Genomic DNA, 57,351 nt, shown 5'->3' on the forward strand with positions numbered 1-57,351 from the left:
AACACGGTGCCTGCTGTACCCAATCCGACGAACACGGCGTAAACCGTCCCTACGGGCAGCTTTTTCCCCGCCATGATCATCATGTAAAAGCTGATGTAGATGGCGACGGCCGTTCCCAGCCACGTCCAGGCGTTGTACGCATGCTTCAAGCCAATCACCCAGAATACCTCAAAAAATGCCGCAAAAAATACCTTTGTCCACTCTCGATTCACTCATCTTCCCCTCCTCACATGCAGCTTTCAGCGCTCGGACCTTGCGCAAACAAAAAAAACCGGGCATATCGTCAATTCATAACGATACTCCCGGGCTTTTGTCCCTCCGTGTCACAGCGAAGCGCTGTGTGTTTTCTCTCGGACCAGACCAGCGATTCGCTGCGGAACCCTAGAAAACAATGCTTGCATGTTTGATTTGCTTTAAAGAATAGCAGACAGGAGATTTGTGAGCAAACACCCTTTTTTCTGCTGGGAGAGAAAGATGCAGCATCTCATCGCTTGGGGACTGTTTTTCTCGTTCTCTCTCTTCGATTCTCCTTTTTTTGACAAGAGCTTCAGTTCGCCATCTGGACCGGCAGCCACAGCGACAGGGACGGCCAAATGATAATGATGACCAGTACCAGCACCATCAGGGCAATGAAAGGCATAACGCCCTTTACCACTTCCTCGAGCTTTTCCCTGGTGATGCCGCTCACCACGAACAGGTTGAGTCCGACCGGCGGCGTGATCATGCCAAGCTCCATGTTTACCGTCATGATAATGGCAAAATGAATGACGTCGATGCCAAGCAACTGCAGGATCGGCAGGAAGATCGGCAGCGTAATCAAAATAATCGATGTCGGCTCAAGGAACATCCCCATGATAAAGAACAGGATGTTGCATGCAATCAAGAATGTCCACTTGTTGACGTCGCCCTCCATGATCCATGCCGCAATATCCTGCGGCACCTGGGCGTTGGTCAGGTACAGGCCAAACACGGTAGCGCCCGCGATGATGAAAAAGATCATCGCGCTCGTATTCACCGTTTCCCGCAGGATGGCTTGCGTGTCCTTCCAGGAAATCTGGCGGTAGACGAACACCGCCATGATCAGGGAGTAGACACACGCGACAACAGAGGCTTCCGTCGGAGTGGCCACGCCCATGTAGATCGTGCCGAGAATCAAAAAGGGCAGGAAGGCGGCAGGCAGCGCCCTTATGCTCAGCTTGATCCGCTCCTCCCAGCTCGCTTTGGGGAGACGGCCAAAATTTTTCACCTTCGCGTAAATGATTGCGGCAATGACCAGTACTAAAGTCAAAAACAGTCCGGGCACAAAACCGGCCATAAACAGCTTTCCGATCGATTCCTCCGCTACAGTCCCGTAGACGATCAGCGGAATCGACGGCGGAATCAATATGCCAAGCGTTCCGGCTGCGGCAACGAGGCCCATCGAATACCGCTTGCTGTAGCCTGCTGCCACCATCCCGGGGATCATGATCGCCCCGATGGCGGCAGCTGTCGCCGGGCTGGAGCCGGAAATCGCGGCAAACACTGCGCACGCCAGGATCGTCACGACGGACAAGCCGCCGGAATAATGGCCTACCCATGCCCGCAGCGCATCGATCAACGCTTTTGAAATCCCCCCGCGCGACATCAGCACCCCGGCCAGGATAAACCCGGGAATCGCCATCAGAGTCGCCACATTCAGTGCCGAGAACATCTTCTGGGGCAGAACATCCAGATTAAAGCCGCTGTCCAGCAGCGCCAGCGAAGCGGAAAAAACAAGGGCGATCGCGACCGGCACCCTCAGCAGCAGGAGCAGGAAAAAGAGGATAAATACTATCCATTCCACTCAATCTTCACCTCTTTTTTCAGACTGGCCAAGAGTTTTTCCACGAAGCGATAGCCGAGCATCAGTCCGCTCAACGGAATGACGAGATAGACGATCCACAGATAAATTCCGACGTCAGTCGATTGCTGCTGCGTGACCCAGTACAGCGAAAGCAGCTTTCCTCCAAAAAAGATAAAACAAAGGCAAAAGAGGGCACCAAGCGCATTTGAAAACACGTCAAACGCCTTTCGCAAGGCTGGAGAAACGCGGTCGTACACAATGTCGACCTGGATGTGATGGCCGTCCCGGAGCGCGACAGCAAACCCTGTCAAGGCTCCCCAGACAACAAAGTAGGTGGAGATTTCATCGATCCACGCTTTGGGACTGTTAAACACATACCGGCAAACTACTCCGTAAAAGATCAGCGATACACCGATGACAATCAGTGTCCCTGCAAGGTAATCCTCGAAAGTGGCATATCGCTCCCGCCATTTTGACATTGTATCTACCTCCCCCGGTCATTGGTTGGAAGAGAAAGGCACCTTGCTCCCTTTAGGCAGGTGCCTTTCCTGGCTTTCCATTTTCCCCTGAATTACAGCTTTCTGGCTCCGTCGATGATCTCTTTTCCGACCGTCTCGGCAAACTCGCTGTAAACCGGCTCCATCAGCTTTACGAATGCCTCGCGCTCGGACTCGCTCAGCTCGACAACCGTCATGCCGGAGTTTCTCAGGTTGTTCTCCGATTCTTTATCCAGCTGCACAGCCAGCTCGCGCTCGTATTTTGTCGCTTCGGCCATGGATTCGTCAAACGCCTTGCGGAACTCTTCCGGCAGCTCGCTGTACCATTTTTTGTTTGTCAGGACGATGTAGTCGAGGCGTCCGTGGTTGGAGACGAGCAGATGTTTCTGCACTTCCACGTATTTTTGCGTGTCGATGTTGTTCCAGGTGTTTTCCTGGCCGTCAACGGTTCCCTGCTGCAGGGCGGTATAGGTTTCACCGAAAGGAATGGTTGCTGCACCGGAACCGAGCGCTTTAAACTGCGCTTCCAGTACCTTTCCTGCCTGCGTCCGGAATTTCAGGCCTTTGAAGTCCTCAGGCTTTGCCAGCGGCTTGTTTGCGGTAAACACCTTAAACCCGTTTTCCCACATGGCCAGGCCCAGCATGTTTTTGCTCTCCAGCGAGCCCAGCAGCTTTTTGCCCAGCTCTCCGTCCCAGAACTTGATCACCGAGTCGTGGTTTTTAAACAGGAACGGCATGTCTACGATCTGGAAAGCCGGATTGAAGCCGACCAGCTTCGTCGCGGAAGGTGCGATGATATGAACGTTCCCCGCCTGCAGCGCTTCCATCTCGTCCTTGTCGCCGTAGAGCTGGGAGGACGGATACACCTCGACCTTCACTTTTCCGCCCGTCTTTTCCGCCATCAGCTCGGCGAATCTGGTAGCAGCCTTGCCTTTCGGGCTGTCAGCCGTCGTAACGTGAGAAAACTTGATGATCAACGGTTTTTCCGGTGTATACGCCGATGCATCCTGTGTCTTTGCGCCGCCGCAGCCCGCAGCCGTCAGCATCAGCACAGACAGACAGCCTGCCAGTGCAGCCTTCCATCTTTTTTTCATAAGAATACCCCCTACTCTTTTTCCTTCCGCCATGAAAGCGTTTACCAAAAATATTGTAGTAAATTTTGGAATCATTATAAATATTGTGTTCTTATTGTTCTTTTTGGTCATTTTGGTCACGGCGAAACCGGCATGGAGCAGGGATTCGGAGCGGAGAGAAGGGTCCTCTTCTTGTCTAGCAAATGGAAAACATGACAAAAAAGCGACTGGATGCCAGCAGGGCGCCAAAAAACAGCCGGCAGATCAGTCGCTCTTTTTTTGCAATTACCGTGACTATGACTATCTGAACTAATAATACCCGAGCCATTTCCACCAGGTCAGCGCCATCAGGAATGTTAGGCCCGTCGTTACGAGTGTCAGCCAAAAGCCGGGTACAAAGAAATCCTGCTGCGTCACCCACCCTGTCCCGTGCACCATCACGCCCGGAATCGTCTCGACAACCAGAATAAATCCGTACAGACTGGTAAGCCCGGCAACAAAGGCGAGCAGCAGCGCCGGAGAATCGGGGGAGTGGGCCGCCAACGCCATCACAACAGGCACGGTGGCGATCACCGCCGTGGATACATTTGACGTCACCTTGTGGATCAGTTGTGTCAGCACAGCCACTGTCAGCACTGCCAGCGCGGGATTGGAAAAGAGGTACAGCGTCAAATCGGATTCCATCCATTTGGACAAGTAACCTGTCACACCTGTCTCGTACAGCGCCCTTCCCAGCGACAGCGTGACGCCAAGCATCACCAGCGGAGCAAATTTGACATCGAGAATCTTCTCCCAGTCCGCCACCTTGATCCCCGGCCACGCCATCAGAACAGCTCCGATCAAGGCGGGAATGACCGGAGGCCACCCGTGAACGCCTTCCAGCGCCCACAAGACGCAGACCCCTGCGAGGATGCCCATCAGCCGTTTTTCCCTGGAGCTGACCGGTCCCAGCTCCGCGATCAACTCTTTCATCTTTTCCTTCAATCCGCTGGGCATCGGCTCTTTCACGGGAAAAGAGCGATACAGCACCCACCAGGATGCCGGGATCATGATCAGCCACATCGGCAAAGCGAGCACGAGCCAGTCCGTATAGGTCACGTGTGTCTGCAGATAGGTGTTGATCAAATCGACCGTAATCACGTTTCCAAGAGCTGCCGGCAGGACAGCCGTTCCGCTTATTCCGCAGCCGATCACGACGCCCATCATCAGCTTTTTGCCGCGGACATCCCCCGCTTTTACGCCGAGAATCGACGTGATGGAAAAAACGATGGGCAACAGCATCGCCGTACGCACGGCAGCGGCGGGAATGAAAAAGGCCATGACCTGGGGAACGAGGATGATCCCGGCGAGCACGCCTCCTTTTTTCTCGCCAAACCAGTAGAGCAGCTGATACGCCAGCCGCTTGCCCAGCGGAGTCTGTTCGACCCCGCTCGCAATCATCATGCCTGCAACGATAAGAAAGATAGCAGGCGATGCAAAGCCAGACAGGATCAAATCGGTGGAAACCGCTCCCGAGATCGGCAGCAAAAACAGAACCAGCACGGCGGTCATCGAAAAAGGGATCGGCTCCAGCACCCAGAGCACGATGACGGCCAGCGTAATCGCAAGGGTGACCCGAGCCCCATAGTCCATATATGCTTCGAGTCCAAAATAGACGAGGACAAAAGCGAGGACAGACAAGGCAAACCAGAGCAGCTTTCGCAGCGCCTTCCGCCGTTTGGCTGTCGCCGACTCCGGCCCGTCTGCCGTCGATTTCGGGCTAGTTGCCACCGATTCCGGGCTGACCGCATCAGATTCTGGCCTAACTGCCTCCTCATCCGGCTGCCGATTTGTCATCGTGGACATAGGCTTACCCCCAAAAACGCATTCTTCGTACAGGATAGGGTATCCCTTTTTATTTGTCTATCTATTTAGAAGATTCATATAAACCTCTGACTTCTGCTGCCTGACTGATCTGCTGTTAGTAGAGTCATTTACGGGATAATCGCTAAATGGCATGTCCCCGACATTGATAAAACGGTGGGGAATATCCGCCTCAAAGTAGAGCGAATCCCCTTCTTCCAAAATCGTATCGAGCAGGCATTCGCCAAGCACGGCCCGCATCCTCCCTTGAGTGACGACCAGGTATTCCTTTACACCTTTTTGGTGTGCGACGGATGTTATCCGCCGCTTCAATGACGGATACGCTGGCCCAAGCCGCAGCCACTTTGTTTGGCGGTGCCTTTATGTTCTTCTCCTCGGTGATCGGCGGGATGGGCGGCGCTTTTTGACCAGAAGCAACACCGGTTCTAATGCGATGTTTATCAAGCTGCAGACGCAAACGGCCACGCAGCTGGGCATTTCCCCCGAGCTGGTTACCTATAGACAAAATACGGCATCTTTCCACTCTATGCTGGCTTCTCCTTCTCGCGTCCTGCTCGGTGTCACCGTAGGGGATGTAAAAGAGAGGGAGCATGAGTTGCTCAAGAAAATCACTTTGATTGTGCTTAAAACGATCTTCCTGTCAACGCCGGAATTAATTTGACCCACGAGCGCCGGTATAATTTTGACCCACCTGTGCGCCTGGTGTCGAATAGATTCCGGTTTTTAGTTTTTCTTTGAGCCGGTAGCTGTTCCCCCGGATGTTCACGACGTGGGAGTGATGCAATAAGCGGTCGAGAACAGCTGTAGCAAGAACGGGATCGCCCATGAGTTCGCCCCATTCGCCAAAGCTCTTGTTGCTAGTCAGAATCATGCTTCCTTTCTCGTAGCGTGCACAAACCAACTGAAAAAACAGGTTTGCAGCGAGCGGATCGAGGGGGAGGTAGCCCACCTCGTCCACGATGAGGATGCGTGGCCTGAGATATACCCTCATTCGTTTGTCCAGGCGATTCTCTTCATAAGCTTTTCGTAAATCGCCCACGAGCTGCGCGAGAGAGACGAAATACACAGGCAATCCTTGTCCAATGGCCTCCATAGCGATAGCAACGGCTAAATGCGTTTTCCCCACGCCGGGAGGCCCGAGAAACAACACGTTTTCTTGCCTCCCAACGAACGTCAGCGCAGCCAGTTCACGAATCAGTCGTTCATCAATCCCCGGTTGAAACGAGAAGTCGAATTCGTTGAGCGTACGCCGATAAGGGAGGTGAGACAGCTTCATGCGGACCTCTACATTTCGGCGCTGGCGATCCTGAATCTCAGCGTCCAGTAGATCATTGAGGAAAGAGAGATACGTGCTTTGGCTCCGGCTGGCAGCTTCCAGCTTGGCATCAAGCGATTGGGCGGCTTGACCCAAACCAAGTTCCTCCAGACGCTGGCGGGCTTGTTCGAGCTCAATCATGCGCCCACCTCCACAAGACGTTCATACACGTCCAACGGACGCACTTCCACGTCTTGTACAGGAATCTGAACGCCTTGCGGCTTTGGATAAGCATATCCCTGAGCTGTACTCAAATTCGTGTATTGGTCCTCACACATCACTAGCCTTCGGGATTGGTACTGCTTCTCGTGCCGGGCGATGAGCTGCTTCTCGCAGTATATTTCGACGAATCTGTTTACCTCTCGTACCTTTACTTCACGTCCGCTATACCGCCATGGAACGCCATAACGAACGCCGTCGTAGCTCACAAATCCGTCACGGCTTACTTTCCTCGGTTCAAACCGGTACTTTGCCCATCGTTCCGGAGACGGAAGCATACCGAGCTTCTCTTGTGCCAAGCGATCGATCGGTCTTTCCCCAGTTGTACCGTGGATACGACGGTTTTGCTCATCGCACCAGTGTCTGGCTTGGCGATTTAGGTCACCAAGATCGGTGAATGATCGCCCTGGCATGAAGTTCTGCTCGATGAACTGAACGCTTCTCTCGACCTTTCCTTTCGTTTGGGGACGTCGTACGCGGCAAACTTTGGGGATCAAGCCGATAGCCGCAGCAAAATCTTCAAACAACGGATGCCATCTCGGCTTTCGATCATCGCCCATGCCAAGAATAACGGTCTTCATTTGGTCGGTTAGCATGGTCTTTGGAACACCGCCGAAGTATTCCAAACCGTTCATCAAGCAGCGTAAGAAACTGTGGATGTCACAGCGCTTTGTAAATTCGATGTACATCGCTCGGGAGTAACCCAACACCATCGTAAAAACGGGGATTTTACGCACTTCACCGTTTAAATCGATGTACTCGCAAATCTTCCAGTCCACTTGGGCTTGGTGTCCGGCTTTTGTCTCATAGCGTTGCACCGCAGGTGCCTGTTTTGGAGGTCGACGGGGCTTCACATAGTCCTTGATGATCGTAATGCCCCCCGTGTAACCTCGCTCTTTCAAGAGACGCAGCAGCACTTCACAATTGAAAATTCCCTTTTCGAGGTATAGATCCAGCAAGGCTTTGAACGGATCGAGTTTTGAGACTCTCTTCTTACGCGGACGAGGTTCCGGAATTCCTTCTGCGCGGAGGTATTTTCGTATGGTATTACGGGAATGACCCGTTTCCCTTGTGATTTCGCGGATACTCTTGCCGCTCACTTGAAGTTCGTGTAATCTGATCACAGTCCCACTCCTTAGCATATGTCTCCCCTCTGAAGCTACTTTGGTCGGTAATTTCAGAGAGAGGTATTCTACAGGGGTGGGTCATTTTCATTCCGGCGAACCTGGGTCAATTTTAACCCGGCGGTGACACTTCCGGGTCGTTCTCGGCCTCGTGCGGATTCAGTTTTTTTCGTAACAGGCTTTGCGATTTCCATTTCCATTTGCATCAAAAACGAGGCGGCTCACGGGGTTCAATTCGCACGGCACGTCCTTTGGCGCATTGCCGGCCGGCCAGTCGTTTGCATTCTGCTTTCATCCATACATTTGATAATTTTATAACACTAAAGCGAATTCATAATTTACCCTTTTTTTCCATACTTTATAATGGTATATTTTAAAAAAACAATTTGATTCCCTATCTGAAAATCAGTTAATCCCGTTATCTCCTCCCGAATTTCTAACTAGCCATTATTTCCCCAATGACTGCGAATAAAGAAGCTTCCCGAGCCTATTGTATAAACGAGTCTTTGCTGATGAATGTTTGCTGCATCCATTTTCTGTTTTTATATTCGATTGTAAAAAACTGATACATTCCTGCTTTGTAATAAAGTCGCAGACACAACACTTTGGAAGAAGGGAGAAGAGTATTATGAGGTATTTGATGCTTGTATTAATGATATTTGTTATCCTTTCTGGTTGTTCATTAGGTAGTAAAGATAGTTTAATGTGGTTTTCTTCACCCGATGCCGCAATTCAAAATGGTATTAAACTAGAAAGTATTAATGAAAGTGATTTGTTGTCAACAGTAGAAACAGACGGCGAAACACTACTTATTTTTAAGCAAAATGTACCCGAAGGAACGATAGTTGGTGTTGCAAGTTTAAGCAAAAAAGATGGACAATTCGCATGGTATAGAGAGAACGATCCTGTATTAGTAAAACGTCTGAATGAAACCGCATCACCTGCTATAACATGTGAAATTAATACTCAATCAAAGAAAACCTTCTACGTTTACCTTGGAGTTACAAGTACTATCGAGAATAGAATCAGCCTTAAAAACGGAAGTAAGGTCCAGCCTTCTATTGATAAAAATAGCGGGATCTACTATTATGTTGAATCCGCAAATGACAAAAAATAGCTGTTCCATTTTTTAACTTTTAATAGTATAATTTGAATAAATTGGTAAATGAGGGTATTAAATGAAAAAGATTCTGAAATTTTTGTCTCTTGGTATTAGTTGCACACTAAGTCTATTGGTCTTATCTTCTTCAGTAGTAGCAGCAAGTGGTAAGGAAAACAGAGCTTATCAAGAAATTAACAGAGAAAATGCTTTTATCGACCCATCAACCGGTCTGCTTATCACCCCACTAAAAGAGGTTGGTGGCTATTTAGTACCAATGACCAAAGAGGAATATATATCTAATACAACGGATTTACACACCCAAAACAACCAGAGAACAATCCCTACAAATAATAAAGCTAATACGATAAATCCTGCAGCTGATTATCGCGAATACTACACCTATACTGAAACCACAAATTCAACTGAGTGGAGTAGAGATTGGATACAAGTTACTGATGGAATTAAATGCACATCAACTGGTGGATGTTCCCTTGGTAAGACTGTATCAGCACAAGTCAGTCACTCTTTCAGCGCTTCTGTAGGTGCAGAAAAAGACGCGATTTCTGCCGGAGCCTCCTTTACTTGGCAAAAAACCTATTCATCTACTGATCACTATACCTTTAACTTAGCTTTGGGAGAAAGAGGATATATCGCATTCGTACCCAGATTCAAGAAAACTGAAGGAGTACTATATAAATATTCTAATTGGGATGGTCTCCTATCGAAAAAAAATGCTTGGGGCCTGTCTCCAAATGGCGGGTACTATACTTTTGTCCACACAGATTATTAAAAATAAGTTTTTGATTTCTGGGATACAAGACAGAAGCTAGTAGACAAGCATACTTATGTGTTTAAAATACAGCCAATTAGACTGGTAGAAAAATATATACGGCGACCACTATTCGGTATTCCACCGGGAAAGGTCGCCGTGTTTTCTTAGAATACTTATTCTCTATAGATGGGTATTAACCATTACTTAATCTCACTAGCAACATACAAATCTCACATTTCTCATGATAATGCTTCTTTATTCATTCATTCTTCGCTCCAAGCTTGTTTTCAGCGATTCTTCGTGGACCAGACAGCCAACAGAACGAGAGCGAACTAAAAAAATGTTCTGCACACCGCTATTCCTTAATCTTAAAAGACGCTTTGATCCCCGATACCTCGGCAAACATCGCCTGGTATTCCCGCTCCTTCTCGGCATCGCCCAAAATCCATTGCACATCGGTCGGCGTGCTGAACGAGTATACCTTGTCATCCGTCTCGCCGATTTTCTCCAAGTGAATGACCGTCGTCAATTCCTCGCCGTCCTGCTTCCATTCTTCCTGGCTCCAGACTCTGACTTCGCACAGAATGCCGCCGGGCTGGTTTGCTTTGCTGGAAAAGATGATCTGGTTTTCCGTCTCTGTCACCTCGTATTTCCCTTCCCAGCTTTTTGGAAGCTGCAGCGTAAAATGATGGGTAGTGTTTTCGTACAAGATGCTCTTTGTATCCTCGCTCTTTTCTGAGCATGCTTGCAAAAAGAAAAGCGACAGGAACGCCAAACAAAATCCAAGGAATCGGCTTCTCATGAAAATGTCTCTCCTTTACAATATGGCGGATTTTCTAGCCCTTGTTGGAGAAGACGGAGCAGACTGTAAAAAGTTTCCTGTCCCTGCAATAAAAAAACCGGCCGCCATTCAGGCGCCGGTCCATCTCGTTTGTTCGATTAATTTCTCTGCCTCGAGGTCCCTTCGCTCCCGCTCTCCTGTTCTCGTCCAGTGCAGGAAGCGATCATCCAGCAATTCCGAGAGCAGCTCGCGCTTGCGCATTTCGTCCAGCGACAGAGCCAGCACGCGGCTGCGCATCGCTCCAAGAAACGCCGTATATTCCACGTATTCGGGACCGAACTGCGTCTCCACCTGCCGGCGCAGCTTCTTGGCCAATCCCGGATTGTGCCCGCCTGTCGAGATGGCGATCTGCAAATCTCCCCGCTCGACAACGGAAGGAACGGTAAAGCTGCACAAATCCGGTCTGTCGACGACGTTCACCCATTGGTGAGAGCCGCAGGCTTGATACACGGCCAGATTGACAGCCGGATCGTTCGTCGCCGCAATTACGATCACCGCTTCCCGTACGTCTTCCGGAGAAAACGGCCGGCGAAACAGGACAAGACTACCTGCCCCTGCCCATTCTTCAACTGCTTGGGAGCACGACGGACTCACTACGGCCACATCCGCTCCGGCAGCGAGCAGACTGCCGATCTTCCGCTCTGCCACCTGACCGCCGCCGACGACGAGGCAGCGTTTCCCCTGCAGCTTGGCCATCATCGGATAGAGGCGCATATCCCTCACTCCATCCGCTCAAACCAGTTGATCTTCTCTCGCATGTTGACGACGTCGCCCACCAGAATAATCGCCGGGTTGGAGATATGCGGACCTGCCGCCAGCCGTTCTTCGATGTCAGCCAGCGTGCCGGTCACAGTCGTCTGCTCGGGCATCGTTCCCCAGGCGATCACGGCGACAGGCGTTTCCGGTGCGCGGCCGTGGGCGATCAGCTGTTTGCGGATGAACGGGAGATTGCCCACTCCCATGTAAAAGGCTACGGTATCGATGCCTTTCGCCAGCGCCTGCCACTTGTCGCTGACGGCGTCCTGTGCGTCTTCTGCTTCCGCCGTTTCCGCTCTGCCCTCGCGCAAATGCCCGGTGACCACTGCAAATGACGATCCGTACTCCCTATGTGTCACCGGAATGCCCGCGTAAGCCGGAACAGCAATGCCCGCTGTCACGCCGGGAACGATCTCGAACGGAATGCCGAGCTGCGCCAGATGCTCCGCTTCCTCGCCCACTCTGCCGAATACGCACGGATCGCCGCCCTTCAGCCGGACGACCGTCTTGCCTTCCAGCGCCTTTTCTGCCAGCAAGGCGTTGATCGCCTCCTGCCGCATCGTGTGGTTGTCCGGAAGCTTGCCGCAGTAGATGCGCTCAGCATCGTCCGGGGCGTGCTCCAACAGAGCCGGGTTTGCCAGCCGGTCGTAAATCACCACATCTGCCTGCTGCAAGCACTCCAGACCTTTTACGGTAATCAGCTTCGGGTCGCCGGGACCCGCTCCTACGAGGTAAACGCGGCCAGTCTTGCTCACTCGCTGCTCACCCCCGCCTCATCAAACGTAGCCATCTCCCGCAGCATCCGCGTCGCCGCCTCGACGATCGGAAACGCGACCGCCGCTCCGCTGCCTTCCCCAAGCCTCAGGCCAAGGTCCACAAGCGGCTCCTTTCCAAGTGTTTGCAGAGCAAACGCATGGCCCGGCTCCTGTGAGCGATGTCCGCCCAAAAGGTACTCGGCAGAAACCGGGCAGAGGCGAACGGCGAGCAAGGCAGCGACGGTCGAAATGAAGCCGTCAAGCAGGACCGGGACTCGTCTTGATGCCGCGCAAAGGATGGCTCCGGCCATCGAGCCGATCTCCAGGCCGCCTACTTTGGAGAGCGCGTCGAGCGGATCGCCCGCGTCAGGCTGATGCAGGGAAAGCGCTTCTTTCACCACCGCTTTTTTCTTTTGCCATTTCTCGTCGGAGACTCCCGTTCCGCGTCCGACCAGCTCATCCGGCTCCGCTCCCGTCAAGGCAGCGAGCAGAGCGCTGCTGGCGGTCGTATTGCCGATGCCCATCTCACCGACGATCAACAGCTTTGCCCCCTCGTCGATGATCGCCTCGGCGCTTTCAAATCCTATCTGCACGCACTGCTCCGCTTCCTCGCGAGTCATCGCCCGCTCGCGCAAAAAGCTGGCTGTACCGGGCCGAACTTTCTTCGTCCAAACACCGGGAGCATCCACATCGACTGCGACGCCGACATCGACGACGTGTAGCAGGGCGCCGATCTGCCTGGAAAATACATTGATGGCTGCCCCTCCGTGTGCGAAATTGGCTACCATCTGTGCAGTCACTTCCTGCGGATACGCAGAGACCCCCTCTGCCGCCACGCCATGATCGGCGGCAAACACAAGGACGCCGGGCGGAGTGACCGCCGGAAAGGGCTCCCCTGTCATCGCAGCCAGCTCCACAGCCAAGCTCTCCAGTCTGCCCAGGCTGCCGAGCGGCTTCGTCAGTTGATTCACATGCCTGCTTGCCTGCTGCGCTGCCTCCTCATTTCGCGGTTGTACCTGTGCCAGCTTGTTCTTCCAATCTGCTGTGTTCATTTACGCACTCACTCCCCTGAAAAGCTCTCATCTGCTCTTCGATGATGTCCAGACGCACATGGCTCCTGACGGTATCTGCGATCAAATCGAATCCTTGCTCTCTCAACGCCACGAAAGAAGGCCGCTCCGTGATCGGAGCCAGTCCCTTTCTTTTGCGAAGCGCATTGAGCAGGCGCATCCGAAGCGGATCGCTGTGAAACAACCCGTGAAAATACGTGCCAAGCACACGGCGCTCCTCATCGCAATAGCCGTCCGTGCGATCCTCCAACCGGATAAATGGAGATGCCTGTCCGGTAAAAACAGAGCGGCCCATGTGAATTTCGTAACCATCCAGAGGGATCTTCTCTCCGGCAAAAGCGGCGACTCCCCTCGACAAAACGGTCGTTTTGCGCTGCTCCATCGTCGTTTCCATCGGAATCAGCCCCATGCCGGCTGCTGATTTCAGTGGAGACTCCACCCCTGCCGGATCGTAAATCACGCTCCCCAGCATCTGGTACCCGCCGCAAATTCCCGCCAAAAAGCTGCGTCCAGCCCGGTGCAAATCCAGAATCGACTGCTCCAGCCCGGTCTTTCTCAAAAACAGCAAATCTTCCAGTGTATTCTTGCTCCCCGGCAAAATGACCAGGTCAGGCTCGCCCAGCTCTTCCGTGCGGGTGACAAAGCGGACGCGGCAATCCGGCTCCACGAAAAACGGATCGATGTCGGTAAAATTCGAGATGCGGGGATAGCGGATGACCGCGATGTCAATCTCCCTCGTCTTTTCCGCCTGCCCCTGATAGCGGTGCAGAATCAGCGAATCCTCCGCATCGATCCACAGGTCGGGAATAAACGGAACGACGCCGAGCACCGGCTTGCCTGTATAGCGTTCAAACCAGTCCAGCCCCGGCTGCAGGAGCGACAGATCGCCGCGGAACCGGTTGATGATCACTCCGATCACCCGCTCGCGGTCTTGCGGCTCCAGCAGCTGGAGCGTTCCGACGAGACTGGCGAATACCCCGCCGCGCTCGATGTCGGCGACGAGAATGACCGGCGCATTCACCAGCCGGGCGACCCGCATGTTGACGAGCTCGCGGTCATTGAGGTTCACTTCCGCGGGACTGCCGGCTCCCTCGATGACAATCCGGTCATAGGATGTGGCCAGTCTTTGATAAGCGTCTTCGATCACGCGCAAGCCCTGGTCGTAAAACTCGGTCCGGTAGGCCATCGCTTTCATGTTGCCGTACGGCTCGCCGTTGACCACGATCTGGGATTCCGCATCCCGGGTTGGCTTGATCAGGATCGGATTCATATCTGTCGTGGCGGCGATGCCTGCCGCCTCGGCCTGAACGCCCTGCGCCCGTCCGATCTCCTTGCCGTCTATGGTCACGTACGAATTGAGCGCCATGTTTTGCGATTTGAACGGTGCTGTCCGGTATCCGTCCTGGGCGAAAATGCGGCAAAACGCTGTCGCGATCACGCTTTTCCCGGCGTCGGAGCTGGTTCCCTGGATCATCAGCGGCAGGGCTTGGGATTTTTTCTCCTTTGCCGGAGCCGGAGCGTTCCCCGGGAGGCTGGCAGGCGCTGTTTGAACGGTTTCGCGAGCTGCGCTGTTTGCAACTCCGGCTCCATTCGCGCCAGGCATGCCGCTGCCTGCAGACTTAGTTCCGCTGCGGTCAAAAGCTCCATGATCAGCCACGCCTCTTCACCTCCAGGCACCGCTCCACCCAACGCTTCGCCAATGCCGGATTGGAGGCAAAGTGCAGGTGGGTGTAGCCCGCGACGAGATTGTCTTGTGCGTACCCTTCCGGCTTGGTGCCGCGCAGCCCTTTTGTTTCGTAGGCATGCGGCAGTTCCTCGTCGGCTGCGAAAGTCGAGTAGTGGAATTCATGCCCTTTCGCCTGCTCGTCCGGTCCGATCAGGAAGTTGCCCGCTTTTCCGGTGACTTCGCGGTAGCCGAGAGCAGCCAGGCGCTTTTGCATCGATACCTTTCCCGGGATCAAACCGGCCATCGGGTAGACGCTGCCGTCGGTCGTCACGATCGCCTCAGTCAAATACATGAACCCGCCGCATTCAGCGAGCGTAGGCAAGCCGGAGCGGATGGCATTCCGAAACGATTCCAGTACGGCTGTGTTTTCCGACAGCTCCGCGGCAAACTCCTCCGGAAAGCCTCCGCCGATGTAAAGTCCGTCGGCATCAGGCGGCACAGTCTCTCCGGCAAGCGGAGAAAAGTAGTGGAGCCGGGCTCCGTACGCTTCCAACAATTCAAAATTCTCCGGATAGTAGAAATGAAACGCCGGGTCTTTGGCGACGGCGATCTTCACCCGCGGGGATTGGCTGGAAACGGAACCAAACATCCGTGGCTCCACCACAAGCTCCTCAGCCTGGGCCAGCTCCCAAATGCGGTCCACGTCGACTGTCTCCGCGATCAGGTCGGCAAGCCTCTCAAACAGCGGGGCCAGCTCGCCGCGCTCGACGGAAGGCACCAGGCCGAGGTGACGCTCCGGAATCTCCAGATCGCTCTCCCGCTTCAAATAGCCCACGACGGGGACGCCGCACTCCTGCTCGATCGCTGTTTTGACGATCTTGAAATGCCCTTCGCTGCCGACCTTGTTGGCGATTACCCCGACGATGCGGGCCTCCCGGTTCAGCATTTGAAAGCCTTTGACGATCGCCGCGGCACTCCGGGCCATGCTCTGCGCACCTATAACCAAAAGGACCGGAGATTGGGTCAGGATACTGATTTCCGCCGTGCTCCCCTTGTCATTTGTCGGGTCCTTGCCGTCGTACATGCCCATGACGCCTTCAATGATGGAAATGTCGGCACCCCGGCTGCCCCGGGCAAAGATTTCTTTCATCGTATGATGATCCAGCATCCAGCTGTCCAGATTGCGGGAAACCCGCCCGGTCACGGCTGTATGGTACGTCGGATCGATGTAGTCTGGTCCGCATTTGAAGCCCTGTACGACATGGCCTTTGCGCTTCAGGGCGGCCATCAGGCCGATGGTCACGGTCGTTTTTCCCGCCCCGCTTCCCGTACCCGCAATGACGAGACGACGGCTCTTGCTCATGGTCTTCCCTCCCCGCCATACGGCATCAGGGCGACGGAAATGGTCACGTTGCCCGACTTTTTCTTCGTCAGCACGAGCTGGTCGACGCCCGCATACAGCTTCGCGGCCGGTTCGCTGACGCCATACGCGCCAGTAAACTTGTACACGGTCTCGGACGGCTCCTCCAGCTTCACCGTGTTCAGCTCCTCCGGGGAATACCAGACGAACGGCCAGCCGTATTTGCTGCAAACCTCTATGAGTCCCTCTTCATCCTTTTTCAGCTCGATCGTGGCCAGAGCCTTTACGCTCTTGATGGAGAAGCGAAGCTCAGCCAGCGTTTCCTTGATCACCGACTCGATTTCATCGGCGGAGGTGCCGCGGTTGCAGCCCATCCCGAGCACGATCACCTTGGGCCTGTACAGAACGCCGTTTTCCAAAATGGCCTCTTCCTCCGAAGACAGGATTCTGTGGGTGACGACCAAAGCGCCGTGCGGCTCGGCAGCAAGCGCTTCCGAAATCGTATCGAACACGTGGATGGACGGGGGCATCGGCGTATCATGCATCCACCAGTTGCGCTCGCCCGACTCTACGACGACAGCGACCTTTTCCTCGTTGACGACCGAGGCGCTGACCGGCGTCAATTTTTCGTCCGACTCCCACTCCCAGCCGAAGCGGCGGCCAAACAGATCAACGGGAATCGTCTTCTGCACGTCGGAAGCCGTGGTGATGACCGGATTTGCGCCCAGTACAGCAGCCACTTCCCGGGCCAGCTCGTTGGCGCCGCCCAGATGCCCCGACAGCACGCTGATCACGTTTTCTCCTCTGTCGTCTATGACGACGACCCCGGGGTCTGTTTTTTTGTCCTGCAAGATGGGGGCGATCATCCTGATCACGGCCCCGAGGGAAATGATCAGAATCAGTCCTTTGTAAGCAGGCCAAAGAGCGGGAAACAGCATCCGCACGCTGTTGTTGAACATCTGGATGCCTCTGGCTTCCTCGTCTCCTTTGGCAAACTTGCTCATGTAGTACAGGTCGCATCCGGGAAAGGTCTGGTGAAGGTTGCGGGCCATCTCGACGCCGTGCTTGGTGATGGCGACGATGGCGTACTCGCCTCTCTGCCGGATCGCCGGGATTTCTCCTTCGGTCAGCTCGATGTTCATCCTTCTTTCACACCTTTTCTGTACCCGTGCGTAAAGGTTTTATCGTACAGCTTGGAGCGATGCTGCTCGCTTTTGGCGTGGATGTCGGGGTCCAGCGCCCAGCCGGCCAAAATCATCGCGTGGGAGCGGATGCCGTTCTTGCCCATATCCTCATCCAGGTTCCTCAGCGTCGTCCGCACGATGATCTGATCCGGCCAGCTTGCGCGCTGCACCACAGCGACTGGCGTATCCAGACTCCAGCCTGCCTCCGTCAGCTCGCGGACCACCTTTTTGGTCAACGTCGCGCTCAGGAAAAGCGCGATGGTGCAGTGATGCTCAGCCAGCGCCCGCAGCTTTTCCCGCTCCGGCACAGGCGTCCGTCCCTCTGCACGGGTCAGGATCAACGTCTGGGTCAGCTCAGGGATAGTCAGTTCCGCTCCGACTGCCGCTGCCGCCGCGAAGACGGAGCTGACGCCTGGGACGATCTCCACCTCAATGCCCGCTTCTTTCAGCAGTGCGATTTGTTCCATCGTCGCTCCGTACACGGACGGATCGCCGGTGTGCAGACGCACGACCGTTTTTCCCTGGCGGATGCGGTCGACGAGCAGTCCCACCATCTCTTCCAGCGCCATCCCCGAGCTTTGCAAAACTTCTGCCCCCGGCTTCGCCTTTGCGACCAGCTCGTCGTTTACAAGCGAATCCGTGTACAGGACGACATCTGCCGATTGCAGCAGCTTCAAGCCTTTTACCGTGATCAAATCCGGGTCTCCCGGTCCTGCGCCAACTATGTACAGTTTCATCCCTTTTTCACCACCATCAGCGTGAGATAGCCAAGCTCTGCCCGCTCCAGCTCGCGGACATTGGTCCAGATCATTTCCTCCGAGGAGGTGACTTTGGTTGCCACTGCGGCATGATCGACCAAGTCCAGCTCTTTGAGCAGCCCGATGATCATCGGCAGCACTTTGGCTACCTTCAGGAAAATGACGCAGTCGTGCTCTTCAATCGCTTTGCGCATCGCTTCGCGGTCTTCTGTAGCCGGAATGATTCCGATCTGTTCATCGCCGTCCGCGAGCGGCAGATTGAGGCGGGCTGCCGCGCCGAGAAAGGACGAAATGCCCGGCACCGACACGACCGGAACCTCCGGGTATTTCTCCTTCATGACGCGCATCATGTGAATGAATGTGCTGTAAAACAGCGGGTCTCCCTCTGTGACAAAGGCGACATCCTTCCCTTCGCGAAGCCGCTCCCAGACGATGTCGGCAGTGTTGTTCCACTCCCGCTCCAAAATGTCCTTGTCCTTGGTCATCGGAAAAACGAGGCCGAGCATTTCCTTGTCCGGCGAAGGCTTGACGTACAGCTCCGCGATTTGGTGCGCGTAGCTTTTGCTGCCCATCCGTTTCTTTGGATAGGCGACGACTGGCGATTGCTGCAAAAGGCGAAATGCCTTGACCGTGATCAATTCCGGGTCTCCCGGACCGACTCCGATGCCGTACAGTGTTCCGATGGTGCTCACTGGCTGTCTCCTCCTTGCTTGTCCTCCTGCTTGGCCCAGGCGGTAATGATATAAATCGGGTTCAATCCCTCAAACCTTGTCATTGACAAAATCGGCTTGCTGCGCGAAAGCTGCGCCAGCGTAACCGATGTCTCAAAGCCTTCCGCAGCGAATGCCTGCGTCGCTTCGTACAACGTCTCGATCGTCGCGGCGTTGACCACGATGCGGCCATTTGGCCTGAGCCGGCTGCAGCAAATGCCGAGCAGCTCGCGAAGCTCGCCGCCGCTCCCTCCGATAAACACCGCATCCGGGTCGGGGAACTGGTCGAGTCCTTCCGGAGCCTTGGCGTGCACAACGGTAAAATCGGTGCGGAACTTGGCCATGTTTTCCCGGCAGTTGGCCAGATCGTCCGCATTTTTCTCGACCGCGTACACTTCCCCTTCGCGGGCGATGCGTGCTGCCTCAATTGCCACCGAACCGGTGCAGGTGCCGATGTCCCACACGATGCTTTTGGCGTGGAGCTGCAGCTGCGCGATGCTCAGAATACGCACTTCCTTTTTCGTGATCAGCCCCTTGTCGGGCTTGCGCTGGGAAAATTGCTCATCGGCGATGCCGAGCGGCCATATCGGGCCCTGTCTGCGTTTGCGCAAAATGACCACGTTCAGATCTGCGAAACCCCCGTCCGCCATCTCCTCCAGCGAGTACCAGCCTGTCCGCTCCCCGGCGCTGCCGAGATTTTCCCCGACGAAGGCGTCGTACTCGTTCATGCCAAACGAGAGCAGGTAGCGGGCAATCGCAGCCGGATTGTTTTCCTGATCGGTCAGGAGGGCCACTTTTTCCTTGCCGTCGATCCGCTGGGCCAGACCCTTGATGCTGCGCCCGTGAATGCTGAGAAACGCGGCATCCTGCCACGCCTCTCCCATCCTGGCAAAAGCAAGCTGGATCGAGCTGAGATGCGGATAAATCTCCACCTGCAATTTTTTCGCGAGCAGGCTGCCGATTCCGTAGAACAGCGGGTCCCCGGAGGCAAGGATGACCGTTTTCCGCTTCTCCTCGCGCAATTGCTCGACCATGGCGGTCAGGCCGCCTTTTAAAACCAGCTTTTCCCCCGGATAATCGGGAAAAAAGGAGAGATGCCGTTCTCCCCCCACGAGCAGCTCGCTTTCCTCTATCCACGTCCGGTACAACGGCAGCAGGCTTTGCGCACCGTCATCCCCGATTCCAATCACCTTCATTGCCTGTGTCATGAACCGTCACCTTCCCCAACAGGGTTCCTTTCATCGTGATCAGCATGGTCTCGATCTCCATGCCCCCGCCAACCTCGCGAAGTCCTGCCCGCGAGCAGCTTTCGCACAGCTTTTCAAAAAAGAGGGGGTATTCTGCCATCATGTCCCCTACCTGGGAAGCGGTATTGGCTCCCCGCGCCTCCTCGACCAACGCTTCCGGTGCACCCGCCTCCCGGACGAGCTGGGCCAGAAAGCCGAAGTCGACGGGAGCGCTTTTGGAATGGACCATCATGACGCCCTGCGCCACCTTGGAGAATTTCCCCATCATGCCCACCAGCGTCACCTTTTCGATGCCCTTGAGCTTGCATTGCTTGAGCGCAAAGCCGACAAAATCGCCCATCTCCACGAATGCTTCCTCGGGCAGCTCCGGATACTGCGTCATGCCAAACTGCTCGCTTTTGCCTCCCGTGGAAAGCACGATGTGGCGGCAGCCCATCTTCTGCGCGACGTTGATCGCCTGGGCGACGCTGGCCTTGTAGGCGGACGTGGAAAACGGCACGACGATGCCGCGCGTACCCAGAATGGAGATGCCCCCGATGATGCCAAGCCGGCCGTTCAAGGTCTTTTTGGCGATTTCCTCGCCAGCCGGTACGGAAATGACGATTTTGATCCCCCGCTCGATCCCGTGCTCATCCAGGACGGCCTGCGCGGTCTCCCTGATCATTTTGCGCGGGACCGGATTGATCGCAGCTTCACCGATGGGGACAGGCAGGCCCGGCTTGGTGACGCGGCCCACGCCGATTCCGCCGTCCAGCACGATCCCCGGTTCGTCCAGCCAGCTCACCGTACTGACGATCAAAGCGCCGTGGGTCGCATCGGGGTCATCCCCGCCGTCCTTGATAATTCCTGCTGTCGCGGAAACGGCATCAAACTCGCAGCTTTCCGTCTGGAAGCTGACGTCCTGTCCGATCGGCAGACGGATCGTCGCCTCGCGCTGTTCTTGCTGCGTGATCAGGGCGGTCAGCGCCGCTTTGGTGGCTGCCGTGGCGCATGAACCGGTTGTATAGCCGTGACGCAATGGTTTTGCTTCCTTTTCCTCCGCAGTCGCTTTCCCCGCCATGAATTATCCCTGCCGTTCCGCCATCAGCGAGAGTGCGTTGAGCGCAGCCACCGTAACAGGGCTCCCGCCTTTCCGCCCGATGTTTGTGATGAAAGGCACATCCAGCTTGGCCAGCTCTTCCTTGGACTCTGCCGCCGACACAAAGCCGACTGGCATCCCGATGATCAGGCCCGGCTTCGCCTCTCCCTCTTTGACCAGACGGATCAGCTCCAGAAGCGCTGTCGGCGCATTGCCGATCGCGAAAATGCCGCCCTCCGCTTCTTTGACCGCTTTGCGAATGGAGATGATTGCGCGCGTGGTGTTCAGGCGCTTCGCTTCCTCCATGACATCCTTGTCGGAGATGTACACCTTCACTTCGCCGCCGAATTTTTCGATCCGGTTCTTGCTGATCCCGACCTGAACCATCTGGACGTCGGCCACGACAATCTTGCCGCTTCGGATCGCCTGAATGCCCGCTTTCACCGCATCCGGGTGGAATACGAGACTGCGCCCCAGGTCAAAGTCCGCCGAGGCGTGGATGACGCGCTGCACGACAGGGTACTGCTCTTCGGTGAAAGGATGCTCTCCGAGCTCTTCGGTGATGATTTGAAAGCTCTTTTCCTCGATTTCTTGCGGTTGTACGGTCAAAGGCTTGAATTCCGTGCGAAAATCCATGGTATGCTCCTCCTTTGTATTGGGGTTTGGCTTTGGCTGCAGCAAGCCGTTAGATTTCGGCCAAGCCGAACGATTCGTCCTTGCTTACTTGCTTGTTTCAATTTATCTCGCCAAGCGTTCCGCTCTATTTTCTCTGAAAAACCGCCCGTTACGCTTCTTGCGGCAGGGGCAGCAGCTGCTTCAACTGACCGATCACTCCGGCGAAGTCGGAAAATTTGGTGCCGTAATCGATCTTGGGCCGGGCGATGACAATCGTCTCGATGCCCATTTCCAGCGCTGCTTCCACCTTTTCGTCAAAGGCGCCGACTTTGCCGCTCTCCTTGGTGATCATCAGCGTCACTTTGTAGTGGTCATAGAGGGCCTTGTTCAGCTCCTTGGAAAAAGGGCCCTGCATGGCGACGATATTTTTTTGCTCGATGCCCAGCTCCTCGCATTTTTGCATGTTGTCGGTGCGCGGAAGCATGCGAGCCACCAGCGTCGTATCCGGCAAGCCCAAGAGCCGGTCGGAAAAGATTTTCAACGTTTTGCTGCCGGTCGTCAGCATGATCACACCGCGCTTTTCTGCCGCTATCTCGGCGGCTTGGACGTAGTCCTCGGCGAAGATGATCTTCTCGTGCCCCGGCGACTGGGCGCTTTCGCGTTCGTACCGGATGTAGGGAACTCCCGCCGCCTCTGCTCCGGCCATCGCGTTTTTCGACGCTTCCTCGGCATAAGGGTGGCTGGCGTCCACTACCGCCTGAAAGCCTTTTTCACGGATCAACGCCTCGATGTCGGCGGATGTCAGACGGCCTACCTGCACCGGCAGCCCCGCTTCCTCGATGCTTTTGGCCGCGTTATCGGTAACGACTGTGGCAAGCAGGTCATATCCGGTTTCCTTGATCAAGAGAGCCAGCTCCCGGGCGTCACTGGTTCCCGCCAATACAAGAATCATCGCTCGTCCCTCCTTATTTCTTTACAGGGTGATGCTCATGGGCGTGATTGTCGCTGTGTCCGTGTTTATGTTCATGATCGTGGTCATGGTCGTGATCGTGGCTGTGGCTGTGGTCGTGACCGTGCCCATGATCGTGATCGTGGCTGTGACCGTGGCTATGTGCGTGACCGTGACTGTGTCCATGGTGATGATGGTGATGATGCCCATGGTCGTCGTCGTGATGGTGGTGATGATGGTCGATATGCTCCATCGCCGCCAGACGGTACTGACAAGTATCGCAATTCAGTTTGACTTCGCCGTGCAGCGCCTCTTCCACCCGGTCTTTCAGCACTTCCTTGAGCAGCGGATGGAAGCCGAAGTACTCCGCCAGCGTAAATTCAGCCTCTGGATAGCGAGCGCGGAACTGTTCAAGCTGGTCGGCCATCCGTTTGATCAGCACGCCGGTAAACAGGAAGTACGGCAGGACGACGACGCGGCGGGCCCCCAGCCTGAGGCAGCGCTCGATCCCTTCCTCGTACAGCGGGAAGGTCACACCCATGAAAGCGGTCTCCACCCACTTTGCCTTCCAGCGTTCCCAGAACAGTCGGGACATTTTGTAGATGTCGCTGTTCGCGTCCGCATCGCTGCTGCCGCGTCCGATGATCAGAACGGCTGTGTCCCCGTGCTCCTCGCCGGATGCAAAGCCGGCTTCCTGCATGCGGGTGGCCAAAATATTCAGGACCTCTTCGTGAATACCTATTGGGCGTCCGTAAATAAATTGCACATGCGGATATTTCGCTTTTGCTTCGTCGATCGCCGCCGGAATGTGAATCTTGGCGTGCCCGGCCGAGAACAGAATGATCGGGATGACGGCTACCCGAGTGGCTCCCCGCTTTACGCAGGCGTCCAATCCCTGAAGCATATCGGGACGTTCAAATTCGAGAAAGCATGTCTCCAGAATCGGAACGTCGATCTCCGGCATCAGCGACGCCACAAACTGCCTTACCTCTTCATTTCCTTCGGGATCCTTGCTCCCGTGTCCGACAAACAGTACCGCGTCCATCCTGATTCCTCCCCGTTATTTTTTCTGCCTGGCCCGTGGTTTGGGGCCTTGCTGCTTTTGCAAAACCAAAACCCCCGGATATGCTGGCGCTTGAATCTAGCGGCTAGTCGCCGCAAACAGCGTTTTCAATTTTGGGAATGGCTGGCTCTCTCCAGACGTATCCCTCGATTTCGCCGACCCTTTGGAAAAATTTGTGGAACCTTTCATTCGGGAATGCTTCCCGCTTGTATCTGTCAATAATCCGCTCGATCAAGGGAACGATGTCCTCCGGCTCGATGCCTTCCGCTACCGGCAAGCCGGAATGTGCCGTTCTCCCCACGGTTTTGGCGCCGAGGAACAGATCGAACCTGCCCTTGCGGAACACGAGACCGATGTCTTCCTGAACTGCCCCGTAGCAGGCCATCCCGCAGCCGTTTACGCCGATCTTCAGCTCTTTTGGCATTTCCTGTCCGCCCAGCTTGCGGTGGATCTCCTCCGCGTACGGAATCGCGTCCTTCTTCTCGCCGTCGCAGAAGTCGCAAGCCTTCACCTGCAGGACGTCCCCGACCGGAGTCAAGATGAGACCGAGGTTGCGGAGCGGCGCAGTTACCTCCTCCGGGTTGCTCGTCGGAACACGCAAAATGATCTGGTGGTGCGGCGTGTACTCCAGCTCCCCTTTTTCTCCGGCTGCCTGGGCAAGCGCCATCATCTGCGCCGGAGTGAACTTTTTGTTGGCTACGCCCGGACTTACCGCGCACTCGAAAATCATTTCCGGGACAAAGACCGGGCGATGGGACTGGCTGGAGGATACGAGCGAAGCATCCGTTTCGATCCCCCTGGATTCGTTTACTGCCTGCAAAGCCTGAGCCGCCCAGTCAAACGGCGTCAATGTGCCGGTCTCCTCTTTTGGCTGGGGAGTGGCCCGCAAGCTCGCTGTGTCCGCTTTTTCAACCTGTGGTTCGACAAGTGAAGAAGTTGCGTCGGGTGCCGCTTGTTCCACAGCGTTTTGCGAAGCCGCCTCCAGCGACCACGGCTCGTTTTCCACGCGAAGCCGCTGATGGGGCTTCAGCGATTGCTCATCTGTCGCAAGCGTATACTTCCGCTGATAGCCGCGCGGGGTAATCATTTTGCCGTCATAGACAAATGTGGACGAGTTCCCGATGATGACCGTCGTCAGCATCCCGATGTCATGGTTCAGCATCTCTGCCAGTGTCGTGATGACGATATGCTCCCGCTCCCGATAGGCGCTCTTGACGATCCCGACCGGCGTGTCCGGGGAACGGTACTGCAGCAGGATGCGCTGTGCCTCGACGATCTGTCTGGTGCGACGCCCGCTGCGCGGGTTGTACAGCGCGATGACAAAATCGGCCATGCCCGCAGCGTCGATCCGCTTGGCGATCAGCTCCCATGGCGTGAGATGGTCGCTCAGGCTGATCGTGCAGGCATCGTGCATGATGGGCGCGCCGAGCAGAGTGCCGCAGGAGTTGATCGCCGATATTCCCGGAACGATCTCCACCTCCACGCCCTCCGCCGATGTCCAGCCTTTTTCCACGAGCACCTCGTAAACGAGTCCGGCCATGCCGTACACGCCCGCATCGCCGCTGGAGATCACGGCCACCTTTTTGCCCGCTTCCGCCTGCCGAACGGCTTCGCGCGCACGCGTCACTTCCTCCGTCATCCCGGTGCTGACGATCTCCTGATCGGTCAACAGCCCTCTGATCAGGTCCACATAAGTGGTATATCCGATGATGATGTCACTCTCTTCGATCGCTTCCCGCGCCCGTTTGGTAATATGCTCAAAGCTGCCCGGCCCGAAGCCGATCACAAACAGCTTGCCGCTCATAGAAAGTCCCCCTTTCATTATTTTGCCTCTATTTGAAAAACGCTGTTCATCCATGCAGAACATAAGCAAAAGCAGCCAGACCGGCTGTGCACATGATCGAAGTGACTGTCATCAAGCGCACCGTAGCCGCAATATCGCCTGCACACAGCGGCCGAAGCGGATCACCCAGCTTGGCGCGGTGAGAAGCCACGCCCTGATAGTAATTCAGTCCGCCCAGTTGAACGCCCAGCGCCCCGGCGACTGCCGCTTCCGGAAGACCGCTGTTGGGGCTGGGATGAAGTCCGGCGTCCCGCCGCATGATGCGGTAGCAGCGGCGCCAGTCCAGCCGTTGCAGCCAGCTCGCCCCGACCAACAGCAGAGCAGTGAGGCGGGCCGGTATGTAATTCAACACGTCGTCAAAGCGGGCGGAGGCCCAGCCGAGATTCACGTATTTCTCGTTTTTGTAGCCGACCATGGAATCAAGCGTGTTCGCCGCCCGATAGGCCATCGCCAGCGGGGCGCCTCCGATCGCAGCGTAAAAGAGCGGAGACACGATGGCATCGACGATGTTTTCCGCCACCGTCTCCACAGCCCCGCGGCTGATCTCGGCCTCACCCAGATGCCCCGTGTCCCGCCCGACCACCATCGATAGCGAACGGCGGGCCATTGCCAGATCCCCGGCCAGCAGATAGCGGCCTATTTCCAATCCGGCATCCGCCAAGCCTTTGGTCGCGATCGTCGTAGAGATCAGCCAGATTTCCAGCGCGATAGCCAGCCAGGGATGGATCAGCCCCGCGCCGTACACAAGTCCGGCGACGACCGCATAGCTGCCCCCGACGATCAGGAGGGGAAACAGCAAGCCGGCTGCCCTCAAGCCCTTCTCCTGTTTGACAGACAGCCGGATGACGCGCTCCAGGCGGGCAATACACCACCCCATGATCACTACCGGATGCGGCAGACTGCGCGGGTCTCCAACCAGGCGGTCGAGCACGTAAGCCGCCACGATGAGAAAAGCGGTTGTCATCTATGCTTCACTCTCTTCCCTGATGTCGATTGCGTGCGATGCTGGCTTCCACGTCCCCGATACATGCTCGACGATCATAGCCTGACCGTGCCCGAGTCCTTTCATGTGCCAGTACAATCCGGGGTCACCGTGCAGCCAGGCCGCCTGAAACCAGCGGATGACACCACCGTGCGTCACCAATGCGACCGTGTGATCCGGCTCCGTTGAACCGCTTGCATCTCTCATTTCTTTCCACATGCCGCTCAACCAGCGGTTCACTCGTTCGCCCAGCTGCGTCAGCGTTTCTCCGCCCGGCGGCGCGATGCCGAACGGATCGTCGTACCAACGGCTTGCCCGCACGCTTTCTCTGACCATCAGTTCTTCGTAGGTGAGCCGCTCCCATTCGCCAAAAGACAGCTCGCGAAGCTCAGGAACCCGGATCGGACTCATCCCCCAGACCGCTGCCAGCCGATCAGCCGTCTGCACGCAGCGGAGCAAATCGCTGGTAAAAAAATGGGCCGGGCGTTCATGCCCGAGCTGTCTGGCGAGAAGCGCCGCCTGCTCCACCCCCGCGTCATTCAGCGGCACATCCGTATGTCCCAGATAGCGCCCTTCGCGATTTTCCTCTGTCTCCCCGTGCCTGATCCAGATCCATCTCACGTCCACCAGCTCCCTGCCGCAACAAGCAGCATCACTGCTTCACTGCTTTCAATGATCGCGCCGTAGCAATCGCCCGTCAGTCCTCCGAGCCTGCGGCAGATGCCGCGTGCGAACCAGAGGCTGAACAAAAGCGACACCGCGACTGCCGCTATCGCCTGAATGCCGGCGATCCACCAGCCAAGTCCGAGGACAGCTGCGTAGGCCGCCACAATATGCCAGAGCCGCAACCCTGCACCGATCCCTTTTCCGACGCCGTTGTCGGAAGAAACGTTGGGGAAGCAGCGTATCGCGAGCAGCACATGAGCGCGGGCAGCAAATGGAATGAGGACAAGCAGGAGAGAGCCGCTATAAAGTGTCAGCCCTTCCGCTCTTGGGCCACCTGCTAACAGACCCGACAAGCTTGCCTGGTTTGGCGGATTTGTCAGCAGACCCGCCAGTTCCGTTATCCCTGCCGTTTTCAAAAAGAGCAGCAGGATCGCAGCCAGGACAGCCATGGCACCCGAGCGGCTGTCCTTCATAATCTCCAGCATGCGTTCTTGCGTACGGCTGCTGCCGAGGCCATCCGCCAGGTCCATCCACCCGTCCAGATGGAGTCCTCCCGTGATGTACACCCAGGCCGTGCACGTCAAAACGGCGGCGATCAGCGGCGGAAAGGCCCATAATGCAGCCTCGTGCACGATCCACAGCACGCATCCGATCACCAGCCCGACAGCCGGATACCAAGCGACGCTGTCACGCCAAGCCTTTTCCGACGGCTTCAGCCACGGCACGGGAATGCGTGTAAAAAAAGTCAGCGCGTGAAAAAATGCGTTCATCCTTTCATCCTCCAGGGGAGCCCGGCGATCACGGCATAGACGGTGTCAGCCTGGCGCGCGGCTTGCTGATTCACATCGCCCAAAATATCGGCAAACCATCGTCCCAGCCTCGACATCGCTACCCCGCCAAGACCCACTTCACTCGTTACTGCAATCACGGTTTGATTCGTTTGGGCGACAGCATCCAGCCACGCCTTTGCTTCTCCCACAATCTCTTTTGTAATGGATTCGTCCCGCCACGCCTGCTCCGGGATGTCCATCAGGCGACCGCTGACCCAGGTGGAGAGACAATCGAGCAAGACGACACTGTACCCTTTGCTCGCGTCCAGCGATTCGGACAGCCGTCCGCCGAGCTCGCACAATCCCCACGTATCAGGGCGGCGCTCCCGATGCAGCTCGATTCGTCTGGCCATCTCATCGTCCCACGCTTTTCCTGTCGCCACGTACAACACGTCCTGCGCGGCATCACGGGCCAATTCCTCGGCAAAACGGCTCTTTCCCGACCGAACGCCCCCTGTGACCAAAATAAGGCTCACAAGACCGCCCCCCTTTTTTCCATCACATCATGAAAGGCAGACAGCAGCCGTTCATTCTCGGCCCGCGAGCGAACGGCGATGCGAAAATCGCGGGCGGTCAGTCCCGGATACATGGCGCAGTTGCGGATCAGAATGCCCCGTTTGCCCATTTCCTCCTGCAGCGCCGTCGCGTCTATCCATTCCGGGGAGCGAACGAGCAAAAAGTTGGCCTCTCCCGGCCATACCTGCCAGCCCAGCCCCGACTGCAGTCCGTCCAGCAAAAAGCGGCGTTCTGCAGCGATGAGGCGCCTCGTCTCTTCTTCATAATCCGCTTCCTGCAAACACAACTCTCCCGCAAGCAAGGCCAAGCCGTTGACGCTCCAGCTCACCTGTTTGCTCCTCATCCTCTCGATCAGTGCGGGGTGACCGATCGCATAACCGAGCCGAAGCCCCGGGATAGCGAACATTTTGGTCATGGAGCGTATCAACAGGACGCGCGGAAAATGTCCTAGCCGATCCGCAAGTGTAAACTGCTTCTCCCGAGCCGCAAAATCGAGAAAAGCTTCATCGACAATCAAATGGGTACCGGTTTCATTTGTCCATTCGGCCATTTGCAAAAGCTCGTCTGGTTCATACAATAGACCGGTCGGATTGTTCGGAGAACCGATGAACACGAGCTGCGTCTCCCGAAAGAGCCGATACAGCTCCCGCGCGTCTGGCTTGAAGCCGTTTTCTTCCCGTCCCGCGCATTCCACGACGCGAGCGCCGAATTGGCGGGAAAGTTGGGCATATTCGGAAAAGCACGGCGTCACCACACCTGCGCTTTCCGGCTGCAGAGCGAGCACGGCCAGCGCCATCGCTTCCGCCGCTCCATTTGCCGGCAAAAGGGCGTCTTCCGGCAGACGCAGCCGGGCAGCCAATGCCCGCTTGAAAGCTCGATGGCCGGGATCAGGATAGCGGATAACGGCGGTAAGCGACCTCCCCAGCGCTTCCAGGACCCTTGCCGGAGGACCGAGCGGATTTATATTGGCGCTGTAATCAAGGAACGCCTCGGCCGATACGCCAAAGCGCTCTGCAGCCGTCACCAGATCCCCGCCGTGGCCGTAGGTCTCCAGCAGCCCCATCAGTACTCAACTCCGAGTACAGCGGGAATGCCTTCGTCATAGTAGTGCTTGACCGGCTTCATCTCCGTCACAAGATCGGCCATCTCGATGATCGCGGGCTGCGCATTGCGGCCGGTAATGACCAGATGGACGTGGCGCGGCCTGTTTTGGACCGTATCCAGCACGTCAGCCAGCGGGAGCACATCGTCAATCGGAAAACGATCAATTGCCAGGGCATTGTTCAATTCGTCCAGGATCACCACATCGTACTCGCCGCCAAGCACCTTTTCGCGGGCAAAGCTCCACGCCTTTTCAAGGGCGCTGCGGTGCTCCTCCGGTGTTTTGGTCCAGGTAAAGCCGACGCCCATCTGCACCATTTCGATTCCGAGACGGTCGAAAATAATCTTCTCGCCATAGGTGCGTTCCGGAGACTTGATAAACTGGATCATTAAAACCCGTTTTCCTCTGCCGGTTGCACGTACAGCCAAGCCTAACGCCGCTGTCGTCTTGCCTTTTCCGTCTCCTGTATAGACCAGCAGCAGCCCTCGCTTGTTGTCGGCCTTGCTCATCAACAGCCCCTCCTTCGTTCTGCGCAATCCTTTTGAACATACAAAGCCACTCGGGCAAATCTCCGGGTGAAACGCGAAACTGCCGCCTGCTTTTCCAGGGGAGTACACGCCAACCTTCCGAAAAGTATAAAAAAACGCCTTGTTCCCTTTGGAAAACAAAGGGAGACAAAGCGCGGACAGTTCGCTACAACGATCCACCTCTTCCTTTGACCCGAAGGAAATCAGTGCTCAGGCAAGACAGGCAGGTCTCCTGGCTCGAGAATCGCTGCTTTCCTTCTCCTTCCCGTCCCCGACCCGGGGCAGTGGATGGCAAAATGCCTTGAAGGAAAACTCCTCTCTTACAGTGGCGGGACCGCGTTGGATTTTCACCAAACTTCCCTTTTAACTTCGCTTCCCGCGGCGTGCACCGTGCAGGAAGCAAAGACCTGTTTGCGCGATATGGAAATGTTCAGCCAGCCAAAGACTGGCGCTTGCTATCATCATAACAAAAGTGGGCACGGATAGAAAGAACAAGCTGATCATCGAGTTTTATTCAACAAATGAAAATTAAATGCAGTTTACTAAAGTTTTGTTCTTTGCTAGGATGATGGAAAACATATCCACAAACAGGAGGTGGTCCAGATGAAACAGGATCTCCCGATTCCTCCGGAGCGGCCACATCTCTACGTACAGCCTCTCCTTGAAGAATGCGGCGAAGCGATGCTCCCCCTCTCCAGCTTGTCCGAAAAAATTACGGTCTGGCCGATGTACTACAAGCAAGGCTACGACGGAACCACTCCCGAAGCGTACTTGCGAAAAAGCGCCGCTCTCCGCCTGGTCCAAGCAGCCGAACGCTTGCCCGACGGCTATCGCTTCGTCGTATTTGACGGCTGGCGCTCCTACCAGGTGCAAAGCTCTCTCTATGAAAGATTCAAGCAAACACTGCTCAAGCAGGGCTGGGAAGAAGGCGAGGCGCTTCAGGCCGAACTGAGCAAATTTGTCGCCGTCCCCAGCAAGGATGTGCAAAAGCCATCGCCCCATTTGTCCGGTGGAGCAGTAGACCTGACGATCGAAGGCCCCGATGGGTGGCTCGACATGGGAACAGAGTTTGACGATTTCAGCGAACGGGCCTCTACCCGATTCTATGAAAACGCTCTCAGCCCTGATGAACAGGCGAAAACGATCCGCGCCAACAGACGTCTTCTGTATCACCTGATGACCGAGGCCGGTTTCGTCAATTACCCCAAAGAGTGGTGGCATTACGAATACGGCACGCTTTCCTGGGCACGGCAAACTACTGGACAAGCCATGTACGGGGGAATCTTGGAAATTGATAGCGAAAATAGTTGAATAACCTCAATTTTTGCAATATATTAAAAATATATTAAATTTATAACAAAATGTTGGGGGTTGATCTCTTTGAAGCGCAGATGGTCATTCGTCCTCACCAGCCTGGTTCTCGCTGTTTCCATGCTCGTTGCCGCTTGCGGCACACCGGCGAACCAGCCTCAAGCTCAGAACAACTCGCCGGAATCGCCGGCAAAAACCGAGCCGACCGCACCGAAGACGTCAGCAGACACACTGTTCGTCGCGATCAACGCGGATCAAGGCACGCTCGATCCCGCCGTCACCTTTGACAACGCCGCATGGAAAATCACTTATCCCACCTACGAACGTCTCGTCGAATACGACGGGGAGTCCACAGAGGTCAAGCCCGGTCTCGCCAAGGAATGGAAAGTGAGCGAAGACGGCCTTACCTGGACCTTTACACTGGAAGAAGGACATAAGTTTGCCGACGGTACTCCGGTCACGGCAGAAGCCGTCAAGTTCACCTTCGACCGCACGCTCGCCATCAAGAAAGGCCCGGCTGACGTATACAGCGTGATCAAAGAAGTCAAAGTCGATTCGCCGACACAGGTTACCTTCGTTCTCTCCAAAAACTTCCCGCCATTCCTCTCGACTCTCGCAGCCAACTACGGCGGCATCGTCAATCCGAAGGTAAAAGAAGAAGAACAAAACGGCGATCTGGGCCAAAACTTCCTCGCAAACAACACGATGGGCAGCGGCCCGTACAAGCTCGAAGAATGGAAAAAAGGCGAATATCTCAAGCTCACCGTCAACCCGCACTCCACAGTGAAACCCGCATTCCAAACCGTATACTTCAAAATCGTTCCGGATGCGACAGCTCAGCGCCTGCAGTTGGAACAGGGCGAGATTGACATCGCCGAAGGCATCCCCAATGAACAATTGAAAGCCGTCAAAGAATTGCCCAACGTAGAAGTCCTGCAAAAACCGAGCCTGTTCGTCGACTACGTGTACGTAAACTCCTCCAAAGGCAACGAAGCGCTCAAAAACCCGAAGGTTCGCCAGGCGTTAAGCTACGCGATCGACTATGACGCCCTGACCGAATCCGTGCAGGAAGGCTACGCTACGCAAATGCGCGGTCCAATTCCAAAAGGTCTGTGGGGGCATGATGAATCTGCCCATCAGTACAAGCGCGATGTGGAAAAAGCCAAAGCGCTCCTGGCGGAAGCAGGCGTCTCCAACCTGACCCTCGATCTGCTGTATTCCGACAACAAACCGTGGTGGGAGACAGAAGCACTCACCCTGCAGGCATTTTTCGCCGACATCGGGGTAAAGCTCAATCTCAAAAAGATCGCCTACGCCACGTCCCGCGAAATGATTGACGCCGGCGAATTCGACCTCGCTCTTGGCGTTTGGAGCCCGGACTTCGGCGACCCGTACATGTTCATGAACTACTGGTTTGACTCCGTCAACTTCGGTCTGGCCGGAAACCGCGCCTTCTATAAAAACGACAAAGTGGACGAGCTGGTGCGCAAAGCCGCATCGATCAACGACAAGGCAGAGCGCGAGAAGCTGTACAAGGAAGCGCAGAAGATCGTCATTGATGAAGCGCCTTACCTTTATCTGTATCAAAAGGACTTCCTCCTGCCGGTCAGCAAAAACGTCAAAGGCTTCGTCTACAACCCGATGCTGGAGGGCATTTACAACCTGGCGGAGATGTCTAAATAACGCCTTGAATAAAGGAGTGCTTTCCTCATGAAACAGATCATCCTGAAACGTCTCGCCATGCTGGTGCTGGTGCTCCTCGGGGTCACATTGATCACCTTTTTCCTCTCTCATGTGATCCCGGGAGATCCGGCGCGGATGATGGTGGGACAGCGCGCCAGTGAGGAAACACTGCAAGAAGTTCGTCGCCAATTGGGCCTGGACCAGCCGGTCTGGGTCCAATATCTTACCTACATGAAAGGGCTTTTTGCAGGTGACTTTGGCACCTCGATTCGCACGCAGCAGCCTGTCGTCCATGATCTGATCGCCTTTTTCCCTGCAACGCTGGAGCTGGCCATCACCGCTTTTATTATCGCGATCGCCATCGGAATACCGCTGGGCGTCCTATCCGCCGTGAAAAAGGACACTGGATGGGACCACTCCAGCCGCTTTTTCTCCATCGCGGGAATCTCTACACCCGTGTTCTGGAGCGGCCTCGTCGGCATCCTGATCTTTTACAAGTTTCTCGGGGCGCTGCCATCCAGCGGCAGGCTGGACCTGACTGTCCCGGCGCCGACCAAAATTACCGGCCTTTACCTGTTTGACAGCCTGCTCACGGGCAATTGGGCCGCATTTAAAAACAGCTTGTGGCATCTGATCCTGCCTGCCTTTACGCTGGCATTTGCTCAGCTGGCAATCGTCACCCGCCAGGTCCGCTCCAGCATGCTGGAGGTACTCGGACAGGATTACATTCGGACCGCGCTGGCCAACGGCATCCACGGCCCTGTCCTTTTGATCCGCTACGCCTTGCGAAATGCGCTGATCCCGACGATTACCGTCGTAGGTCTTTCCTTTGGCTCGCTGCTTGGCGGAGCAGTCGTGACGGAAACGATTTTCAGCTGGCCCGGCATGGGGAAATACGTCGTCGACTCGATTGCGTTTCTCGACTTCCCGGCGATGATGGGCTTCACTTTTGTCATATCTTTCGGGTACGTCGTGATCAACCTGCTGGTTGACCTCACTTACTACGTACTAGACCCGCAAATCAAGGAATAGGAGGGGCCACCATGTCCAGTCTATCGGCAAAAGCGGATACTGCTGCCCAGCCGTCCCGTAAGGTAAACCCCTTTTGGTTCCGGATCCGGCAGAGCCCGCTCACCTTGTTTGGCTTGTTTCTGCTCGTCATGCTGCTGCTCTTGTCCGTGTGCGCGCCGCTCATCTCCCCGCATGACCCGACCAAGATCAATATCCCGGAGCGGTTCTCCCCTCCGTCCGCTGCTCACTGGTTCGGAACAGATGAAGTGGGACGCGATATTTTTACGCGCATTCTGTACGGCGCTCGCCTGTCGCTCGGCGTTGGCGTAGCGGTCGTTCTCTCGGCGGGTCTGGTCGGAACGGTCATCGGGGCGATCTCCGGATACTTCGGCGGCCGCGTCGACCAGATCATCATGCGGATGATGGATATCGTCCTCGCGTTTCCTTCGCTCGTGCTGGCGATGGCGGTGGCCGCTGTTCTCGGCCCCAACCTCCAGAACGCCATGCTGGCCATTGCCATCATCAAGATACCTGTCTACGTCCGGCTGGCCCGTGCGGAAACACTGGCTCTGCGGGAAAAGCTGTATGTCAAAGCGGCTGTCACCTTCGGCATCAAGCCCTGGCGGATCATTACCCGCCACATTATTCCCAATGCCGTCTCCCCCGTGATCATCCAGGTCACGCTGGATATCGGCGATGCCATCCTGCTCGTCGCAACACTCGGCTTCCTCGGCCTGGGCGCTCAGCCTCCTACGCCGGAATGGGGCGCGATGATCAGTATCGGCTGGAAATACCTGCTTGATTATTGGTGGTATCCCACCTTCCCTGGGCTTGCCCTATTCCTCGCCTCGTGCGGGTTTAATCTGATCGGCGATGGCATTCGGGACATCCTCGATCCGAAAGCCAACCGATAGGGAGAGATACCTATGCTTCTTACAATCAAAGACCTGTCTGTCGAATTTTCCTCGATGCAGCAGACCGTCAAAGCGCTGAACCACGTCTCTTTTTCCATCGACCAGGGGGAAATTGTCGGCATCGTGGGAGAATCCGGCTCGGGCAAGTCGGTTACGGCGCTAACCATTCTCGGGCTGCTGGATAACAATGCGACGATCAAAAACGGAGAAATTCTTTATAAAGGAAGAAACGTCCTGCAGCTTCACAAAAAGGAGCAGCAATCCCTTCGGGGCAAGCAGATCGGCATGATCTTCCAGGAGCCGATGACGGCCCTCCACCCGACGATGCGGATCGGGGATCAACTGGCCAAGGTCATTCACCGGCACCGTGAGATCGCCTACAAGGAAGCTTACCGGCAAGCCGTCCTCAGCCTGGCGGAGGTAAAGATCAACGAGCCGGAGCTGGTCGCACGGAAGTACCCGTTTGAACTGAGCGGCGGCATGCGCCAGCGGGTCGTGATCGCGCTGGCGATGTCGGCGCCACCTGACTTGTTGATCGCCGACGAGCCGACTACAGCGCTGGACGTGACCATCCAGCATGAAATTCTCAAGCTGATGAAGGAGCTGGCTGAAAAACGCGGCACGTCCATCATGCTGATCACCCACGATCTCGGTGTCGTTGCCGAGGTATGCCAGCGGGTCGTCGTCATGTATGCGGGTGAAGTGGTTGAAACGGGAACGACCGATGAAGTACTCGCTCATCCCGTTCATCCGTACACACGCGCCCTGATCGGAGCCCTGCCAGACCTCGCTTCCCCTGATCAGCCGCTGCATGCGATCCCGGGGGAGTCTCCCGATCTGCGGAATTTGCCGTCCGGCTGCGTTTTCGCGCCGCGCTGCGACCGTGCCTTGCCGCTCTGCCGCGAGGACCATCCTGTTTTGGAGCCGGTACCGGGCTCGCGAGACGCATCGACAGGTACACATCAAGTCGCTTGCTGGGTGAGGTGATTACATATGGAAGCACTGCTGCAGCTTTCCGGCGTCAGCAAGCAATACGGGAAGGGAAGCCAACTGTTTCACGCTGTCTCTGACGCCGCTTTTTCGATCTATCCCGGTGAGACGTTTGGCCTGATTGGCGAATCCGGTTCCGGCAAAAGCACGCTGGGAAAAATGGTAACAGGACTGGAATACCCGACTTCCGGGTCCCTTCTGTACCAAGGAAGTCCGCTTTGGAACGGGAAAAAATTCAACAGAAGGAAGCCTGGCGAGATGCAGATCGTCTTTCAGGACCCGCAGTCCTCTCTCGATCCGCGGATGAAGGTTCAAGACATCATACTCGAGCCGCTGTGGGCCCTGCCTGCCGATGAACGGAGGCAAAAGGGCAGCACGGAACGATTGCACGCCCTGATCGCACGGGTAGGCCTCAAGCCGGAGCATCTGCCGCGCTATCCCCACGAATTCAGCGGAGGCCAGCGCCAGCGAATCGCCATCGCACGGGCCCTGATTACCGATCCGACGTTCGTTATCTTGGACGAACCCACCTCGGCTCTGGACGTTTCCGTTCAGGCGCATGTCCTCAATTTATTGAAGGAGTTAAAGCGCGAACGGGGCCTCACCTATCTCTTCATCTCGCACAACATGGCGGTCATTCGCTACATGTGCGACCGGATGGCCGTCATGCAGAAGGGAAGAATTGTGGAGACGGGAACCGTTGAAGACATTTTTAAGCATCCGCAGGAAGCCTACACGAAGACCTTGTTGTCGTCCCTTCCAAGCCTGCACAAGGAAAACGCCTCTCTTCACGCATGAATGAAGAACACATGAGCCAACAGACTAGCTTGCATAGCAAAGAAGGTCGATACCATGTTCAACGGAGCGGAACTTAGAGAAATCCGCAAACAAAAACAGCTGACCCTGCAAAATCTTGCCAATCGGACCGGTCTCAGCATGAGCCTGCTTTCCCAAATCGAACGCGGCCTGGTCGATCCCACCGTAGGAACGTTTTGGAAAATCTGCTCCGCTCTCGATGTACCGATCAATCATTTTTTCAAGGCAAAGGATGACGAAGAACCTGTCATCCGACGCGATCAGCACAAGATCATTCAGTTGAAGAACACTCACGTCAAGTATCACGTACTCACGCCCATACAGGCCGGAAAAATCGAATTCCTGCTGATCGAAATCGAGCCCGGGGAGACACTGGAGCAGGAGCAGATTTCCCACTCCGGAGAAGAGTGCGGCTTCATTCTCAAGGGCGAGCTGAAGGTGCTGCTCGCCGATCGCGAGTACCATCTGTACGAAGGCGACAGCATCGGTTTTAACAGCTCGTCGCCCCATCGGTTTATCAACCCTGGAAACTCTGTCTCCCTGGCGATTTGGGCACGGGCTACGTAGGTTTCCTTCGACACCAGAACAACGTCCGTCTGATCAAAAAAGCTCCGGGGCCAGCTTGCAGCCTCGGAGCTTTTTACCGTCGTTTATCGTCGTTTATCGCTTAATCGGAAGGAATAAATACAAGAGTGATGCGTCTGTCTCCATGCGGAGATCTCGCCTCTCCCCCGACTATGTACGATCCCCGGCAGGCTTGGGCGACTTCGCCTGCCCAACGGGAGCTGCCACCCGCTCATTTCCCATCATCAGGATAAACAGAACGGCCAGAATGGCGGGGACCAGCGCCCAAAGAAAGGTATGGGCGATGGAGCTTGCCAGCGTGTCCGTTATTTTTTCCAAAACGGGAGCCGGAATTTGTGCTCTTGTCTCCGGCGATAGAATAGCTCTCGGATCGGAGAGTGACCCGCCTGGAATCGCACCGCCATTTCCCGCAAGAGCAGTGCTCAAGCCACTCTCAAACAAATTTCGCTGAATGATGCCAAAAATCGTGATCCCCAGCGTCATCCCGAGCGAACGGAAAAAGGAGTTGGTCGACGAGGCAGATCCTCGCTGCCGCATGTCAAAATTGTGAATCGCCGCCATCCCCAGGACGGAAAAAGAGAACCCGACGCCAAAGCCGGTAAGAATCATATAAATCGTTACCATGACGCGCGAGGTTTCCGGCGAGAGCGTTCCGAGCAAAAGAAGCCCCGGAACGAAAAACACGGCTGAGATCAGCATGATGTTGCGGAAGCTCGTCTTGGTCGTGAGCAGCCCTCCGACCTGGCTGCCGGCAACAGAGCCGAGCATCATCGGCGTGAGCAGCAGGCCGGAGTTGGTCGCGCTCCCGCCAAATACGCCTTGAATAAAGATCGGAATGTAGATGGTCGCAATGATAAACGCCGAGCCGTACAGGAGCGCCACGCCGTTGCTCGCGGCAAACAAACGCTTTCTGAACATGGCAAACGAGATGATCGGTTCCGCTGCCTTCCGCTCAACCGCGATAAAGGCGGCAAACAGGATCACAAACACAGCGAACAACGCGATGATCTGAACCGAATCCCATGCGTACTGATTGCCGCCAAGCTCCAGAGCAAACATCAAGCTGACGACGGCACCGACCAGGGTTATCGCACCCCACCAGTCAATGCTTTGCTTGTTGTGCGCCAGCGACTCCTTGTAGTGCAGACTGATAAAAAGCAGGGACAATAGCCCGATCGGCACATTGATGTAAAAGACCCAATGCCAGCCGAAATACTCCGTTATGTATGCTCCAAGCAGCGGACCAAAGACACTGGATGTACCGAAGACAGCTCCGAACAGTCCGGTCATCTTTCCCCGTTTTTCCGGCGGGAAAATATCAAAAATGATGGTGAAGGCAATCGGCATCAGCGCGCCTCCGCCAATCCCCTGGATCGCCCGGTATACACTCAGCTCGATCATGCTGCCCGCTGTCCCGCACAGGATGGAGCCCAGCAAAAAGACGGCAAGGCCAAAAATGTAAAACCGTTTGCGTCCGTACATGTCGGACAGCTTTCCGAAGATCGGCATCCCCGCCATCGTGGCTACCATATAAGCGGAGGTCACCCAGACGAACTTGTCCATTCCCCCCATCTCGGACACTATCGTCCCCATGGCTGTAGCCACAATCGTATTGTCCATCGATGCCATCAGCAGACCGAGCAGGAGCCCGGCTACGACAAATCCCGTTTTGCTTTCTTTGGCAATCACGCCGCACCCCTCCTATTTCCATGCTTGCCCACGAATTATATTGTAATCCAGGCCAACGAGTTGTTATGAAAAGATTGATAAAAAAACAGCGCACATGACATGGCGCTGTAAAAGGAAGACCGCTGGACCGCTCAGGCCCCGAGATGCGGTTAACCCGTCATTCTCATCAGCCTGGCGATCAGCGGGGATTGCTGTAATGCGTAGTTACAGACGGTTGAAAGCCAGCCTGCTGGCTCTGATACATTTTGTATCCGGCTTCCGATATCGGTTCCACCATCGGCTTGATCTCTCCGGTGTACACATTTTTGGAGAACGGCATATTAAAGGTCCGCACCCCATCGCTTTTGCGCATGATAGACCCATCCGAGAGCTCGACCCAATTGCTTCGCTGACTGCCGTAATCGACTACATAAACGCCCTCGTCCGTGTAAAACGGAGCGTTATAGCCAGGAGAAGCTTCCGGCTGTTGCTGCGTCTGTACCTTTGGTGCCGGTGTTTTCTTTGCTGCCTGTTTTTTCGGCTGCGTCTTTTTTCTCGCAGTTGCAGTCTGAGTGGCCTTCTTGGCCGGAGACTTGGAGGCCGCCGACTGGGCCGTTTGCTTCTGTTCCCCCGCCCCTGCAGATTGCAATTGAGGGGAAGCAGCGGTATTTTCTCTAGCTGCGAACTGCTGAAAAGCGACCTCGGTCTTTTTCGGGTCTTGGTTGGAAAAATCCGTCCCTGCCGCTGTCGCCTGCACGCGAGATTCGGCCTTTGGCTCCGCTGCCTTTGTCCCCGCCGATACCGACTTGATCAGCGCAGGCCAAATGTACGCATTGAGGCCAAGCAAGGCCACCATCAATGTAATCCCCAGGACTTTTTTCATTTCGTATTCAGCTCCGTAAGTAACCTGATCTATGTAGCAAATGGTTCTGCCCAAATCAATAATGACTTCAGAACTATTATACAAGAAAAAGGTGCCTGGGGAAGCAAGAAATGGCTGATTAATTTGTCTTCAATATATCGTGGTCGACGTAGCGCTCGCCGTTCAGCTCGCTGATGACATTGATCGCTACCTTGGCTCCGTCGCCTGCGGTGATAATCGTGTGGACGCTGGCTCCCGCGCATGTCCCGGCAGCCCAAAATCCGGGTACGTTGGTCTTCCCTGCCGCATCTGCGTCGATGACTGTTTTGATCCGGGGTTCGGTGCCAGGCTTTGTCGCCACGCCTGCTTTTTCCGCCAGTTCGACCAGTACGCCGGTGGCGAGGATGACATGCTTGGCTTCATATGTCGCGTTTTCTCCTGCGGCAATCACAAAACCATCGCCTGATTTGGAAATATCAGTTACTTGGGCAGCGACCAGCTCAGCGCCGAAGTGCGCCGCTTGCTTTTTCCCCAGCTCTACCATGTCCGGTCCGGTAATTCCCTCTACTCCGTAGTGATTCTCAATCCAAGCCCGTTTGGTCATGCTTTTGTCATTGTCGAGAAGCAAAGTGCTCTTTCCCGCCTTGGCTGCAAAAAGCGCTGCGCTTGCCCCGGCTGGACCTGCTCCAATAATGGCGATATCGTACATAATGTCAACACACCCTTTCTGGACTTCTTTTAATCAACTTAATTATATAATAAGTAACAAAAATAGAAACCATTTTTTACAGTTTGCCCGCGGTTTTTCAATCTTACCATCAGCAGTCTCCATTCTTGACGCCTGCTCCGCAGTAGTGATAAAAATAACTGGTAAGTTACTTTTCTCGTCGCTTTTGTTTGGGAGGGAACCAAGGATGGAAACACAAGAACGAAACAGGACCGCAAAAGGCGAGGCCAGCAGACAGCGGCTGCTTGCTGCCGCGACTGCCCAGTTTGCCCGCAAAGGCTACCACCATACCAAAGTCAGCGACATCGTCAAAGCCGCCGGATTGACCCAGGCTGCTTTTTATCTCTATTTTCCGAGCAAGGAAGCCATCTTTACAGAGCTGGTGGACAGCTTTCGGATGAAGCTGGCAACGCTCGCCCAATCAGCCGGAAAAGTGGCGTCGCTCGCTCCGGGAGAAGCAGCCAGGCAAATCAAAGAAAATCTGCGGGACGTCTTTGCCTTTCTGCAATCCGAGCCCGAACTGACCCGGATCGCCTGGTTTGAGTCTCCAGACGCAAAAGAAATGAAGGAAAAAGTAATCGCGCTATTGAGCGCCCACATCCTGAACAATCAGCAAGCCGGCCATATTCGCAAAGAGCTGGTCCCCGAAGTGGCCGCCTGCTGCATCGTCGGCATGATTGACCAGTTGACCGAGCGATGGATCGTGACCGGGGAGAAACAGCCGGAGCAGTTGACGGAAGAAATGTCCGAGCTGCTGCTTTACGGCGTACTTGCTCCCTATCAAAGCAGGTGACGCTTCATCCGACTTCTAGCTTGCACATGTTCATACAGTTGACAATGCATCCCGATAGCTAGTCTATACCCGATCATCCGGTTGACTGCATCCGACAATCTGCAGTCGTTCATCCAGATCACGTAAGATTCATATTCGCAATCCAGTCGGAATATCCAAAGAAAAAGTCCCGGGCTTTTCATCCTTTTCTTCCCCGAATTACTTTAAAAATAAGACGCTTCTCCCCACTACGGCCACTTTCCAATCCTTCTTTTAAAATGAATCGTTCTCCGTATGCAAAAAAGCGCTCCCCTTAATCGGGAAGCGCTTTGCTATGCTCTTGGTTCACTTTCGAACCTTAGTACTTGTTGAACGTCATGATCCAGATAGAACCGGCAACGATCGTAAACACGATCACCAGCCCCAGGATCAGGGTTTGCACATTGTATCGCGGCTTTTCTCCCTCTCTGATATGCATGAAGAAGAATAGCTGCACAATAAATTGCAAGATGGCCATCACCATGATCGTGATCACGAGTGCCGTTTTTTCAAGCATGTGGTTCATAACCAGCACGAGCGGGATAATGGTCAGCACAATCGACAAGATAAAGCCGATCACATACGATTTGAGCGATCCATGATTGTGGTTGTCATGGTTTTCATGATGCATCCTACATCACCCCCAACAGGTAGACGACCGTGAACAGGAAGATCCACACGACGTCCAGGAAGTGCCAGTACAAGCTCAGGTTGGTCACTTTGCGGCGGGTAACCGGCGTAATCCCGCGGCGGGCGAGCTGGATCATGATCGCCACCATCCAGAACAAACCTACCGAGACGTGCAGACCGTGCGTACCGACCAGCGTATAGAACGCGGAGAGGAACGCACTGGTGGAAATGGTCGCACCTTCATGCACCATGTGCACAAATTCGGTAACCTCCAGCGCGATAAAGCCCAAGCCGAGCAGCGCTGTTACAACCAGCCAGCCAATCAGCTTTTTCACGTTTCCTTTGTTCATTGCCAGAACAGCCAAACCGCTGGTGAAGCTGCTGGTCAACAGGATAAAGGTTTCCGCGATGACACCCGGCATTTGAAACAGTTCCTTTGGTGTCGGGCCACCAGCGTAGTTGTGCATCAGCACCGCATAGGTGGCAAACAGCGTACCAAACAAGATACAGTCGGTTACAACGAATATCCAGAAACCAAGTACTTTGAGCTGCTCATGATCTTCATGACCATGATCGTGGTCGTGCCCGTGACTATGGTCGTGATGTTTTGCCACTTGTTGCATTATACAACCCTCCCCAGTGAAGCCTCCGTGCTGCGCACTTCATCCACCGGTACGTAATAATCCGTATCATATTGGAAGGAACGCGCCCACATCGACAGGGCCACGCCAATAAATCCAATCACGGCCATCCATACCCAGCCGAACGTAAAGCCAAATCCGACCAAGAACCAGAAGCAGGACATGATAAACGGAATACCCGAGTTTTTCGGCATATGGATCGGTTCCAGATGCACAGGCTCTTTTTTATAGGTGCCGTTTGCCATCGCTTGTTTTGTATGCCACCAGTCGTCCGCTTCTTTTACCTCAGGAACGACGGCGAAGTTGTAAAACGGTGCCGGGGACGGAATAGACCATTCCAGCGTGCGTCCGTTCCACGGATCGCCTGTTGTGTCGCGTTCACCGCGCTTGATGCTGTAGACGATCTGCCATACTTGGAAGATGAAGCCGATCCCCATCAGGAACGCCCCGACGGTGGAAATCAGGTTGAGGTCAGCCCAACCGCGGTCCCATCCATACGTGTAATAGCGACGGGTCATACCCATGAAACCAAGCGCGTATTGCGGCATGAAGCAAACGTAGAAACCGATATTCCAGAACCAGAAGCCCCATTTTCCGAGCTTCTCGTCAAGCTTGAAGCCGAACAGTTTTGGCCACCAGTAGTAGATACCTGCCAGGTAACCGAACACAACCCCACCGATCAACACTTGGTGGAAGTGAGCAATCAAGAAGTAGCTGTTGTGGTACTGATAGTCCGCTGGAGCGACAGCCAGCATAACCCCGGTTGCTCCCCCTACGAGGAAGCAAGGAATAAACGCGATCGTCCACAGCATCGGCTGTTTGAACGAAATCCGTCCGCGGAACATGGTGAACAGCCAGTTGAACACCTTCACCCCGGTCGGAATCGCGATGACCATCGTCGATATCGCAAAGAACGCGATAACGCTTGCGCTCGTACCCATCGTAAAGAAGTGGTGAGCCCAGGTGAAGAACGATGCGATCGCAATCGTCATCAAGGCTGCCACCATGGATTTGTAGCCAAAGACTGTTTTCTTCGAGAACGTAGCCACGACCTCAGAGAAGATACCGAAGGCCGGCACGACCACGATGTATACTTCCGGGTGACCCCACATCCAGATCAGGTTGAGGTACATCATCGGATTACCGCCGCCGTCCATAGTGAAGAAGTGGGCACCTGCAAAGCGGTCGAGGAACAGCAGCGCCAGTGTTACGGTCAAAATCGGGAAAGCAAAGATAATCATGATACAACTGGACAGTACGGACCAGCTAAACAACGGCATTTTCATCAACTTCATGCCAGGAGCGCGCATTTTCAAAATGGTCACGATGAAGTTAATCCCCGTGGCCAAACTACCGATACCGGAGATCTGTATCCCCCATATCCAGAAGTTCTGCCCCGGCCCCGGACTGAAATCATTTTCCGAAAGCGGCGGGTAAGACAGCCAGCCGGCATCCGGGGAGCCCCCGATGACGAACGACAGGTTGAACAGCATCGCACCCAGCATGAACAGCCAGAAGCTGACTGCGTTCAGAAACGGATAGGCAACGTCCCGCGCGCCAAGCTGCAGCGGAACGACCATGTTGAACAAACCGAACATCATCGGCATCGCCATGAACAAAATCATGATCGTACCGTGTGTCGTAAAGATGGCATTATAGTGATCGGAGTGCAAAAACTCCACATTCGGGAATGCCAGCTGCAGACGCATCAGGATGGCGTCAACCCCGCCCCGGAACAGCATCAGCAGAGAGGCGATCAGGTACATGATCCCGATTCGCTTATGGTCGACCGTGGTCAGCCATTCGCGCCACAGCCAGCCCCATTTTTTATACTTGGTCAGAACGAAGACGATCGCGACCACGGTGAGTGCGATGGAAACGTCCGCGCCGTAGATCAGTGGATCACCTGTTACAAAGAACGTGGATGCAAACTCCTTTATGTTTTCCCACACTTGGTATTCCTCCTCCCTCTCAACTAGTGGTTGTGATGATGGGTTTCTGTCGAAGAAGCCTCATCTGTCTTGTTGCCCGATTCCTGCCCGGTTGCAGGCATCGGTTTTTTCATGACATAGTCCATGTCATGTCCATGGCTGTGTTTCATGACGATTTCTTCAAACAACCCTTCAGGGAATGCAGAATACGTCTTTTTATCCGTCAAGCCAGGCTTTCTCAACTCTTCGTAATCTTCCTTCGTCATAACAGGTGTCGTGTTCTTCACCTGCTGCACCCATTTGTCAAACTCTTCCTGCGGTTTGGCCTCTACCTTGAATTCCATATGAGCGAACCCTTCTCCAGTAAAGTTGGCTCCTCTGCCATAGAACTCGCCAGGCTTATCCGCTTGCAGGTACAGCTCGGTCGCCATCCCGGACATCGCATAAATCTGGCCGCCAAGCTCCGGTACCCAGAAGGAGTTCATAGGACCGTCCGCCGACAATTGAAATTGAACAGGTACGCCAGCAGGAATTTCCAGATAGTTCACTGTTGCGATGTTTTGTTCAGGATAAGTAAACATCCATTTCCAGTTCAAAGAAGTAACCTGAATGGTCATCGGCTTCACAGCCTGATTCGGCGATTCTTTCAACGCGTAAGTATCCCGCACCGTGAAATATCCCAGGATCGCAATAATGATGACCGGAATACCCCACCAAATAACCTCAAGGGTTGTACTGTGTGCCCAATCCGGCTTGTATGGCGCTTTATTGTCCTTGGTATCCCGATATCGATAGACGATAAAAGCAGTAAGCGCAAGAACCGGAATGATGATGATCGCGCACAATATCACGGAAATCATAATGAGATTGTACTGCGTCTCTGCGACAGGCCCTTTCGGATTCAGGACAACGTAATCGCTTCCGCATCCCGACAACAGGACGCTGGCGATAATCGCCATTAACCAGAAGCCCATCTGACGAAACGTCTTCGCTCTGTTCATTTCTTCTACCCCTTCCTCGTTCGCCACAGAAAAGGAAACGATCGTCCCCAATTTGTTCACATGAATTAAACTTTTCTTCGCCTTCACATACTAACAGACAGAACGATTTTCCGCAGTGGGTTTTTGACACCGTTCAACATTCTGTCTTTATTTTGTTACAAAGTGTTCAAGAAGGGTTCACGAGTTGATCATAATATTGTTATCGATCTCCTGCATTGGATTTGATCTGCCAAAAATGGTCATGTTTTCAGTGAAACTAAAAAAAAGCGGATGCTGCCGCTGTGGCAAGCATCCGCTTTATCGGTTGGATCGTTTTGATTCGAGTTCTTTCCTTATTATAGACCTGGCCCGTCTGGTCATACTGGTTTAACTGTTCGGTTCCAGATGAAGCAGTCGAAATACAACGCTGAGCAGGAAAATATTCGACGCTGCAATCAAAAACCCGATCGCTGCCATCAGACCGAAGTTTTCCGCCCTGAAATCGCTTACATGCGTAACGAACAAAAGTGCACCGATGAAGAAAGTGATCCAAGCGAACCATTTGAGTGTGTTTGCTGCTTTCATCCCGTTATTCATAACACATGACCCCTGTCTTTGTGTTTTCGAAATATTGTTACTTACATTGTAACACACTTTTCACTTGTTGTTCACTTTTTGTTCAAATTATTTTCAAAATCTTACTCTTGAGGAGTTTGATTGGGAAGCCGGCCGTCAATTATGAACAAAAATCAACAACCCGGCCTCCGCGCAAATGTGACAGACGGGGTCTTTTCCTGCCACGATCCGTTTTCCGTCAATCCGACACATAGACGCGCTCAAGCCGATTTCCCAGCCTGCTGCACAATTCATTCGTAATCGTTCCTGCCTGCTTTGCGACCTGCTCCGCTGTTATCCGCTCCGTGCCGTCCTCGCCGATCAGCGTCACGATGTCATTTTGCCGGACATCCGGTATCCCGCTGCAATCGATCATGAGCTGGTCCATGCAAATTCTGCCGATGACAGGAGCCTTTTTCCCTTTCACCAGCACATAACCGCCGCCGCACGACAAGCATCTGGGAAAGCCGTCCGCATATCCGATGGAAACGACTGCGATTGTCATGTCGTAAGGAGCGGTAAAGCGGCACCCATACCCGACGGTCTCGCCCGCCCCGATCTCTTTTGTGAGCGCTACCCTCGCCTTCAAGGAGAGGACCGGGCGCAGGTCCACGGACAACTTCGTTTGATCCTCTGCCGTACTCAGCACGCCGTACAAGGCAATGCCGATCCGGGCGTAGTCGCACTGCAGCTCGGGAAAGTTCAACACGCCGTAGCTGCTCTGGATGTGTACGTTTGGCAGGTCGTATCCCCAATCCCTTAGCTGGGCCAGCACGCTGTAAAAATTGTCGATCTGAAAGCGGGAGAAATTCATTCCCGCCGGGCTGGAATCATCGGCCATGCCAAGATGCGTAAAGATGCCCTCCACGCTCAAGTTTTTGCAAGCAAACATGCCGGCTATCCCGCGTACGTTTTGATAGTCCTCCCCGAGCCGGTGCATCCCTGTGTCAATCTTTACGTGAACCTTTATTTTGCGTCCATACTGATCCAAAAGCTTGCCGTATTCGCAATCGACGACCGTCTGCGTCAAATCGTACCGGACCAGATCCGCAAATTCCTCCGGTGAAGTATAACCGAGGATGAGGATCTCTCCTGTTATTCCCTGTCTTCGCAGATGTACGCCCTCCCGGATGGCAGCCACGGCAAAGGCAGAAATCCCGATTCGATTCAGTTCCTTTGCGACAACCGCATCTCCGTGCCCGTATGCATTTGCTTTCACGACCGCCATCACTTCGCACTTCGGCGGCAAAAGCTTCTTTAAAACCTTTGCATTGTGGCGAAGATGGTTCAAGTTGATCTCCGCCCACGCCCTGCTTTTCATACGATCTTCCTTTCTCTCTTCCGCTGCAGCAGCTTGGTGAGCAAGATAGCCCCCGCAAATGACAGAGCGGCTACCGCCACATAGTGGACGATACTATTTTCAATCAAAAGCGGCTGCATTTTCGCAATCTTGGCAAATCCGCGCACGACAATAATCGCCAGCGGGTGAATGATGTAGACAATCATCGAAATGGTCCGCAGGCTTCGGCTGCTTTTTCCCCTCCATAGAAGCAAGGATTGAAACAGGAAAAACATGCAGGGGAGCAGCATCACGTACATGCTGTCATGGCGCTGGAGAGAAAAATGGTGCAAGAGCAAGCCTTCCGCGAGCAAAAGCAAGAGCGAAACGGCAAGTCCGCCCATGCTTTCTCTCAAGCCAAATCCGCTTGTCTGCCGCGCGATCAGCCCGCCGAGCAAGAGAAAAACCGGGGCAAAAAACAAGCCGTTTCGCGTGTAATCCGAGAAGCTGAACAGCACGTCGTAAAACTGCGCAAAAAGCGGGACCTGCGATGTCAGGCCGTAGTAGCTGTCCCCGCCGAGCCCGATCATGTAAAGCAGCCCGGCAATCAACGCCACCACGCCGGTCTTGCAGCTTCGCAGCAGAAGATATACGAGCCCTGCTCCCAGAATCGTCGCCGGCAAGTACCACAAATGATAAAACGTGCCATCGAAGAAAATATCCTTCAGCAGGTTGGGCAAAAGCGGCGTGGTTTCAAAGTAGCCGGCATACACGTTTACGGGGAGAAAAAGCAGGATCGCCATGCCATACAGCTTGCACGACTTGACAAAAAATTTGGCCAGGCTGCCCCCGTCTCCACGCTTCTCGTCCATGTATCGCGGCAGCAAAAAAAATCCCGTTGCCATAAAGAAAAACGGGACGGCTACCCGCCCCAAAATTCTCGTCAAGATAAAGTCCCCTGTCTCGCTGACGGAGACGAGCGGGTACGTGTGGATGGCCACAACCAGAAAGGCTGCGATGATGCGAAAGGTATCAATGCCCGCATAGCCCGCGTCCTGTTTCATCCGTTCTTCCTCCAAACCGTTGCCACGAATCCATCCACGTTATTTCCCGACACCTCGCAGCGGGCGCCGCTCGGAATGTCAATCCGCACTGTCGGGGAAGACAGGGCATGTACGTAAAAAATTTCTGCTGTTTGTCCATCTGCTTCAAACAACAAGTGCTCTCCCCCATAGGGGAAGCTTTTCACAAACTCCGTATACTCTTCCAGGGTAAACTGATGCTTCCGGATCAGCTCCGCATGCGGATAACCGACATACCGGAAGTGCCAGGGCTCGTGGGCGATGCCTGTAATGGCCTCTTTTCCTTGCGGGTAGCGTTCAATAAACCCGTACCTCGCTGCTTTTAGCCGGAACTCCTGACAGATGCCGGTATAGGGAAAGTCCGGCCTGATAAAGTCGATCTCTTCCTTCTGCTCGCCCACGTCAATCGCCAGCCCTGTCTGGTGCTCGCTGTGGTTCGGATAAGCTACGTACTTTCGCGTAAATTCATCGCCGTTTTCCCGCATCGACTCGGTGTAGATGGTTTCCTGTTCTTTTTTTGTGCGATAGCCGCTGACAGGGACGATCCGCTCTCCGCCGTCGAGCGAGTGAATCAGCGCTGCGTACATCGCCGCCGCCCTTCGTTCCAGCAAAATGTCCGGGTGCCTGTGATCTGCGGGGATGAGCATGTCTTCCGCAGGCTCTTCAAAAACCGGGTGCATTCTGTTGATCAAGATCAGGCTGCCTTTATGCATATTGGCTTGTTCCAAAATCAATGTGTTCATTCCTCGATCGCCATCCTTATCAGCTTGTCTACGATTTCCTCAAACGACATGCCAATGCCCTTGAGCATATTCGGATAACGGCTGTGGGCGGTAAAGCCCGGGATGGTATTCACTTCATTAAAAACAAGCTCTCCCCCCGGCGTTACAAACATGTCGACTCTGGCAAAGCCGCGGCAGTCCAGCGCCTTGTAGATCGCAGCCGCTGTATGCTTTATCCGTTCGGCTGTCTGCTCGTCGACTCTGGCCGGCATGTGGATTTTGGAGGTTTTGAGCGTATATTTTTCGGTGTAGTCAAAGAACCCTTGCGACAGTTCGATTTCGTCCACTTCGCCGATAATCAGTTCCTCATTTCCCATCACGGCGCAGCCTACTTCGAATCCGTCGATGCCCTCCTCGATGACGACTTTTGGATCGTACTCCAGAGCGTTCACCGCCGCTTTGAAAAGGCCGTCTTCTCGCTCGACTTTGGTGATGCCAAACGATGACCCTGCCCTCGCAGGTTTGACAAACAACGGATAAGAAAGCTCCCGGACCAACTGTTGCAATTCTCCCTCGCTGATTTTGCCGTTTACGACGATGGAACGGGGCACCTTGATTCCCGCCTGCATGGCGATTTTGTGAGCCATGTCTTTATCCATGCACAGCGCCGAGCTGAGCGTGCCGCATCCTACGACAGGGATTCCGGCCAGTTCAAGCAAGCCTTGAATCGTGCCGTCTTCGCCGTTTTTTCCATGCAGGACGGGAAATGCGGCATCGATCCTGGTCGCTTTTATTCCGTCCCGATGAAACTCGATCACACCCCGAACATGCCTGCTTGGAGAAATAACGGCATGCACGCAGCCCGGGTCTGTGCTCCAAGTATCATCCATAATCTGTTCAAGGCTTCCGTTATACCGAAGCCATTCTCCCTGCCTCGTGATTCCGATCAAAACCGTTTCGTACCGGGATTGATTGACGTGTTTTATGACTGCATAGGCGGATTGCAGAGAAACTTCATACTCTGTGGAACATCCGCCAAACAGGATGGCTATTTTTTTCTTTTCCATCGGTTCCCGCTCCCTCCTCCAACAATGCCTGTGCCCCGGCTTGCGGGAAGCAGGCAATTGTATTGTAGCGAAACGAGACAGGCCGTCCTTTAACTTTGCCTAAGGGAATCCTTACGAAATCATTACGGAATCATGACGTTTCCAGAACAGGTGAGCTGGAATAGAGGCCTGAAAAAACGACCAACCCTGCTTCGGATTCCCGGAACCAAAGAGCAGGGTTTTCCTTTGATCGGATAATGAATCGATCTATGATACCAGACAGCGGCAAACAATCGTTTTTGAACTGCATTTCTTTGCTTGACTTAGAGTTACCTCTAAGAGGTAGGCTAGTTCTACATCTACAGAGAGGGATGATGATCTTGTTCACCATTCGGGAAGCTGCTGAAAAGTGCGGCATCAGCTCGTATACATTGCGGTATTACGAAAAAATCGGGTTGCTCCCCCCGCCCAAACGAGACAGCGCGGGGAGACGCTGCTACACGGAAACGGATCTCCGCTTCATGTGGTTCCTGAAGAGCGTAAAGGAAACCGGCATGTCTCTGGAAGAAATCCATGAGTTTGTAAAAGACGGCTGTATCATGGAAAAGATTCACCTGGATGTGCCGATAAAGGAGCTTACCCCATCCTTAAACAGGCGCATCGAGATTTTAACGAAGCATCTGGAGAATATGGAAGCGAAGAAGAAGGAGCTCGAAGAAGTGATCGCGGCAACAAAGTCGAAGCTCGACTCCTACCATTCCATGCTGAGTGAGGGGTGAACATCAAATGAAGCCTATGAAAATATACGCGATGCTGCTCGGGTTTTCTATTTTTACAGGAGCCACCTTCAACCTCGCCAAATACACAGTCGAATACTTGGCGCCTTCCTCCGCGGCGGCGTGGCGTTTTGGTTTGGCTGCCGTGGTCATGCTGGTCATTTTGCTTTTGACGGAAGGGGTAAACAAAAGCCTGCTCAAGAAAAATGCAATCGCCTATGCAGTCCTTGGAATTGTCGGGATCTTTGGATTCAACGCTCTGTTTTTTATCGGCATGAAATATACGTCACCTGTCAACGCGGCCTTGATCATGGGATTGAATCCTTTGCTCACGACCATTTTCGCCCGGATGATCTTGAAGGATAAAATTGTGAAAAGACAGGCAGTCGGCATCGCTTTTGCCTTTATCGGCGTGTTTCTCGTCATTACCCAGGGCTCGCTGGAGGCGATCGCCACCTTGTCGGTTTCAGTCGGAGATCTGCTTATTTTTGCAGGCAACCTTTGCTGGACGCTATATGCCGTGCTTGGACGCCGCTTTATAAAGGACGCCACTCCGCTGTCTACGACAACATACACGATGGCGGCCGGCGCGATTGGGTTAATCGTCGCTTCTTTGTTTACGTCCAACCCTGTTCCTCTTCCGGATGTTCCGGTCGGCGCTTGGGGCGCGGTTGCCTTTATGGCTGTCTTTACAAGCGTTTTGGGCTATCTGTGGTGGAATCAAGGGGTAAAAGAAATCGGGGCTGGGAAAACTTCTCTGTTTTTTAATCTTGTTCCTGTCGTTACGATGATCATTTCATTTGCCGCAGGAACCCCGATAACGTTCTTTCAAATGATCGGGGCTGCTCTCGTCATCGTCGGCGTTTTGGCTTCTTCGGGAATCTTCCAGCTTCCCAAAGCCCATGCAGAAAAGCAAAAGCGTATGCTTGCAGCAAAATGAATTGATCTTAGGCTGAATACTGCCGTATTTCTCATACAGAGATGCGGCTGTTGTCTGTCCGTTTACGGATCCATTTTGTAGCCAACGCCCCGTACCGTTTTGATATACGTCGGACTTTCTGCCGAGTCATTCAGCTTTTCACGCAAATTCCTGATATGAACCATGACGGTGTTGGTATTATGACTGTAGTATTTTTCTCCCCAAACCTCCTGGAACAATTTCTCGGAGCTGACCACCTGTCCTCTGTTCTCACTCAAGAGCCAGAGGATCGAAAATTCGGTAGGCGTGAGTGGCAAAAGGTTTCCGTTCAAGAAGCATTCGTGGGAGTTTCTATTTAATAGAAGACCCGCAAAAGCGATTTTGTCATCCTCCTGCTGTGGATCACGATTGTATGTTGTGTATCTTCTAAGCTGTGCTTTTACGCGAGCGACAAGCTCCAGCGGACGGCACGGCTTTGTGAGATAGTCATCCGCTCCGAGCGCCAAGGCGGTGATTCGGTCGATTTCCTCGTCTCGCGCTGACAGCATGATGATCGGAAAATAGGATGTTTCCCGAATGTGTCGGCAGAGCGCGAATCCGTCCATCCCCGGCAGCGTGACGTCCATAATGGCAAGGTCAGGCCGAACAGAATCGAGACAGCGAAGAGCCTCTTCGGCCGTATCGCATTTGTGAATGCTGTAATTCTCGTTTTTCAGGAAAAGCTCGATATACTCCGCGTATTCCCGTTCAGCATCGACGATTAAAATAGTAGAATTCATGACTTCTCCCTCTTTTAGCAAAGCGATAAGAACTCTATGTATTCTACTGAAGAAACACCGGGAATTTTGCGTAGAAATTCTTAAGATTCCCTTACAAAAAACGCACACATGAAAAAACCCGCCTCCGAGATTCGCCGGAAACGGGCATCGGTCTAGCCTTGTGATCCGGGTGCTTGCCCCGCAACGGCACGACGACGTGCTCAATACACGCCCATCCCAACCGCTCATCGCTCAGTTCGTCAAAGATTGTCCGCTTGATTATAGCCTGTGTGAATATAAAAATCCCTCCAGTGAAGCTAAGATAGCAAAAAAACGAAAAATCCACCTCTATTATTTGGAAAAGAGGCGGATTTTTTGGAGGATCCAAAAGCCACATGCCTGTCAAAATTTTCAATGCTTCCTCGTATTTGGCTCTTTTACGCTTTCAAAAATAAGTAAAGCCCATCGACGTCGACATTGCCGCCGGAAATGACCGTCACGACTTTTTTGCCGGAGAATGGCAGCTTGCCGAACATAGCTGCTGCCACAGTCGTAGCGCTGGACGGCTCGATCATCTGCTTCATGCGCTCCAGCACAAACCGCAACGCCTGCCGGATTTCCTCCTCGCTGACGAGGACCAGATCATCGAGGTGCTTCATCAGGACTGGAAAGGTAAGGTCACCCGGCTGCGTCGTCCTGAGGCCGTCCGCAATTGTTTTCGGGCCCGGGACGGACACGATGCTTCGCTGCTTCAGCGAAAGCTATGTATCGTTTGCCAATGCCGGCTCCACACCGATCACCCGGACTTTTGGCCTGGATTCCTTTACTGCAGTCAAAATGCCGGAAATCAGTCCGCCTCCGCCGATGGGTACGATGATCGCATCCACGTCGCTGAGCTGTTCCAGTATTTCCAGCCCAATGGTTCCCTGTCCGGCCATGATGGAAGGATCGTCATACGGGGGGATGTAGACGCCGTTCTCGCTCGCTGCGAGCTCCTTTGCCCGCGGGAGCCTTTCTGCCGATGTGTACCCGTATTTCTCCACCGCCCCCCGGTAGGACCGGATCGCGTCGATCTTGCACTGGGCAGCATCCTCAGGTACCACAATCGTCGCCGGAATCCCCAGCCTTTGCGCGATATACGCCACCGCCTGCCCGTGATTGCCCGAGGATGCCGCCGTCACATAGGCGGCTCCTGCTGATACAGCCTGCTTTACCTTATTGGTCGCTCCGCGAATTTTGAACGAGCCTGTCTTTTGCAAGTGCTCCGCTTTCAAGTAGATGTCATTGCCGCAGCGCAGGGAGAGCTGTTCGGAGTTCAAGAGCGGTGTGACTCGCACGACGTCAGCGATTTGTTGACGCGCTTCCTTCACTTGCTCCAGTCGAATCATCGGCACTTCTCCTTTCATTTATTTGCGTTGACTGCAAACACAAATTCGATTTCCACCGGTGTATTCCCGGGCAGCTCAGCGACACCGACTGCAGAGCGCGCATGCCGTCCTTTTTCTCCAAAAATGGCTTGCAGCAGCTCTGAAGCGGCATCCAATACTTTGGGCTGCTGCGAAAAGCCGGGAGCGGACTGAACAAACCCGGTCACTTTCAATACCTGCTCCACTTTATCCAGACTGCCGAGCTCGGCTTCCAGACAGCTCAATCCTTTTAATACACAGATTTCCGCCAGTTCGCGGGCTTGCTCAATCGTGACCTCTGCCCCAACCTTTCCTGTATAAGGGAGCTCCCCGTTTACCCGCGGCACCTGGCCGCTAACGTAGGCAAAAGCTTCCTGAAACTGCCCATTTCATTTTCCCCTCGCAAAATCTTTGCACGATCTTCATCAATCCTTAACGGTATAGCTGCTACAATTCTTCCATGGGAGGCGGATTTTTGCATCAAAAGCAGCAAACTGTAAATTTTGCACATTTTACAGTTTGACCCAGTTGCCTTTCCATGCCCCGATTTTATATAATGGGTCTTATTTTCTGCGAGCAGGAAGGATGCTGATTCCTGTCCCGTGGCGTTTTTGAAAGAAATTGAGCAACAGAGAGAGAGGAGAGAACCATCGAATGAAAGAACAGAGCATCCAAAAAGCGCCACTCGTCATCTTGATGGTCAACATGTTCATTGCTATGCTTGGAATTGGCTTAATCATTCCGGTTTTGCCAAAATTCATGCTGGAATTCGGGGCCAGCGGTACGGCCTTGGGCTATCTGGTCGCCGCATTTGGCTTAACCCAATTCATCTGTTCACCGATCGCCGGGGAGTTTTCCGACAAGTACGGCCGAAAGCGGATGATCGTCATTGGGCTGGCCGCGTTTGCACTGTCCCAGCTCATCTTTGCCCTCGCTGATCAGATGTGGCTGTTGTACCTGTCAAGGTTGATCGGGGGAATGGGCGCTGCGTTCATGATCCCTTCCATGATGGCTTACGTCGCCGATATTACGAGTGTGGAAGCAAGAGGAAAAGGGATGGGGCTCCTCGGAGCATCCATGTCGCTCGGGTTTGTGATCGGGCCGGGGATCGGCGGGTTTTTGGCCGAGTACGGCTTGCGTGTTCCGTTTTATGTGTCTGCCGCTGTCGCCTGTTTTGCGACCTTGGCTTCCTTCGTGTTTTTGCGTGAAACCTTGTCAATGGAAGACCAGTTGGCAGCCCGCAGCTCAGAGAAAAAGCGGGAGAACATTTTCAAGCAGTTTGCCTATTCGTTTAAAGCTCCTTATCTGGTGCTCCTGGTGCTGGTCTTTACCCTTACGTTTGGCCTGGCCAACTTTGAGGCGATTTTCGGGCTGTTCGTCGATCAGAAATACGGGTATACGCCAAAGGATATTTCCATTTTGATTACAGTCGGGGCTTTGATCGGCGTTGTCATTCAATCGCTTCTGATCGACAAGCTGCTCCGCCGCTTCGGCGAAAAACGGCTGATCAATCTCAGCTTTTTTGTTTCCGCAGTGACTATGGTGCTGATGCTGCTGTCTGGAAACTTCTGGTACGTGATGCTGGTGTGCCTCATCTTCTTTACTTTCACATCGATCCTCCGTCCCGCGATCAATACGCTGCTCTCCAAAATGGCAGGCAAGGAGCAGGGCTTCGTCGCAGGGATGAACAACGCCTACATGAGCCTGGGGAATATCGTCGGTCCTTCTCTGGCCGGTATCCTGTTCGATGTGCACATCAATCTTCCGTACCTGTTCGGAGCCTTCATGCTGCTGTTCAGCCTGTTTTTGTCCGTCTCATGGAATCGCCGCACTAAAGACAAACACATAACCCCTGCTATCCAGGAATAATCAGCAGGGAACGCAAAAGGGACGCGTGCCTTCTATTCGCCGAGAAGCGGATAAAGAGCATGCGTCCCTTTCCTTTTACAATTGCAGGTGATTTCTTTCCTTGAAGCAATTGCGGGTAACTCGCCTTATTGAAACAATTGATGAACTTCTATTTGACTCAGGTAATCCTGAATTTCTTTCCCTCTTTTTTCGAGCATATGGAGCGCTTCCTGTACCTTTTCTTCGGGCATGCGGTAGCTGGGACCCGCGATGGACAGGGAGGCGACGATTTCCCGATCTTTGTTGAACAGCGGGATGCTGATGCCAAATGTGTCCTCGAAATACTCTCCCCTGGAATAACACCATCCCTGCTTTTTGATGTTGTCCAAATCATCGATCAGTTTGTTCGGATCGACGATTGTATTGTCTGTATAGGGAGACAAGCCTTGTTCGATCACTTCCGCCCGCTTTTCTTCCGGGAGATAGGCCATCAGCACCTTGCTGGAAGCTCCGACATACAAAGGGGCTCGATTCCCCACTGTCAGCTCGTATTTTACCTTTTGCGGGCTCTCCACGATCTCGATGTCAACCGCTTCGATTCCCTCCAATATCGTCAAAATAACCGACTCGCCGGTATCTTCGCACAGCCGGTGCATGATCGGCCGAATCGCGTCAATGAGCTTCAGCCGTTTCTGGACAAGCTGTCCGTACTCCCAAAATTTGATGCCCAGGACATATTTTTTTGTCACCTGATTTTGCGCCAAAAAACCGTGCTTTTCATAGGTGGCCAGAACCCGATGAACAATCGAATGGCTCACATTCAGCTCTTTCGCCAGCTCGCGGACACCCCAGGCAGGGGTTTCATCGGTGAAAAATTTTAAAATTTCCAAAGCGTTATCTAGTGTTTTCAAGCTCATACCGGTATCACAGCCTCACTTCCCTTATACAATGTCGATTATAGTATAAGAGTCCTGATATTGCCATTCGCTTCCATATATATTTCCAGAAACGGAAGATTCGTGCTGAGTGCTGCCC

General features: G+C 54.3%; 56 protein-coding genes, 2 pseudogenes and 2 riboswitches (1 of these 60 only partly in view). Of the genes and pseudogenes, 14 read left to right on the plus strand and 44 right to left on the minus strand.

Translation table 11 applies throughout. The features are described 5' to 3' along the window. The 6 genes from V5G20_RS21350 to V5G20_RS21375 form a co-directional block, all read right to left on the minus strand. Positions 1–212 carry the 5' portion of a DMT family transporter gene (locus tag V5G20_RS21350; protein ID WP_003388091.1) on the minus strand. 136 nt of this gene lie to the left of the window's left edge, so only the first 212 of its 348 coding nucleotides appear in the window; it begins with the start codon at positions 210–212; its stop codon lies off the left edge, out of view. 85 nt (positions 213–297) lie between these two features. Beyond that, positions 298–396: riboswitch (guanidine-I (ykkC/yxkD leader) on the minus strand. Between the two features lie 151 nt (positions 397–547). After that, on the minus strand, positions 548–1,822 hold the full coding sequence (locus tag V5G20_RS21355; RefSeq protein WP_003388093.1) for a TRAP transporter large permease: 1,275 nt from the start codon (positions 1,820–1,822) through the stop codon (positions 548–550). Next, on the minus strand, positions 1,810–2,301 hold the full coding sequence (locus V5G20_RS21360) for a TRAP transporter small permease (protein WP_003388095.1): 492 nt from the start codon (positions 2,299–2,301) through the stop codon (positions 1,810–1,812). The genes V5G20_RS21355 and V5G20_RS21360 overlap by 13 nt, the downstream gene beginning before the upstream one ends. A gap of 92 nt (positions 2,302–2,393) precedes the next feature. Further along, complete coding sequence (locus V5G20_RS21365) at positions 2,394–3,413, minus strand: TRAP transporter substrate-binding protein (RefSeq protein ID WP_003388096.1); 1,020 nt, start codon at positions 3,411–3,413, stop codon at positions 2,394–2,396. A 288-nt stretch (positions 3,414–3,701) separates the two neighbouring features. Then, on the minus strand, positions 3,702–5,237 hold the full coding sequence (locus V5G20_RS21370) for a DASS family sodium-coupled anion symporter (RefSeq protein ID WP_338462125.1): 1,536 nt from the start codon (positions 5,235–5,237) through the stop codon (positions 3,702–3,704). Between the two features lie 57 nt (positions 5,238–5,294). Further along, positions 5,295–5,486 (minus strand): cupin domain-containing protein, encoded by a 192-nt coding sequence (locus V5G20_RS21375; RefSeq protein ID WP_243014666.1) that lies wholly within the window; start codon positions 5,484–5,486, stop codon positions 5,295–5,297. Between the two features lie 172 nt (positions 5,487–5,658). On the opposite strand from V5G20_RS21375, the gene V5G20_RS21380 reads away from it, so the two are divergent. Continuing rightward, positions 5,659–5,916: an L-lactate permease gene (locus V5G20_RS21380; RefSeq protein ID WP_338462128.1), complete on the plus strand. Its 258-nt coding sequence runs from the start codon at positions 5,659–5,661 to the stop codon at positions 5,914–5,916. Here the strand turns inward: V5G20_RS21380 and istB are convergent. Continuing rightward, positions 5,908–6,711, minus strand: coding sequence for an IS21-like element helper ATPase IstB (istB, locus tag V5G20_RS21385; protein WP_024982952.1), 804 nt, complete (start codon positions 6,709–6,711; stop codon positions 5,908–5,910). The two genes, V5G20_RS21380 and istB, sit on opposite strands and share 9 nt — an antisense overlap. Further along, positions 6,708–7,931 (minus strand): IS21 family transposase, encoded by a 1,224-nt coding sequence (istA, locus tag V5G20_RS21390; protein WP_024982953.1) that lies wholly within the window; start codon positions 7,929–7,931, stop codon positions 6,708–6,710. The genes istB and istA overlap by 4 nt, the downstream gene beginning before the upstream one ends. A gap of 610 nt (positions 7,932–8,541) precedes the next feature. Here istA and V5G20_RS21395 point away from each other — a divergent pair. Together V5G20_RS21395 and V5G20_RS21400 are read left to right on the plus strand one after the other, a co-directional pair. Beyond that, the gene (locus tag V5G20_RS21395) at positions 8,542–9,030 is read left to right on the plus strand and encodes a hypothetical protein (RefSeq protein WP_024983464.1); all 489 of its coding nucleotides are present in this window, start codon (positions 8,542–8,544) and stop codon (positions 9,028–9,030) included. A 61-nt stretch (positions 9,031–9,091) separates the two neighbouring features. Then, on the plus strand, positions 9,092–9,805 hold the full coding sequence (locus V5G20_RS21400; RefSeq protein WP_141334143.1) for a hypothetical protein: 714 nt from the start codon (positions 9,092–9,094) through the stop codon (positions 9,803–9,805). 337 nt (positions 9,806–10,142) lie between these two features. Here V5G20_RS21400 and V5G20_RS21405 read toward each other — a convergent pair whose 3' ends face one another. The 21 genes from V5G20_RS21405 to cobO all read right to left on the minus strand — a co-directional run bounded on the left by V5G20_RS21405 (position 10,143) and on the right by cobO (position 30,287). Continuing rightward, positions 10,143–10,589, minus strand: coding sequence for a hypothetical protein (locus V5G20_RS21405; RefSeq protein ID WP_024983466.1), 447 nt, complete (start codon positions 10,587–10,589; stop codon positions 10,143–10,145). A gap of 108 nt (positions 10,590–10,697) precedes the next feature. Then, positions 10,698–11,342, minus strand: a complete 645-nt coding sequence (locus tag V5G20_RS21410) for a precorrin-2 dehydrogenase/sirohydrochlorin ferrochelatase family protein (protein ID WP_024983467.1) — start codon at positions 11,340–11,342, stop codon at positions 10,698–10,700. A gap of 5 nt (positions 11,343–11,347) precedes the next feature. Beyond that, a complete protein-coding gene (gene cobA, locus V5G20_RS21415) occupies positions 11,348–12,139 on the minus strand; it encodes a uroporphyrinogen-III C-methyltransferase (RefSeq protein WP_003388100.1) in 792 nt (263 codons plus the stop codon). Further along, positions 12,136–13,191, minus strand: coding sequence for a nicotinate-nucleotide--dimethylbenzimidazole phosphoribosyltransferase (cobT, locus tag V5G20_RS21420; protein WP_051567343.1), 1,056 nt, complete (start codon positions 13,189–13,191; stop codon positions 12,136–12,138). The genes cobA and cobT overlap by 4 nt, the downstream gene beginning before the upstream one ends. Further along, positions 13,139–14,683, minus strand: coding sequence for a cobyric acid synthase (locus V5G20_RS21425; protein WP_238986209.1), 1,545 nt, complete (start codon positions 14,681–14,683; stop codon positions 13,139–13,141). The genes cobT and V5G20_RS21425 overlap by 53 nt, the downstream gene beginning before the upstream one ends. A gap of 175 nt (positions 14,684–14,858) precedes the next feature. Next, on the minus strand, positions 14,859–16,238 hold the full coding sequence (locus tag V5G20_RS21430) for a cobyrinate a,c-diamide synthase (RefSeq protein WP_338462137.1): 1,380 nt from the start codon (positions 16,236–16,238) through the stop codon (positions 14,859–14,861). Beyond that, on the minus strand, positions 16,235–17,377 hold the full coding sequence (locus V5G20_RS21435) for a cobalt-precorrin 5A hydrolase (RefSeq protein WP_122958625.1): 1,143 nt from the start codon (positions 17,375–17,377) through the stop codon (positions 16,235–16,237). The genes V5G20_RS21430 and V5G20_RS21435 overlap by 4 nt, the downstream gene beginning before the upstream one ends. Next, positions 17,374–18,156: a precorrin-4 C(11)-methyltransferase gene (gene cobM, locus V5G20_RS21440; RefSeq protein ID WP_003388106.1), complete on the minus strand. Its 783-nt coding sequence runs from the start codon at positions 18,154–18,156 to the stop codon at positions 17,374–17,376. The genes V5G20_RS21435 and cobM overlap by 4 nt, the downstream gene beginning before the upstream one ends. Next, positions 18,153–18,869, minus strand: a complete 717-nt coding sequence (cobI, locus tag V5G20_RS21445) for a precorrin-2 C(20)-methyltransferase (RefSeq protein WP_003388108.1) — start codon at positions 18,867–18,869, stop codon at positions 18,153–18,155. Before cobI ends, cobM begins: the two co-directional genes overlap by 4 nt. Continuing rightward, positions 18,866–20,095, minus strand: coding sequence for a precorrin-6y C5,15-methyltransferase (decarboxylating) subunit CbiE (gene cbiE, locus V5G20_RS21450; RefSeq protein WP_338462140.1), 1,230 nt, complete (start codon positions 20,093–20,095; stop codon positions 18,866–18,868). Before cbiE ends, cobI begins: the two co-directional genes overlap by 4 nt. Further along, positions 20,058–21,194, minus strand: coding sequence for a cobalt-precorrin-5B (C(1))-methyltransferase (locus tag V5G20_RS21455; protein ID WP_243014629.1), 1,137 nt, complete (start codon positions 21,192–21,194; stop codon positions 20,058–20,060). Before V5G20_RS21455 ends, cbiE begins: the two co-directional genes overlap by 38 nt. Positions 21,195–21,197: 3 nt before the next feature. Next, positions 21,198–21,848 (minus strand): precorrin-8X methylmutase, encoded by a 651-nt coding sequence (locus tag V5G20_RS21460; RefSeq protein ID WP_003388111.1) that lies wholly within the window; start codon positions 21,846–21,848, stop codon positions 21,198–21,200. Between the two features lie 148 nt (positions 21,849–21,996). Then, positions 21,997–22,779: a precorrin-6A reductase gene (gene cobK, locus V5G20_RS21465; RefSeq protein WP_003388112.1), complete on the minus strand. Its 783-nt coding sequence runs from the start codon at positions 22,777–22,779 to the stop codon at positions 21,997–21,999. A 13-nt stretch (positions 22,780–22,792) separates the two neighbouring features. Further along, on the minus strand, positions 22,793–23,821 hold the full coding sequence (locus tag V5G20_RS21470; RefSeq protein ID WP_338462143.1) for a sirohydrochlorin chelatase: 1,029 nt from the start codon (positions 23,819–23,821) through the stop codon (positions 22,793–22,795). Between the two features lie 103 nt (positions 23,822–23,924). After that, positions 23,925–25,643, minus strand: coding sequence for a precorrin-3B C(17)-methyltransferase (gene cobJ / locus V5G20_RS21475; RefSeq protein WP_338462144.1), 1,719 nt, complete (start codon positions 25,641–25,643; stop codon positions 23,925–23,927). Between the two features lie 46 nt (positions 25,644–25,689). Beyond that, on the minus strand, positions 25,690–26,646 hold the full coding sequence (cbiB, locus tag V5G20_RS21480; RefSeq protein ID WP_338462146.1) for an adenosylcobinamide-phosphate synthase CbiB: 957 nt from the start codon (positions 26,644–26,646) through the stop codon (positions 25,690–25,692). Continuing rightward, positions 26,647–27,285 (minus strand): histidine phosphatase family protein, encoded by a 639-nt coding sequence (locus V5G20_RS21485; protein ID WP_327925747.1) that lies wholly within the window; start codon positions 27,283–27,285, stop codon positions 26,647–26,649. It abuts the gene before it with no gap. Further along, positions 27,282–28,100 carry an adenosylcobinamide-GDP ribazoletransferase gene (locus V5G20_RS21490; protein WP_003388119.1) on the minus strand — a complete coding sequence of 273 codons (819 nt, stop codon included), beginning with the start codon at positions 28,098–28,100 and terminating at the stop codon, positions 27,282–27,284. The genes V5G20_RS21485 and V5G20_RS21490 overlap by 4 nt, the downstream gene beginning before the upstream one ends. Continuing rightward, complete coding sequence (cobU, locus tag V5G20_RS21495; RefSeq protein WP_024983477.1) at positions 28,097–28,636, minus strand: bifunctional adenosylcobinamide kinase/adenosylcobinamide-phosphate guanylyltransferase; 540 nt, start codon at positions 28,634–28,636, stop codon at positions 28,097–28,099. The genes V5G20_RS21490 and cobU overlap by 4 nt, the downstream gene beginning before the upstream one ends. Next, the gene (gene cobD / locus V5G20_RS21500) at positions 28,633–29,739 is read right to left on the minus strand and encodes a threonine-phosphate decarboxylase CobD (protein ID WP_171506170.1); all 1,107 of its coding nucleotides are present in this window, start codon (positions 29,737–29,739) and stop codon (positions 28,633–28,635) included. Before cobD ends, cobU begins: the two co-directional genes overlap by 4 nt. Next, positions 29,739–30,287: a cob(I)yrinic acid a,c-diamide adenosyltransferase gene (cobO, locus tag V5G20_RS21505; protein ID WP_003388124.1), complete on the minus strand. Its 549-nt coding sequence runs from the start codon at positions 30,285–30,287 to the stop codon at positions 29,739–29,741. Before cobO ends, cobD begins: the two co-directional genes overlap by 1 nt. A 224-nt stretch (positions 30,288–30,511) precedes the next feature. Then, positions 30,512–30,729: riboswitch (cobalamin riboswitch) on the minus strand. A 179-nt stretch (positions 30,730–30,908) separates the two neighbouring features. Between cobO and V5G20_RS21510 the strand changes: the two genes are divergently transcribed. The 7 genes from V5G20_RS21510 (at position 30,909) to V5G20_RS21540 (ending at position 37,597) form a co-directional block, all read left to right on the plus strand. Then, positions 30,909–31,616 carry a M15 family metallopeptidase gene (locus tag V5G20_RS21510; RefSeq protein ID WP_227277603.1) on the plus strand — a complete coding sequence of 236 codons (708 nt, stop codon included), beginning with the start codon at positions 30,909–30,911 and terminating at the stop codon, positions 31,614–31,616. Positions 31,617–31,685: 69 nt separating this feature from the next. Beyond that, positions 31,686–33,299 carry an ABC transporter substrate-binding protein gene (locus tag V5G20_RS21515; RefSeq protein ID WP_003388126.1) on the plus strand — a complete coding sequence of 538 codons (1,614 nt, stop codon included), beginning with the start codon at positions 31,686–31,688 and terminating at the stop codon, positions 33,297–33,299. 27 nt (positions 33,300–33,326) lie between these two features. Further along, positions 33,327–34,331, plus strand: coding sequence for an ABC transporter permease (locus V5G20_RS21520; RefSeq protein ID WP_003388127.1), 1,005 nt, complete (start codon positions 33,327–33,329; stop codon positions 34,329–34,331). A gap of 11 nt (positions 34,332–34,342) precedes the next feature. Next, positions 34,343–35,224, plus strand: a complete 882-nt coding sequence (locus V5G20_RS21525) for an ABC transporter permease subunit (RefSeq protein ID WP_003388128.1) — start codon at positions 34,343–34,345, stop codon at positions 35,222–35,224. Positions 35,225–35,236: 12 nt separating this feature from the next. Continuing rightward, a complete protein-coding gene (locus V5G20_RS21530; protein WP_031932185.1) occupies positions 35,237–36,211 on the plus strand; it encodes an ABC transporter ATP-binding protein in 975 nt (324 codons plus the stop codon). Positions 36,212–36,217: 6 nt separating this feature from the next. After that, entirely contained in the window at positions 36,218–37,012 is a 795-nt protein-coding gene (locus V5G20_RS21535; RefSeq protein ID WP_122958619.1) for an ATP-binding cassette domain-containing protein, read from the plus strand. A 54-nt stretch (positions 37,013–37,066) separates the two neighbouring features. Beyond that, on the plus strand, positions 37,067–37,597 hold the full coding sequence (locus tag V5G20_RS21540) for a cupin domain-containing protein (RefSeq protein WP_003388131.1): 531 nt from the start codon (positions 37,067–37,069) through the stop codon (positions 37,595–37,597). 168 nt (positions 37,598–37,765) lie between these two features. On the opposite strand, the gene V5G20_RS21545 is transcribed toward V5G20_RS21540, so the two are convergent. The 3 genes from V5G20_RS21545 to V5G20_RS21555 form a co-directional block, all read right to left on the minus strand. Continuing rightward, positions 37,766–39,304, minus strand: a complete 1,539-nt coding sequence (locus tag V5G20_RS21545) for an MDR family MFS transporter (protein WP_003388133.1) — start codon at positions 39,302–39,304, stop codon at positions 37,766–37,768. Between the two features lie 178 nt (positions 39,305–39,482). Next, positions 39,483–40,166 carry a hypothetical protein gene (locus tag V5G20_RS21550; RefSeq protein WP_024983481.1) on the minus strand — a complete coding sequence of 228 codons (684 nt, stop codon included), beginning with the start codon at positions 40,164–40,166 and terminating at the stop codon, positions 39,483–39,485. Between the two features lie 118 nt (positions 40,167–40,284). Then, on the minus strand, positions 40,285–40,854 hold the full coding sequence (locus tag V5G20_RS21555) for an FAD-dependent oxidoreductase (RefSeq protein WP_003388135.1): 570 nt from the start codon (positions 40,852–40,854) through the stop codon (positions 40,285–40,287). A gap of 205 nt (positions 40,855–41,059) precedes the next feature. On the opposite strand from V5G20_RS21555, the gene V5G20_RS21560 reads away from it, so the two are divergent. Then, positions 41,060–41,665, plus strand: coding sequence for a TetR/AcrR family transcriptional regulator (locus V5G20_RS21560; protein ID WP_003388136.1), 606 nt, complete (start codon positions 41,060–41,062; stop codon positions 41,663–41,665). A 337-nt stretch (positions 41,666–42,002) separates the two neighbouring features. Here the strand turns inward: V5G20_RS21560 and cyoD are convergent, their stop codons facing one another. From cyoD to vanG, 8 genes and pseudogenes are all read right to left on the minus strand, one after another. Beyond that, positions 42,003–42,314, minus strand: a complete 312-nt coding sequence (gene cyoD, locus V5G20_RS21565; RefSeq protein WP_003388137.1) for a cytochrome o ubiquinol oxidase subunit IV — start codon at positions 42,312–42,314, stop codon at positions 42,003–42,005. A gap of 1 nt (position 42,315) precedes the next feature. After that, positions 42,316–42,936, minus strand: a complete 621-nt coding sequence (gene cyoC, locus V5G20_RS21570; RefSeq protein WP_003388138.1) for a cytochrome o ubiquinol oxidase subunit III — start codon at positions 42,934–42,936, stop codon at positions 42,316–42,318. Continuing rightward, positions 42,936–44,906, minus strand: coding sequence for a cbb3-type cytochrome c oxidase subunit I (locus tag V5G20_RS21575; RefSeq protein ID WP_024983482.1), 1,971 nt, complete (start codon positions 44,904–44,906; stop codon positions 42,936–42,938). Before V5G20_RS21575 ends, cyoC begins: the two co-directional genes overlap by 1 nt. A gap of 23 nt (positions 44,907–44,929) precedes the next feature. After that, on the minus strand, positions 44,930–45,886 hold the full coding sequence (gene qoxA / locus V5G20_RS21580; protein WP_024983483.1) for a cytochrome aa3 quinol oxidase subunit II: 957 nt from the start codon (positions 45,884–45,886) through the stop codon (positions 44,930–44,932). 366 nt (positions 45,887–46,252) lie between these two features. Next, the gene (locus V5G20_RS21585; RefSeq protein ID WP_003388141.1) at positions 46,253–46,462 is read right to left on the minus strand and encodes a hypothetical protein; all 210 of its coding nucleotides are present in this window, start codon (positions 46,460–46,462) and stop codon (positions 46,253–46,255) included. A 217-nt stretch (positions 46,463–46,679) separates the two neighbouring features. Then, positions 46,680–48,823: pseudogene (gene vanT, locus V5G20_RS21590) on the minus strand (serine racemase VanT catalytic subunit). Further along, positions 48,820–49,584: a M15 family metallopeptidase gene (locus V5G20_RS21595; RefSeq protein ID WP_024983484.1), complete on the minus strand. Its 765-nt coding sequence runs from the start codon at positions 49,582–49,584 to the stop codon at positions 48,820–48,822. The pseudogene vanT and the gene V5G20_RS21595 overlap by 4 nt, the downstream one beginning before the upstream one ends. Beyond that, the gene (vanG, locus tag V5G20_RS21600) at positions 49,581–50,630 is read right to left on the minus strand and encodes a D-alanine--D-serine ligase VanG (RefSeq protein WP_024983485.1); all 1,050 of its coding nucleotides are present in this window, start codon (positions 50,628–50,630) and stop codon (positions 49,581–49,583) included. Before vanG ends, V5G20_RS21595 begins: the two co-directional genes overlap by 4 nt. 353 nt (positions 50,631–50,983) lie before the next feature. On the opposite strand from vanG, the gene V5G20_RS21605 reads away from it, so the two are divergent. Together V5G20_RS21605 and V5G20_RS21610 are read left to right on the plus strand one after the other, a co-directional pair. Then, positions 50,984–51,388 carry a MerR family transcriptional regulator gene (locus V5G20_RS21605; RefSeq protein ID WP_170208341.1) on the plus strand — a complete coding sequence of 135 codons (405 nt, stop codon included), beginning with the start codon at positions 50,984–50,986 and terminating at the stop codon, positions 51,386–51,388. A 7-nt stretch (positions 51,389–51,395) separates the two neighbouring features. Next, positions 51,396–52,325, plus strand: a complete 930-nt coding sequence (locus V5G20_RS21610) for a DMT family transporter (RefSeq protein WP_039070792.1) — start codon at positions 51,396–51,398, stop codon at positions 52,323–52,325. A 62-nt stretch (positions 52,326–52,387) separates the two neighbouring features. On the opposite strand, the gene V5G20_RS21615 is transcribed toward V5G20_RS21610, so the two are convergent. The 3 genes and pseudogenes from V5G20_RS21615 to V5G20_RS21625 form a co-directional block, all read right to left on the minus strand. After that, complete coding sequence (locus tag V5G20_RS21615) at positions 52,388–53,083, minus strand: response regulator transcription factor (protein ID WP_003388149.1); 696 nt, start codon at positions 53,081–53,083, stop codon at positions 52,388–52,390. Between the two features lie 416 nt (positions 53,084–53,499). Next, positions 53,500–54,450 (minus strand): annotated as a pseudogene (locus V5G20_RS21620) (threonine ammonia-lyase). 14 nt (positions 54,451–54,464) lie between these two features. Next, a complete protein-coding gene (locus tag V5G20_RS21625) occupies positions 54,465–54,815 on the minus strand; it encodes a RidA family protein (protein ID WP_003388151.1) in 351 nt (116 codons plus the stop codon). A gap of 307 nt (positions 54,816–55,122) precedes the next feature. Between V5G20_RS21625 and V5G20_RS21630 the strand changes: the two genes are divergently transcribed. Continuing rightward, on the plus strand, positions 55,123–56,337 hold the full coding sequence (locus tag V5G20_RS21630) for an MFS transporter (RefSeq protein ID WP_024983491.1): 1,215 nt from the start codon (positions 55,123–55,125) through the stop codon (positions 56,335–56,337). 125 nt (positions 56,338–56,462) lie between these two features. On the opposite strand, the gene V5G20_RS21635 is transcribed toward V5G20_RS21630, so the two are convergent. Continuing rightward, positions 56,463–57,233 carry an IclR family transcriptional regulator gene (locus V5G20_RS21635; protein WP_024983492.1) on the minus strand — a complete coding sequence of 257 codons (771 nt, stop codon included), beginning with the start codon at positions 57,231–57,233 and terminating at the stop codon, positions 56,463–56,465. Between the last annotated feature and the right edge of the window lie 118 nt (positions 57,234–57,351).

It is taken from the genome of Brevibacillus borstelensis (assembly GCF_036700025.1).
GTDB classification, from domain to species: Bacteria; Bacillota; Bacilli; order Brevibacillales; family Brevibacillaceae; genus Brevibacillus; species Brevibacillus borstelensis.

Coding starts and splice junctions, on each gene's coding strand:
- V5G20_RS21540 (WP_003388131.1), top strand. CDS start 37,067: ATGTTCAACGGAGCGGAACTTAGAGAAATCCGCAAACAAAAACAGCTG.
- cobO (WP_003388124.1), bottom strand. CDS start 30,287: ATGAGCAAGGCCGACAACAAGCGAGGGCTGCTGCTGGTCTATACAGGA.
- V5G20_RS21605 (WP_170208341.1), top strand. CDS start 50,984: ATGATCTTGTTCACCATTCGGGAAGCTGCTGAAAAGTGCGGCATCAGC.
- cobJ (WP_338462144.1), bottom strand. CDS start 25,643: ATGAGCGGCAAGCTGTTTGTGATCGGCTTCGGGCCGGGCAGCTTTGAG.
- V5G20_RS21365 (WP_003388096.1), bottom strand. CDS start 3,413: ATGAAAAAAAGATGGAAGGCTGCACTGGCAGGCTGTCTGTCTGTGCTG.
- V5G20_RS21525 (WP_003388128.1), top strand. CDS start 34,343: ATGTCCAGTCTATCGGCAAAAGCGGATACTGCTGCCCAGCCGTCCCGT.
- V5G20_RS21585 (WP_003388141.1), bottom strand. CDS start 46,462: ATGAATAACGGGATGAAAGCAGCAAACACACTCAAATGGTTCGCTTGG.
- V5G20_RS21595 (WP_024983484.1), bottom strand. CDS start 49,584: ATGAACACATTGATTTTGGAACAAGCCAATATGCATAAAGGCAGCCTG.
- V5G20_RS21615 (WP_003388149.1), bottom strand. CDS start 53,083: ATGAATTCTACTATTTTAATCGTCGATGCTGAACGGGAATACGCGGAG.
- cobM (WP_003388106.1), bottom strand. CDS start 18,156: ATGAAACTGTACATAGTTGGCGCAGGACCGGGAGACCCGGATTTGATC.
- V5G20_RS21535 (WP_122958619.1), top strand. CDS start 36,218: ATGGAAGCACTGCTGCAGCTTTCCGGCGTCAGCAAGCAATACGGGAAG.
- V5G20_RS21435 (WP_122958625.1), bottom strand. CDS start 17,377: ATGAACATCGAGCTGACCGAAGGAGAAATCCCGGCGATCCGGCAGAGA.
- V5G20_RS21530 (WP_031932185.1), top strand. CDS start 35,237: ATGCTTCTTACAATCAAAGACCTGTCTGTCGAATTTTCCTCGATGCAG.
- V5G20_RS21510 (WP_227277603.1), top strand. CDS start 30,909: ATGAAACAGGATCTCCCGATTCCTCCGGAGCGGCCACATCTCTACGTA.
- V5G20_RS21425 (WP_238986209.1), bottom strand. CDS start 14,683: ATGATCCAGGGAACCAGCTCCGACGCCGGGAAAAGCGTGATCGCGACA.
- V5G20_RS21470 (WP_338462143.1), bottom strand. CDS start 23,821: ATGGACGCGGTACTGTTTGTCGGACACGGGAGCAAGGATCCCGAAGGA.
- cbiB (WP_338462146.1), bottom strand. CDS start 26,646: ATGACAACCGCTTTTCTCATCGTGGCGGCTTACGTGCTCGACCGCCTG.
- istA (WP_024982953.1), bottom strand. CDS start 7,931: ATGCTAAGGAGTGGGACTGTGATCAGATTACACGAACTTCAAGTGAGC.
- V5G20_RS21410 (WP_024983467.1), bottom strand. CDS start 11,342: ATGCGCCTCTATCCGATGATGGCCAAGCTGCAGGGGAAACGCTGCCTC.
- V5G20_RS21370 (WP_338462125.1), bottom strand. CDS start 5,237: ATGTCCACGATGACAAATCGGCAGCCGGATGAGGAGGCAGTTAGGCCA.
- V5G20_RS21405 (WP_024983466.1), bottom strand. CDS start 10,589: ATGAGAAGCCGATTCCTTGGATTTTGTTTGGCGTTCCTGTCGCTTTTC.
- V5G20_RS21490 (WP_003388119.1), bottom strand. CDS start 28,100: ATGAACGCATTTTTTCACGCGCTGACTTTTTTTACACGCATTCCCGTG.
- V5G20_RS21400 (WP_141334143.1), top strand. CDS start 9,092: ATGAAAAAGATTCTGAAATTTTTGTCTCTTGGTATTAGTTGCACACTA.
- cyoD (WP_003388137.1), bottom strand. CDS start 42,314: ATGCATCATGAAAACCATGACAACCACAATCATGGATCGCTCAAATCG.
- istB (WP_024982952.1), bottom strand. CDS start 6,711: ATGATTGAGCTCGAACAAGCCCGCCAGCGTCTGGAGGAACTTGGTTTG.
- V5G20_RS21395 (WP_024983464.1), top strand. CDS start 8,542: ATGAGGTATTTGATGCTTGTATTAATGATATTTGTTATCCTTTCTGGT.
- V5G20_RS21460 (WP_003388111.1), bottom strand. CDS start 21,848: ATGGATTTTCGCACGGAATTCAAGCCTTTGACCGTACAACCGCAAGAA.
- cyoC (WP_003388138.1), bottom strand. CDS start 42,936: ATGCAACAAGTGGCAAAACATCACGACCATAGTCACGGGCACGACCAC.
- V5G20_RS21520 (WP_003388127.1), top strand. CDS start 33,327: ATGAAACAGATCATCCTGAAACGTCTCGCCATGCTGGTGCTGGTGCTC.
- cobK (WP_003388112.1), bottom strand. CDS start 22,779: ATGATTCTTGTATTGGCGGGAACCAGTGACGCCCGGGAGCTGGCTCTC.
- cobT (WP_051567343.1), bottom strand. CDS start 13,191: ATGAACACAGCAGATTGGAAGAACAAGCTGGCACAGGTACAACCGCGA.
- qoxA (WP_024983483.1), bottom strand. CDS start 45,886: ATGAACAGAGCGAAGACGTTTCGTCAGATGGGCTTCTGGTTAATGGCG.
- cbiE (WP_338462140.1), bottom strand. CDS start 20,095: ATGACACAGGCAATGAAGGTGATTGGAATCGGGGATGACGGTGCGCAA.
- V5G20_RS21550 (WP_024983481.1), bottom strand. CDS start 40,166: ATGAAAAAAGTCCTGGGGATTACATTGATGGTGGCCTTGCTTGGCCTC.
- V5G20_RS21610 (WP_039070792.1), top strand. CDS start 51,396: ATGAAGCCTATGAAAATATACGCGATGCTGCTCGGGTTTTCTATTTTT.
- V5G20_RS21360 (WP_003388095.1), bottom strand. CDS start 2,301: ATGTCAAAATGGCGGGAGCGATATGCCACTTTCGAGGATTACCTTGCA.
- V5G20_RS21455 (WP_243014629.1), bottom strand. CDS start 21,194: ATGGCGGGGAAAGCGACTGCGGAGGAAAAGGAAGCAAAACCATTGCGT.
- V5G20_RS21430 (WP_338462137.1), bottom strand. CDS start 16,238: ATGAGCAAGAGCCGTCGTCTCGTCATTGCGGGTACGGGAAGCGGGGCG.
- V5G20_RS21630 (WP_024983491.1), top strand. CDS start 55,123: ATGAAAGAACAGAGCATCCAAAAAGCGCCACTCGTCATCTTGATGGTC.
- V5G20_RS21635 (WP_024983492.1), bottom strand. CDS start 57,233: ATGAGCTTGAAAACACTAGATAACGCTTTGGAAATTTTAAAATTTTTC.
- V5G20_RS21555 (WP_003388135.1), bottom strand. CDS start 40,854: ATGTACGATATCGCCATTATTGGAGCAGGTCCAGCCGGGGCAAGCGCA.
- vanG (WP_024983485.1), bottom strand. CDS start 50,630: ATGGAAAAGAAAAAAATAGCCATCCTGTTTGGCGGATGTTCCACAGAG.
- cobD (WP_171506170.1), bottom strand. CDS start 29,739: ATGGGGCTGCTGGAGACCTACGGCCACGGCGGGGATCTGGTGACGGCT.
- V5G20_RS21560 (WP_003388136.1), top strand. CDS start 41,060: ATGGAAACACAAGAACGAAACAGGACCGCAAAAGGCGAGGCCAGCAGA.